The sequence below is a fragment of the Nocardia sp. NPDC005746 genome, from assembly GCF_040630785.1.
GTDB lineage: Bacteria > Actinomycetota > Actinomycetes > Mycobacteriales > Mycobacteriaceae > Nocardia.
Map to the genome: position 1 here is coordinate 395654 of NZ_JBEXYE010000003.1, position 55177 is coordinate 450830.

Below are 55177 nucleotides of genomic sequence, written 5' to 3' on the forward strand. Positions count from 1 at the left end.
CCGAGGACTACGCCCGGCTCGCGGTGACCGCGCGCCGCCTGTTCGAGGTGCTGGCCATGGTGGATTCGACCTTCGCGGTGGCCTATGTGCGCGAGCACCGCGCGGTGGTGGCCGAACACCACACGGCGGTGCACACCGTGGCCTCCGCACTGCTGGCCGGGCATCCCGCCTCCACCATGGCCCGAGCGGGCGGGATCGAGATCGACGAGTCGTATCACGTACTGGCCCTGAGCATCCCGCCGCATCCGGGGGAATCCGACACCCGCGTGGACGGCGAGGTGGTGGCGCGGCGCAAGCTGCGGCGCATCCAGTCCGAGCTGGCGCGGCGCGGCGACGGCCGGGCGCTGTCGCTGCTCAGCGCCGACGGCGGCACCGTGCTGCTGCCCGCCACCGCCGCGACCGGCGACGAACTGGCCGACCTGATCTCCGGATTGTCCACGGCCGCACAGGTTCCGGTCACCGCCACGGTGATCCACGCGGAGACGCCACGCATTCCCGAGGCCGCCGAGCAGGCGCACGAACTGCTCGACATGGTGCACCGCCTGGAATGCGTACCCGGCCTGCACCGTTTCGACGACCTGGCCATGGAATACCAGCTGACCCGTCCCGGCCCGGCCCGCGAATACCTCGGCACCCTGCTCGATCCGCTCGACGCGCATCCCGAACTGCTGGAAACCCTTCGCCGCCATATCGGCAACGACCTGAGTCGACGGCATACGGCGCGCTTGCTGGGCGTGCACACCAATACCGTCGACAATCGGCTCAAGCGGATCGGGCAGCTGACTGGATTCGATCCGGCGCAGCCGTCGGGGCTGTGGTATCTGCGGTCGGCGCTGGTGGCGCGCAGTTATCGGAAGTCCGATCGGGTGCGGATCGGGCGGCCCGACACCATGGTCGCGACCAGTGCCGCCAAGTGACCATGTTCGCGCACGGCGCGCCGGGAGGCGGCGACCGACCACACGGTGCGCACCTCGGCCGGTGGTAGCGGGCGATCGGCGAGGCGATCGGCCAGCCAGTCCACCATCACGGGAATGGAGATGAACTGCAACGGCAGATGCGTGCTGAGCCGGTCGCGCAGGTAGCGCACGTGGGCGCCGCGCTCGTGGTAGCGCCGCACGTGGGCGTCGACGTCGGCGACCGCGATCACCTCGTCGTTGACGCCCTGCACGACCAGCAGTGGCATGGCGGGAGCCTGGGCGCCGGGGCGGATGTCGTCGAGGACGGCCCGCATCTCGGGGCGGGTCAGCAGCGCGCCGAGCCCACCGCGGATGTGCCGGTTGGCGTTTCGCCCGGCATAGCGGGCCAGCAGCGGAAAGGTGGCGATGGATTCGGCGTCGTCGAGCAGCCGCAGGTACTCCTCCGACACCAGGCCGCGCACGCAGCCGTCGAGTGCCGGGTAGGCGCGGCGCAGGCCGGAGGTGAACACCATGGCGAAACCCGCGAACGGTGAGCCGTTCAGCCGGACGAACGCCTCGGCGGGATCGCCCACCGGTGACCCCGCGACCGCGCCGACGATATCGAGTTCGGGCGCGTAGCTCGCCGCCAGCTCGGCGGCCCACACGGTGGCCAGTCCGCCACCGGAGTAGCCCCACAACCCGATTCGGGTCCGCGGACCCAGGCCCAGTGGCTCGAAGCGCAGGGCCGCGCGCAAGCCGTCGAGTGCGCGGTGGCCCGGTTCGCGGGCCGCACCGAAGTGGCCGTCGAGGCCCTCGTGGTCGGGCACCGACACCGCCCACCCGCGGGCCAGGGCGGCGGCGATGAGCGGGAACTCCACCTGCGGGATGGCGCCGAGCGCGCGGGCGCGGTGCCGTAAAGCGTAGGAGGGGAAGCATTTCGGGGCTACCGCGTCGATGGCGCACTGGAACGACACCAGCGGCCGGTCCACGGCCGGGTCGGCGTCCCAGGGCAGCAGGACGGTGGTGACCGTCGCCTCGGGCGCACCGTCGAGATCGGTGCTGCGGTACAGCAGTTGCCAGGCTCGCACGCGCTGCGGAATGCGTCCGAACAGGGCCAGCCGCACGGGCCGCGACCTCAGGATGGTGCCCGGCGCGACGGACGCCGGGTCGATCGGCGATCGATAGAACGGATCCTCCCCCGGCAGCAGCGGTCTTCCGCCGACCGCCTCCGGTTCTGTTGTGACACTGCTCGTTTCGATCGCATCGCCGATCGTCATCGTCGTCCTTTCCGTTCCGCAGCGGCTAGATGTGGCCGCTGCCGCCGATCATCCAGGGGTTGAAGGTGCAGACCAGGGCCGGGTGCGCGACCGGGTCGAGGGCGCGCAGGGCGATCGAGGCCGCCCGCGGCGAGTACATGACGGTCAGGTGGTCGGACACGTCCTCGGGGCAATCCTGTTGCAGCGTGATGTTTTCCACGCTCGCATCGGGGCCGGGGGTGAGGAAGGTCCACTCGTAGGGGTTGGATATCTCGTCGTGGCGGGTGCCGACGGCGGTGTATTCGACGCCCGGCACGGTGTCGCCGTCGGCAGTGAGCCTGGCGTAGAACGGCGAGCCGACGACCTGCTCGGTATTGGCCTGGCCGATCAACGGCTGATAGAAGCCGAGAATGTTCACCCCCAGGTTGGTGATCACCCGCCCCAGCGTGGCGATGCCGAGCAGCGAGGTGCCGTGGCTGGTCGCACCGAAGCTGACGACCTTGCGCACCTTGCCCTGTCCGCCTTCGAATTTCAGGTACTGGCTGGTGACCGGCCCGCCCTGGGAATGCGCGATCACGTCGACCGCGGGCGCGCCGGTGGCGGCCAGGACGCGATCCACGAACCCCGCGAGCTGCTTCGCCGAATCCCCCATCGGCCCGACACCGAAGCGTCCCGGTAGGATCGGCCCGATGCCGCCGCCCGCGAGGGGTGTCTCCCGGCCGAAATTGAAGGCGAAGACACAGAATCCGGCCCGCGCGACCTGCGGCGACAGGAACGCGAAGCTGTCGTAGGTATTGAGCCAGGTGCCGTGCACCAGCACCACCGGCCGCGGATGTTCGGCGCTCGGCTTGCAGTTCCAGTCGTTGGCGCCCGGCGGCGCGGCGTCCGGGTGGGTCAGCCCGTAGGCGAAAGCGGCCAGATAGGCCGACATCTCCGGACCCACGCCCATGGTGTCGGTGGCGGTGCTGACCACCGCCGAGCCCGAGGAGCTGCCCGCATCGGGCGCGGCCTCGGGTTCGGAGCTGGCCACGCCGGTGGCGAAGGCCACGGCGAGCGCGGTGACGGTGGCGAACACGGCGCTGCCGCGGGTACGGATGGTCGGTCTCATGAACTCTCCCCTACGGTCCTGCGAACCCGACCGAACGCGTCGAATTCCCTTGCGACCGTAGGAGCGGGCCACCGCCCGTGTCACCGGCATTGTGCCAGGTGACAGCGTGTGCGGTCCGGGCCTCCCGGGGATTGTGGCGGGGAACAGCGGTCAGGGCGCGGGGGTGCTCGCGATTGCGACGGCGGTGCGGGTGAACAGCGGGACCAGTTCCGGCAGCGCCTGGGCGCCCTTGGTGTGCAGGCAGGCGCGCACCCGGTCGTCGATCCCGCCGAGCAGCATGTCCACCATCTCCCGATCCGGTTCGGCCACCAGATCGCCGTCGCGCACCCCGACCTGCGCCACCGCCATGATGTAGTCGGCGAACCGGTCGTGCACGCGCAGCCGGTGAGCCACCAGACCCGGTCCGGCGGCGAGGGTTTCGACATACAGCGCGCGGGCCGCGCCGGGCTGGATGGCGAGGAAGCCGAGGTAGATCTCGAAGGAGATCCGCACCCGGTCCGCGAAGGACACGCCTTCGAGCCCGGTGACGGTGTCCTTCAGTTGTTCCAGCGCGGCGCCGACGGCGAGATCGTAGGCGGCGGCGAAACATTCGTCCTTGCCGCCGAAGACGGAGTAGAAGGTGCGGCGCGCCACCTGGGCGCGGGTCACGATATCGGCGACGGTGGTGGCCGCGAAGCCGAGCTCGCCCACCGCTTCCAGGACGGCGGTGCACAAGCGCCGGTATTGCGAGGCCTCCACCTGCTCGCGGGTCAGCCCGTGCCGGCCACGCGGCAAGGGTCCCGGTTCACCGATGGTTTCCACACTCACGTCCCCAGAATAGGTTTCCACGTCACCGAGCGACTAACGGTCCGGCCGATACCACAGCGGTTCGTCCATGATTCCCTGGCGGAGAACGGCGGCAAACATGGGGTCCAGCGTATAGGTACCGACTGGTCTTGATCGTTTGTCGAGGCGGACGGGCTCACCCGGCCCGGCCGGCGCGCCACTCCCGGTAGGCGGGCCGGGAGCACACCGCGCACGGTCGGTAACCGGCCGCGATGGCCGTCTGCTCGTCGGCGAAGAACACGCGATGGGATACGTAGCCGCCGCGGGCCAGGGCGCGCAGGGCGGCCGGGCAGTCGAGTCGGCCGTAGATCTTCAGGCGGCGGTGGCCACCGAGGACACCGGGCGTGCGGCTGCGGTACGGGCGGCCGTCCACCCCGAGCAGGACGTACTCCCTGTCACGCACGGTCTCGCGCATGGTCAGGCATCGTGAAAGACGAGGCCGAGGGTGCGTCGCCGCCCCGATCGGACCAGGCTCACGCCGTGTCGCATGGGCGCGGCCGACCAGCCTCGGGAGCTGCGGACCGGACGGTCGCGGGTGGTGAAGACGAGACCGTGCCCCTGCGGCAAGGCCATCGCCGCGCCGCGCGATTGGGCGCGGGGCCGCTGCTCGACCATGAGGAACTCGCCGCCGGTGTAGTCCACCCCGGGGACATCCAGCCCGATCACGACCTGGAGCGGAAACACCATGTCCCCGAACAGGTCCCGATGCAGGGCGTTCCAGTCGCCGGGTCCGTAACGCAACAGGATCTGCGACCCCTTCGTCTGACCGGCCCGGTGGCACTGGGCGATCCAGTCCTCGAGCCGGTCCGGCCAAGTGCCGGGCCGTCCCAGCCGGGCGGCCCAGTCCCGGGCGATGGGCAGCAGCATCGGATAGAGGGCGGCCCGCAATGCCGCCACGGGTTCGGGCAGGTCGTGGGTGAAATAGCGGTACTCGCCGGAGCCGAACCGATGCCGGGCCATGTCGACCGTCGACCGGAAGTGGTCGTCCACGTCGTACAGTGCCGCGAGCGTGCGGCATTCGCCGGCGGTGAGCAGTGACCCGGTGAGCGCGTGCCCGTACGCGTCGAGCTCACCGGCCAGGGCCGCCCAGTCCTGATCGGCGACCCCGGCCGCGGCACCGCGGATGACGGCGGTCATCACGCGGCCCGCTCGAGCTCCAGCAGCAGCTGCTTGCGTTCGATGCCCCCGGCGTAGCCGGTCAGCGATCCGTCGGCGCCGATCACGCGGTGGCAGGGACGCACGATAAGCAGCGGGTTCGCGCCGATGGCCGAGCCCACCGCGCGCACCGCCGCCCGGGACGCGCCGATCCGGTTCGCGATCTCCCCGTAGGTGACGGTGACGCCGTACGGGATCTGGTCGAGGGCCTGCCACACCCGGCGCTGGAAATCGGTGCCGCGGCCGCCCATCCGGAGGTCGAAACTGTCCCGCTCCCCGGCGAAGTACGCGGTCAGCTGGTCGACGACGTCGGCGAAGGCGTCCGCGTCGGCCTCCCAGTCACCTTCCACCAGAAGGCTTTTACTGCCCGCCATCGACACCGCCGTCAGCTCCACCCCGGTCCCGCGCCGTTCGCCCGCGAGCAGCAGCTCGCCGACCGGGCTGGCCATTGTCGTGTACACGCTCATCGCTTCCTCCTGCGTCGTCTCGTTCGTGTCCGCTTCCCACTCTGGCCCAGCCGATCAGGGATGACCGGCGGGAATCGGCCATCGCGTTTCCGGCCTCGGCACGGGCGACTCGTACCATGGGCCCATGGCTGCCGATTCGGTCGTTGTCGCCGGGACCTTGGTGGATGTCACCGTCCCGACACTGCCGGGCCACTGCCCCGGGGTCAGCATGGCCGGGTTCCGGGCGCGCGCGTCGGGCCCGGACCATCTGCCGGTGGTGCCGTTCCCGGCGGTGACGATGTTCATCGACCTCGGGGACATGGTGATGGCCGAGGACGCCGGCGGGAGCCGGGCCACGGGCAGCGGCGTGGTGGGTCTGTGCCCGATCGGGGTGTACGGGCAGGCGCAGAACGTGGATCTGCTGCAGGTGCGGCTCTCGCCGCTGGTGGCCTACGCGACGCTGGGCGGCTCGCCGGAGGTGTCCGGTGGCGTGATCGGGCTCGACGAACTGTGGGGTCCCGAGGTCGAGCTGCTGCGGGAGCGCATGCACGAGAGCCGTTCCTGGGACCAACGATTCGCGATCCTGGACGACGCCTTGACCGCGCGGCAACGCAGCGGACCTGCCGTCGACCCGGAGGTGAGCTACGCCTGGCGGCGAATCATCCTGAGCGGCGGGCAGATTCGCGTCGAGGCGCTGGCCGACGAGATCGGGTGGAGTCGCAAGCGATTGTGGTCGCGATTCCGAGTCCAGATCGGCCTGACGCCCAAGCGGGCCGCACAGCTGGTCCGATTCGACGACGCCACCCATCGGCTCGCCGCGGGCAGCAGCGCCGCGCGGGTGTCGGCGGAGAGCGGATACGCCGATCAATCGCATTTCAGCCGGGAGACGATGACCTTCGCGGGCCTGACGCCGACGGCTCTCGCGGACGCGCCGTGGCTGGCGGTCGACCCGGTCGCGTGGGCGGGCGGTCGCGCACTGAGTCGCTCCGGGAACATTTCTTCAATACACCCCGACGAAACCCGCCGATGCTGGGATCCATGTCCAGACACGACGGTGAGAACCAGACCCGGCCCGGCAAGTACGACCAGCCACCGCGCGGAATCCGCATCCTGCACTCGTTACGCAAGGACCCGGACTGGGAGGCCCTGACGCCCGAGGAGTTGACCGCCCACGTGGCGGGGGCGAATCGGCTGGCGGGTTCGAAGTTCATGCGAGTGGTCACCGGGCTTCCGGCGCGCGGCACCGGCATCGAATGGCAGCAGGTGACGTTCCCCGATCGCACGGTCCCGATCCGGGTGTACCGTCCGGTCGGCGAGCACGCGGGCGCCCTGCCGCTCGTCCTCCATGTGCACGGCGGCGGCTTCGCGGGGACCGCGGCCCAATGCGATTGGGGCAACAGCCATCTCGCGGCCGAGCTGCCCGCGGTGATCGTCTCCGTCGAGCATCGCCTGATCGCGCCGGACACCCCGCTGACCGCCGCCGTCGACGACGACTGGGATGTGTTGCGGCACATCCTGGATCAGCCCGGCGAATGGGGTATCGACCCGGCGCGCGTCATTCTCGCGGGCGAGAGCGGCGGCGCCTTGATCAGCGCTCTGACCGCGATCCGAGCCGCGGCGACCGGCCTGCCCCTGCTGGCGCAGGTGCTGATCAACCCGGCCTTCGACCTGACCGACACCATGTTCGACTACCCGACGATGACCCGCTACGCCGAGACCCCGACCTTGAATCTGCCGCGGCTGAAACTGTTCCGGCGCTTGGCCGTCCCGCCGGGCGAGGACCCGCGCCCGCTCTCGCCGCTGTACGCCGACCTCACCGGCCAGCCGCCCGCGCTGGTCGTGATCCCGACCCTCGACCCGCTGGCCGACCAGGGCCGCCGCTACGCCGAACGTCTCGGCGATTTCGGCATCCCCGTCCAACTGTCCGAATACCCGGGCGCGCCGCACGCCTTCATCGCCATGCCCGGGCTGGTGCCGCAGGCCAAGGCCGCCCGCACCGATATCACCGCTTTCCTCCGCACCCGCCTGTCCGACTCGATCACCACCCGCAGCACACTCGACAGGTAAACTTGCAAGTCTTCCTACCTTGTGCCACCCTGGGAGGGTGAACGCAGAAGCCGGTCCATCGGCCGACGTCACGGCCGCCGCGAGTGAACTCCGCGTCGTGGCCAGTCGGCTGCTGCGCCATCTCCGCTCGGCGAGAGCCGGTTTCGAGATGACACCCTCCCAGGCCGTGGCCCTGAGCCGTCTCGGCCAGGAAGGTCCCCTCTCGGTCGCCGACCTGGCCCGCGCCGAGCGCGTGCGCCCGCAGTCCATGCGCACCACCCTGGCCGCCCTCGAAGACCGCGGCCTGGTCACCCGCGCCCCGCACCCCACCGATCAACGGCAGATCCTGCTGTCCCTGTCGGCCGAGGGCGAACGCCTCCTGCGCCTGGCCCACCACGCCAAGGAGGACTGGCTGGCGACCGCCATCACCACCAAACTCTCCCCCGCCGAACAGGATTCGCTGATCGCCGCGATCCCGCTGCTGGCCCGCCTGGTCGAGGACTGAACCGATCCCCACTCCCACCGAAGGATCCCGCTGTGACGGACACTCTCCTCGACCCGACATCCGCCCTGGTCCTCATCGACCTGCAGCGCGGCGTCGTGGCCGCCCCCACCCAGCCGCACCCCACCGACGATGTGGTCGCCAACTCGGCGGCCCTCGCCAAGGCCTTCCGCGCGGCCGGCCTCCCCGTGGTCCTGGTCCGAGTCTCCTTCTCCCCCGACGGTTCCGACATGCCGCCCGGCCGCACCATGCAACCCACCGGCGCCTTCACCCCGCCCCCGGGCTGGGACGAGATCCTCCCCGACCTGGACCCCCACCCCTCCGACATCCGAATCACCAAGCACCAGTGGGGCGCCTTCCACGGCACCGACCTCGACCTCCAACTCCGCCGCCGCGGCATCACCACCGTCGTCCTGGGCGGCATCGCCACCAGCATCGGCATCGAATCCACCGCCCGCGCCGCCCACGAGCACGCCTACAACGTCGTGATCGCCACCGACGCCACCTCCGACCGCGACCCCGCCTCCCACGCCCACTCAGTGGAGAAGATCTTCCCCCGCCTGGGAGTCACCGCCACCACCGAGGAAATCCTGAACACCCTGCCGATTCGGTAGAGCCGATCCACCCGGAGTGGCAGTCACCTCCACTATCCCCGGCCCGGCAAGGAGGGCGTCGGCCGGTTCGGCTGGGTCACCGATCCCGAAGGCCACCGCATCGAGTTGTGGCAGTCGGCCTGACCCTCCGCTCGATCAAATCGAGACCGGCTCGGGCAGGCGCTCCTCCTCGCGTCGCACCGGCTGATTCTCCTGCGGCCCTTCGATATTCAATTCCGGCAGGATTCGGTCGAGTCGGCGCGGCAGCCACCACGCGGCCCGGCCCAGCAGGGCCAGCACGGCGGGGACCAGGGTCAGGCGCACCGCGAACGCGTCCACCAGCACACCCACGGCCAGCGCGAAGGCGATGGGCTTGATCATGGCGTCGTCGGTGGGCACGAAGGAGGCGAAGACCACGACCATGATGGTGGCCGCCGCGGTGACCACCCGAGCATTGTGCCGGGTGCCATCCACGATCGACCCGGTCGCGTCGCCCTCGCGCAGCCACTGTTCGCGAATTCCGGAGACGAGGAACACCTCGTAGTCCATGGCCAGCCCGAACAGCACACCCACCAGGATGATCGGCAGGAACGCGACCACCGGTCCGATCTTGGCGACACCGAGAAGATCCGCCGCCCAACCCCATTGGAACACCGCCACCGTCACCCCGAGCGCGGCCGCGACCGACAGCAGGAAGGTCAGCGCCGCCTTCACCGGCACCGCGATCGACCGGAACACCACGACCAGCAGCAGCAGACTCAATCCGACCACGACGCCGAGGAACGGGAGCAGCGACGCCGAAAGCCGTTGCGAGACATCGATGGTGACCGCCGTGTCACCGGTGACGGCCACCCGGGCGTCGGGGACCGCGGCGGGCGCCTGGTCGCGGATCGCGTGTACGAGGTCGGCGGTCTGCCGGGATTCCGGCGCGCTGCCCGGAACGACCAGAACCAGCGACTGCCCGGTCCGCCGCGTCGGCTGCGGCGGCGCCACGAAGGCGACGTCCGGCAGCCCGCGCACGGTCTCGGCCACCCGTGCGGCCGCTCCGGCATCACCACCGGCGTCGACGACCACCACGAGCGGGCCGTTGAATCCGGGACCGAACTTCTCGGCAATGGTGTCGTAGGCCTGTCGCTGCCCGGTCGCGGCGGCCGCGGATCCATTGTCGGGCAGCGCCATTCGCAGGGAGACCGCGGGAATCGCCAGCACGATCAGCGCCACCGACACCGCCGCCACCGTCAGGATCGGCCGCGCGGTAACCAGGCGAGCCCAGCGCGCACCCAGACTGTTCGCACCGGTGGTGGCGGCCCGGCGCTCGGCCCGCGACCCGGCCGACGGCGTCAGCCGAGGACCGGCGAATCCGGCCAGCGCGGGGAGCAGCGTGATCGCCACCGCGACGGCGACCAGCACCGCGCCCGAGGCGGCCAGACCCATGACGGTCAGGAACGGAATCCCGATGACGCTCAGCGCCGCCAGCGCGATGATCACCGTGGTTCCGGCGAAAACGACCGCGCTGCCCGCGGTCTGACCGGCCCGCACGACCGATTCCCGGGGCGAGAGCCCCGCGGCCAGCTGCGCTCGATGCCGCGACAGAATGAACAACGCGTAGTCGATCCCGACCGCCAGCCCGAGCATGAGCGCCAGCGTCAGGGCGGTCGAGGACACCGGCACGACCGCGGCCACCCCCAGCATCCCGCCCACCGTGACGGCGATGCCGAAGATCGCCGAGAGCAGAGGCATCCCGGCCGCCAGCAGCGATCCGAAGGTGATGAGCAGCACCAGTACGGCCACACCCAGACCGAGGACTTCGGTGAGACCAGGTTGCATCTGGCCGACGCCGTACACGGTGCCGCCGACCGATACGTCCAGTCCGGCGTCCCGCGCCGAGTCCGCCGACCGCTCCACGGTGGTGCGGGCGGCGTCGCTCACCTGGGAGCGGTCACCGGTGAAGGACATCATCCCGATCGCGGTCCGCTGATCGGGTGAGGTCGTTCCTGCCTGCTGCGGCGTCGTCACCCCGACCGCGCCCGGCGCGGTTCCGGCGGTCTCCAGGGTGTGCGCGATGGCGGCGCGGTAGGGCGCTTCCGAGATGAGGTGACCCGGCGGCGCGGTGAAGACCAGTTGGGCCGTGGCCCCCGCCGCGCCCGGCGCGGTCTCGGCCAAGGCGTCCAGCGCATGCTGCGATTCGGCCCCCGGCACGGTGAACCGGTCGTCGAGGTGGCCGCCCCCGACGGCGGCGCCGCCGATGACGGCGATCAGCAGCGCGATCCAGATCGAGACGACCAGGCCATGGCGTCGGAAGGCGAAGTCGCCGATCCTCCCCAGCACTGCGCTCATGGTTGATTCCCCTCGTACAGACATAAATGTTGACGGGTGTGAACTTTATGGGTGTTAACTTGCCACCGAATCTGTACAGGTGTCAACATCAATGTCGTGGCCATCACTGAAGACGCGCCGCAACGACCCGCTCGCGAGGCCCCCTACCACCACGGGGACCTGCGCAACGCCCTCGTTCGCGCCAGCGCGGAGCTCGCCGAGATCGGCGGGCCCACCGCCGTCACCGTCCGCGCCGCCGCCCGCGCGGTCGGCGTCACGGCCACGGCCGCCTACCGCCACTTCAAGGGGCAGGAGGAGTTGCTGGCCGCGGTCCACGACCGAGCGGCCGAGGCCCTGTTCGAGGCCCTCGACACGGCGATGAAAAGCGTTCCGCAGCAACCGGACCCGACCGCCACCGCCATCGCCCGGCTGGCGACCGCCGGCCGCGCCTACATCGAGTACGCCGACCGCGAACGCGGCCTGTTCCGAACCGCCTTCTGCACCACCGACCTCGACATCGACAAGGACGTCACCGAGGACCCGATCTTCCAGCTGATCGGCGTCGGACTGGACGCCCTGGTCACCGTGGGCTTCATGGATCCCCGCCAACGCCCCGGCGCCGAATTCACCGCCTGGGCGGCGGTCCACGGCCTGGCGACCCTCCTCATCGACGCCCCCCTGGCCGACGCGACCGACGCCGACCGGGAAGCGGCCATCCACCACGCGATCGCGACCGTCCTGCGCGGCCTCGCCACCGGCCCCCACGCCGAGCCCTACCGCTCGAAGGACCCGCACATCGCCCTTCCGGCCTGAACCGGCGCGGTTCGCCGGGCGGCGGCGTCGGCATCAGCGGCACGAAAGTCAGCCATGCCTGGAAACTCATCCGCTTCCCGATATTCGAAGTCGGGGATTGCTCGAATGGGGATACGGTGGCATCGTCCGAAACTGATGACGTTGTGACATAAGGTGTCTGAGTCACATCGGGTGAATCGCCTGTTGCGCCGGAACGTTTCCCGGCGATTACCCGCGGTGAAATCTTGATTTCACGGTCCGGTCACGAATGCGCGGACATTCGAAATCGGCTCCCGAACAATCGAATTCCAACCGGTTGGAACTCGATCGACAGGGTGCGATCACTCCCGTACGATCTGGCCATACGGGGAGAACCGGCCGGTCGAACGGGGGAATCGGAGTTGAGGAGTCGCTTACCGGCGACCATTCGCAATGCCGCGGAATGGACGCGACGCCTGGCGCGCACCGCACCGGGTGTCATCGGCACGGTGGGCGCGGCCCTCGCCCTGCTCGCCTTGATCGGCGGCCTGGTGACGGCGAATCAGCAGAGCGCCAAGCTCTCTCGCCACGACACCGTGCTGGCGCACACCGAGCCGCTGGCGAATGCCGCGCAACGCCTCTACGTGGCGCTGTCGACCGCCGACGCCGCGGCCTCCACCGCGTACCTGTCCGGCGGCATCGAGTCGCCCGAGGTCCGGATGCGCTACGAGAACGCGCTCACCGACGCGGCGGCCGCCCTGGCCGAGGCCACCACCGGCGCCTCGGACAACGAGACCCGCACGATCCTCGCCAAGATCTCGTCCGAATTGCCCAGTTACACCGGCTATGTCGAGGCGGCCCGAGCCAATAACCGCCAGGGTCTGCCGGTCGGTTCCGCCTATCTGCGCCAGGCCTCGGCCCTCATGCAGGGCTCGCTGCTGACGAACGCGGCCGAACTGGAGGGCATCCGCCTCGATCAGCTGCACCGCGACCAGCGCGCCATCACCGGCCTGCCGCTGTGGAGCGTCGGCCTGCTGGTGCTGTTGCTGGCGGCCTGCGGCTACGGCTCCTGGCTGCTGGTGAACCGCACCAACCGCTGGATCAATCCGGGCGTGGTCACCGCCGCGGGCCTCACCGTGATCGCCCTGCTCTGGATTCTGACCACCACCATCGCGGCCTCCGCGTCGATCGATACCGGCGCGACCGCCCGCTTCGAGAAGATCGCGCAGGCCCGGATTCTGGCCCAGCAGGCCCGCACCGAGGAAACCCTGCAGCTGATCACCCGCAGCGACAGCAAGACCAGCGAGGACCGCTTCGCCGCGGGCAGCGCCAAGCTGCGCGCGGATCTGGGCGACCTGGTGAGCACGGACTCGCCAGCGTCCAAGGCCTTCTCCGGCTGGCAGGACGGCCATCAGAAGGAAGTGGCCGCCTATCTGAGCAACAACTATCGAGGCGCGGTGGACCAGACCGTGAAGGCCGACGGCACCGGATCGGCGGCCCAGTTCGCCGCTCTCGATGCGGCCTTGAAGACCGAACTCGAGCGCACCCGCCAGGAAGTGCGCGACGATGTGAACACGGCCGGAAACGCTCTCACCCTGAGCCCCCTGGGCACGCTGGCACTACTGCTGGCGGCGGCGGGCTCGATCGTCGTCGGGGTGTGGCCACGGTTGAAGGAGTTCTTGTGAAGCGGATGCGGATCATGGTGCTGGCGGCGGTGGCGCTGCTGGCCGCCGCGTGCGGTTCGACGCCGGAGGCCCCGCCCTTCCAACTGCCTCCCGACAATCGACTGCCCGCGGGCGCGAAGGTGCTGACCGCGGGCCCCAACCAGCGGATCGACCAGTCTTGCAACCCGACCGCGAGCCTGCGACCGCAGGGCCCGCAGCCGCAGCCGGGTTCCATGCCGGCCGGATCGACCATGGCGGCCATCGTCGCCAACGGCAAGATCCGGGTCGGGGTGAACCAGAACGAATTCCTGTTCGGCTACCGCAATCCGGCGACCGGCGAGATCGAGGGCTTCGACATCGATCTGGCGCACGAGGTGGCCAGGGACCTGTTCGGCGATCCGGACCGGGTGGAGCTCAAGCCCATCGAGACCGCGAACCGGGTGCAGGCGCTGACCAAGGGCCAGGTCGACATGGTGGTGCAGAGCTTCACCGCGACCTGCGCGCGCCGCAAGGACATCCAGTTCTCCACGGTCTACTTCGAGACCGACCAGCGGGTACTGGTGACCAAGGGCTCCGGCATCCGCTCGGCCGCCGACCTGGGCGGCAAGAAGGTGTGCGGCATCCCCAACTCGACCACCCTCGACGCCGTCTTCGCGCTCCCGCAGCGGCCCATCGTGATCGGCATCGACAACTGGCTGGACTGCCTGACCGCGCTGCAACAGGGCGAGGTCGACGCCGCGAGCACCGACCTGCCGCTGCTGTACGGCCTGAAGATCCAGGACCCGAATCTCGAGGTGGTCGGCGACGCCATGGCCTCGGACAACTACGCCATCGGGATCCAGCAGCAGGCCACCGATTTCGTGCGCTTCGTCAACGGCGTGCTGGAGCGGGTGCGCAACGACGGCACCTGGCAGCGGCTCTACAACAAGCGGCTGAGCGTGCTCGGGCCCTCCAACGGTCCCCCGGCGCCCAAGTACAGCGATTGAGTTCGGCCATGCAACCGAATCCGGGGCACATTCTCAGCGTCGCCGAGATCGACCGCGACATCGCCGAGCGGGCCCGCGAGATCGAGATCATCGCCGCGACCCTGGTGGAACTGGACAAGCATCCCGGTCTGGTCCTGTTGCGGCGATTCCCGCCCACCGGGGTGACCGAGCAGCGCTGGGGTCCGGCCCGCGCGGCCCTGGAACTGCTGTGGGAGGACTTCGGCCGCCTGGGCACGGTGCTGGATCGCGCGCGGTCCGCGCGGGCCCGCCGGCGACTGGACGCCCTCGACCGCGAGGAGCTGACCCGGCTGCTGCGCGGGCAGCCGATCGAGCTGGCGCGCACCGCGATTCCCATGTCGCAGCGCGCGCTGGGCGGGCCGCGCGAGCAGGTCCAGCTGATCGGGATCGCCGAGCTGCTCGAGCGCATGCACGCGGCCTTCCCGGTCGTGGTGCGGGTGCTCGAAGCCGTGGAGGCGGTCAATGACCGGGTGATGTCCGAGGTCGCGCCGCTGCGCGCGGAGCTGGACCGGGTCGGCTCGACCATGCCGCAATTGCAGTCGCTGGCAGTCGATCTCGACGAACTGTCGGTGCAGGTCGCCACCGATCCCCTCGCGCTGGCGCCGGACGCCCTGGACCGCCGGTTGACCGAGCTGTCGCGCCGCATGCGCGAGGCCGCGGCCGTCCTGGCCGATCTGCGGGCCATGTCCGCGGACTGGGACACCGCGGTCGAACGCGTGCGGACGCTGATCGACGTGCTGCGCAAGACCTATGAGCGCGCCGACCACGCGCGCGCCGAAGTGGAGAGCATCATCCTGGCCGCGCCGCTGCCCCGTCACGCCGACGACAGTTCCGTCTACAGCGCGGAATTGACCGCGCTCGACGCCGAGCGGCCCACCCCGGCCGCGCTGTGGGAGCTGCGCCAGCGCATCGCCGCCGCCCTCGACACCGCGACCCACAACGAGCAACTGGCCCAGGGGCTGCTCGACCGGCGAATGGAACTGAAGGGACGCTTCAGCTCCTATCGCGCCAAGGCCGCGCGCCTGGGGGTCAGCGAGGAACAGGATGTGCTGGCCTCGAGTCGCATCGCCGCCGGACTGCTGGCGCGCCGGCCCTGCGACCTGGCCGCGGTCACCCGCGCCATCACGGACTACCGCCAGCTCATCGCGCAGAAATCGGGGAGGCGATCATGAACTGCACCGAGCCCGGCTGCACCGGGACCATCGAGGACGGATACTGCACCGTCTGCGGCACCGCCCCGAGCCCGGGGGCGGCCACGCGGAGTGACATAAGCGGATCCAGCGTTGCGGGAGGTTCGGGGACCGCGGCGAGAACCTCGGCCCGGGGCGCTGCGGGCTCGGCGCCCGGGGGCAGCCCGACCGGCGCCCCCGCCACCGGCGCGGGCAGCGCAGCGTCGGACCGCTGCACCGAACCCGGTTGCACGGGAACGATTCTCGACGGCTACTGCGATGTCTGCGGCAGCGCGCCCGCTCCGGTCTCGGCGCTGACCACCACCGCGCAGGCCGGTAACGCGACCACCGGCACTGGATCCACGGCGACCAGCCGGGCCTCCCGCAGCGGGCGCTCGGTCCGCACCGGCCGCTCCGGTTCGTCCGGCGCGAGCCGCGGCCGCCTCGGCGCGGGCATGGTGAAGGTCCCCTCGGTCCCCCGCCGCGATCCCACCGAAGCGGTTCTCGCCGACCCGGAAGTGCCCGAGCACCACCGTGATTGCGGCAAATGCGGCCGCCCGGTCGGCCGCAGCCGCAATGGCGAGCCGGGCCGCGCCGAGGGCTTCTGCGCGCACTGCGGCACCCGCTTCTCCTTCACCCCCAAGCTGTCGAGCGCCGATCTGGTCGGCGGCCAGTACCAGGTGCTGGGCCCGCTCGCGCACGGCGGCCTGGGCTGGATCTACCTGGCGGTGGACCACAAGGTCGACAACCGCCCGGTGGTGCTCAAGGGCCTGCTCAATACCGGTGACGCCGACGCCATGCGGGCGGCGGTGGCCGAGAAGCGGTTCCTCGCACAGGTCGATCACCCGAACATCGTGCGGATCTACAACTTCGCCGAGGACACCGGCCCCGACGGCAAGCCGGTCGGCTACATCGTCATGGAGTACGTGGGCGGCAAGTCGCTCAAGCAGATCCTGCGCGAGCAGCGCACCGCCGATCAGCAGTACCTGCGACCCGCGCGCGCCATCGCCTACATCCTGGAGATGCTGCCCGCCCTGGAGTACCTGCACGATCGCGGCCTGGCCTACTGCGATTTCAAGCCCGACAACGTGATGCAGACCGAGGAGCAGCTCAAGCTCATCGACCTGGGCGCGGTGATCGGCCTGCACGATCAGACCGAAACCATCTACGGCACACCGGGTTACCAGGCCCAGGAGATCGCGCAGACCGGTCCGACGGTGGCGTCGGAGGTGTACACGGTGGGCCGCACGCTGGCGGCGTTGATCATGCGGATCCCGCCGGTGAACAACGAGCTGGGCCCGCTGCCCGGCCCGGACGCCGAACCGCTGATGGCCCGCCACGAGTCGCTGTACCGATTCCTGCTGCGCGCCACCGACATCGACCCCGACGCGCGGTTCACCTCCATGACCGAGATGGGCGATCAGCTCACCGGCGTGCTGCGCGAGGTGTTGGCTCGCGACGACGGGCGGCCCCGGCCGGGGTTGTCGACCCGGTTCGGCCCGCCGCGCGGAGTGTTCGGCGTCGGTGACCAGTTGCCCGACGACCCGCGCGACATCATCGCCGCGCTACCGGTCCCGCTGATCGATCCGGGCGACAGCGGCGCCGCCCTGCTCGCCTCGACCAGCGCGGTCACCCCCGAGGACCTGGAGCGCGAGATCAACGCGGGCCTCCAGTCGGTGGTCACCGGCCAGGCCGAGTCGGTCGAGATCCCGCTCCGATTGATCCGCGCCGCACTGGAATTCGGTGACGCCGACGACGCCCTGCGCCGCCTCGACGAGGTGGAGTCCACGCTCGCCGGGGACTGGCGGCTGACCTGGTTCGCGGGTCAGGCCCGCCTGCTGCAACGCGATTGGGCCGCCGCCACCGCCGAATTCGACGCCCTCTACAGCGCGCTGCCGGGTGAGGCTGCCCCGAAGCTGGCCCTGGCCGTCACCGCCGAGCTGCTGGCTGCCGACGGCGCCACCGCCGACGCGGCCCGCGCGGAAACCTATTACGACCTGGTGTGGCGTACCGACCGCACCTTCACCAGCGCGGCCTTCGGCGCTGCCCGCTCACGCCGCGCGGCCGGTGACAACCCGGGCGCGGTCGCGGTGCTGGATCAGGTCGACGCCGCTTCGGCGGTGCACACCGAGGCGGGTGTCACCGCCGTCGAGACCTTGCTGGCCGTGAACGATCCCGCCGAGCTCACCGAACAACTCATGCGCGACGCGGGGGCCCGGATCGGCAAGCTGACCCTGGACTCGAAACGCCGTGCCGCACAGGCCCGGCTGCGAGTCCTGGACGCGGCGCTGCGCTGGCTGCGCCTGGGCAGGGTGCCCACCGACCACTCCCCGCTGCTGGGGGTGGCGCTCGATCAACAAGGGGTACGGACCGGTTTGGAACGCTGCTATCGCGATCTCGCGCACGAGACCGACGACATGTGGGAGCGCATCGCCCTGGTGGAACAGGCCAATGCCGTGCGCCCGAGGACGCTGCTGTGACGGCCCGCTGCCCGAGCTGCGGCACCTTCGCCGCGGACACCGACCGCTTCTGCGAGGCGTGCGGGAGCAAACTGGGGGTCCGGCTGATCGCACTGCCGCCCAAGGAGTTCCGGCCCGGTTCCGGCTCCACGGTGCCGGTCGCCCTCGCGGCCCGCACCGCGCGCCGCGAGGGCGGGGACGGCACCGGCTTCGCGGCGGGTCCCGCGCCCGACTGCCACGGCTGCGGGGGCACGGCATTCGATCCGGACGGCTACTGCGCCAGTTGCGGTGAGCTGGGCCCGGAGCGCGATCGCTTCGAAGCGGATCTGGGCGCGGCGTGCTTGGTGACCGACCGTGGTCTGCTGCATGCCCGCAACGAGGACGCGGTCGCCGCGGCCGTGCTCGACAGCTCTTCACCGGATCGTCCCGCCACCGCGGTGATCGCGGTCTGCGACGGGGTGTCCACCTCCGAGGATCCGCAGGCCGCCTCCGGCGCGGCGGTCCGCGCGGGTCTGGACGCCACCCTGGCCGCACTCGCGGCCGACCGGTCCGCCGAGGAGTGCGCCCTGGCCGGGCTCACCGCCGCCGCCGACGCGGTCACGGCCGTGGGCACCCCGGACGGCAAGTCCCCGTCGTGCACCTATGTCTCGGCGATCGTGCAGTTCCAGCCCGACGGCGGCGCGGCCGTCACCGTCGCGAATGTCGGTGACAGCCGGGCCTATTGGCTGCGCCCGGGCGACGACTCCGAACGCCTCACCGTCGACGACACCCTGGCCCAGGCCATGGTGGACAACGGCCTGCTGGACGCGGCCACCGCCATGGACGGCCCGCACGCGCACGTGCTCACCCGCTGGCTCGGCGCCGATTCCGAGCACCAGTGGTCCCCCAGCTGCGTGCGCACCCTGCGCACCAGCGAACCCGGCGTCCTGTTGCTGTGCAGCGACGGCCTGTGGAACTACCTTCCCGAGGCGGCGGCCCTGTCCCGCTTCACCGGCTCGCAGCCCGCCCTGCTCGCGGCGCGCGCCCTGGTGGAGCACGCGCTCGGCGCGGGCGGCAAGGACAACATCACCGTCGCGCTCGTCCCCGTCCCGTCCCTAGCACCGTCAGGAGACACCCCGTGACTTCCGCTGATAACCAAGGCCTTTCGGTCGCCGTCGACCAGAACGAATTCCTCGCCGAGGGTGCGCGCACGGTCGACGCCATCGTGACCGTGGAGGCCACCGACGATCTGGTGGTGTCGGTGGCGCCCGCGCCCCGGGTCGAGATCCTGATCATCGACACCTCCGGCTCGATGGGCGGCGCGGGCAAGTTCGCGGGCGCGCGCCAGGCCACCCTGGCCGCCCTGGACGTCATGCCCGACGGCACCCGGTTCGCGATCGTGGAGGGCACCGACAAGGCGCAGGTGGTGTTCCCGCACAGCGGCGCGTCCGCGGTGGCGAGCCGGCAGGAGCGCGCCAATGCCCGTCGCGCCCTGGACAAGCTGTCCCCGCACGGCGGCACCGCCATCGGCACCTGGCTGGGCCTGTCGCGGCTGATCGCCAAGCAGCACCCGGGCGCGATGGTGCACGCGATCCTGCTCACCGACGGCCGCAACGAGCACGAGACGCCGGAGCGGCTGGCCGAGGAGATCCAGTTGTCGACGGGCGTCTTCACCTGCGACTGCCGCGGCGTCGGCGCGGACTGGGAGCCGAACGAGCTGCGCGCCATCGCCTCCGCGCTGCACGGCACCGTCGACATCGTGAAGACCGCGGACCAGCTGGCCCAGGATTTCGCGGCCATGATGGAAACCTCCATGGAGAAGGCGATTCCGGAGCTCACGCTGCGGGTATGGACGCCGGTGGGCGCGCGGATCGCGTTCATCAAGCAGGTCGCGCCGTTCATCGAGGACCTCACCGCGCGCCGGGTCGAGGCGGGCCCGCAGATCGGCGAGTACGCGCTGGGTTCGTGGGGCGCGGAGGATCGCGACTACCACGTGCAGCTCGACGTCGAGCCCGCCGCGGCCGGTCGGGAGAAGCTGACGGCGCGGGTGAGCGTGCTGGCCGACGGCGAGATCCTCGGGCAGGGTCTGGTCAAGGCGGCCTGGACCACCGACACCGACAAGTCGGCGATCATCAGCCGCCGTGTCGCCCACTACACCGGCCAGGCCGAACTGGCCCAGACCGTGCAGGAGGGCCTGGCCGCGCGCAAGCAGGGCGACTTCGCCACGGCCACCGCCAAACTCCAGCGCGCGTACCACCTGGCCACCGAGTCCGGCAATGAGAACACCGCCAAGTTGCTGCTCAGCGTGGTCGATGTGGTCGACGAGCGCACCGGCACCATCCGGCTGCGCAACAAGGTCGATCCCGCCGACGAGATGGCCCTCGACGTGCGTTCCACGAAGACGGCCCGCGTCCGCAAGGAGCCGTGATGGCGTTCTGCACCGACGGGCACGAGACCACCGCGAGCGACTACTGCGACACCTGTGGTGCGCCGGTCGGGGACGGGTCGGCCACCGCCGCACCGCCTCCGGCGCTGTGCCCGTCCTGCGGGGTGCCCGCGGAGGGACGGTTCTGTGAGAACTGCGGGCACGATTCGGCACTGCCGCCGCCACCAACCGCGCCGACCGCGACGGGCGGGCACGAGCAGTCGGCGGGGACGGTCGGGGAGCCCGAGGGGTCGACCGCTCAGACCGAGGGCGAGACCCGGGAGAACCCGAACGGCGGGCCGGGCTGGGTGGCAACGGTGACCGCCGATCCGGGGCACTACGCGCGCATGCAGGCCCAGAAGGGTCCGGACCTGGACCGGGTCGACTTCCCCGACTACTACCCCGATCGCCGAATCCCGTTGCGGGGGCCCAATATCCTGATCGGGAAGCGCAGTGTCTCGCAGGGGGTGCACCCGGATATCGATCTGTCGGTCGCGCCCGCCGATATCGCGGTGTCGCGGTCGCACGCGATCCTCCACATCAGTGGCGGCACCCTGACCGTCACCGATCTCGGGTCCACCAACGGCACCTGCATCAACGAGAGCCCGACCCCGATCGCGCCCAAGACCGCCATTCCCCTGCGGGACGGCGATCGCATCCATGTGGGCGGCTGGACGACCATCACCCTGAGCACGGAGCACGACTGACCCGACCGATTCGGGCAATTCGGTGATCTTGGACCGTTGTCCAGGTTAGGCTCCCCGCTCTATGAGCTTGACGCGCCGAGACTTCGCCCGCACCACCCTGGCCGCCGTCGCCGGCACGGTCGCCACCGGCCTGACCGGCGCTGCGGCCCAGGCGATTCCGCACGCCCGGACCGTGGCGGCGGCGCCGCAGGCGTGGATGTCGGCGCTGGCCGACACCACGCCGCTACCGCGCCTGACCATTCCCGGCACCCACGACTCCTGCGCCACTGATCCGGCCAACGGCACCGAATGGTCCCACACCCAGAACTGGTCGCTGCCCGACCAGTTCGCGCACGGCATCCGCTTCCTCGACATGCGCTGCAACGGTCTGCAGGACCACACCGCCGACTCCTTCGGCGTCTACCACAGCGGCTTCTACCAGGGCATCACCTTCGACACCGTGCTCGATCAGTGCCGGACCTTCCTGGCCCGCAATCCGGGCGAGGTCCTGATCATGCGGGTCAAGAAGGAGGACGGCACCAACAACGACGTGGGCTCGAACTTCGAGCGCATCTTCAACGGCTACCTGGACGCCAAGGGCTACCGCTCGCTGTTCTGGCTGGAGAACCGCTTCCCCGCACTGGGTGAGGCGCGCGGCCGGATCGTGCTCATCGCACAGTTCGCGAACTCCCTGGGCTGTCTGCAGTGGCCCGGCGGCGACAACGGCGTGTTCAGCACCGATCGGATCTACCTGCAGGACCGGTACAAGAACAAGGGCCTGGCCGGACTGGATTCGGGCTCCTCGAACTTCGGCTCGTCGGGCGGCGACAAATTCGATTACGTCCGCGACTGTTTCGACAAGGCCGCCGCCGATCCCGCCAACACCGTCGAGTACATCAACTTCACCAGTTTCGCCGACAACGCCTGGCCCAAGGACAATGCCGCGGCCATCATGCCGAAGATCGACGCCTACCTCACCGCGCACCGCGGCCAGGCCGCGCACTACGGCATCGTGCCCATGGACTTCCCCGACCGCTACCCGTCGGTTGTCACCCAGTTGATCGAAAAGAACTTCGCCTGAGGCGATCTCGCCGGCGGTCGCCACCGCGGCCACTGTGGTGGCCGTGGTGGCGGCGGATCTCCGATCCCGCAATCGATCTCAGCGCCGTAGCAGCGTCCAGAACATCCAGATCCCCGCGCCCAGCGCGAAGGCGACGACCAGCGCCATGCCGACCAGCGGGGCGAAGGTGGCGAGGTCGGCCGGACCGCCCGTGGTCGCCTGGATCAGGAATCCGGCGGCCACGGGCCCGATGAGCAGCAGCCCGATGAAGGTCAGCAGCAGGGCGGCGATACCCAGGGTGGGCAACTTACCAGCATTCTTCATCTGTCCTCGAATCCATGTCTCGTGAGATGCATTCGAACAAGATCAACGTTAACAGTTTCTGCATGTCAGAGTGGTCACCGAAACGCAAAGGTCACCTCGACCGACGTCTGGCGACAGCCGGTGCGACCTCGGGTGACATCCGAGTCCGACATTCCGCTACCTTTCAGCAAATCAACCTCGCATTATCAGCGCTGCGCACGCAGCGTGCGATGGAGAATAGTGCGCAATTCCCGCGCTTGGCCGGCGCCCCCGGAACCGGCCAATTCCCCGGGCAGCCGGTGCAATTGCCGCAGGGTCCGGCTGGAGTGCGTCTCGGAGGCGATCGCGAGCGCGTGCCGGGCCGCCTCCAGCGCCTGATCGGCCGCACCGGTCCGCGCCTGCGCCACCGCCAGCAGCGCCAGACCCCGCCCCAGATCGCGGCGATCCTCGATCTGCCACAGCGGCAGCGCTTTCAGCAAGGTCTCCACCGCCGCTTCCGGCTTGCCCAGGTGCACCAGCTGTTCGCGGCTTCGATGCGAATGAATCCCGGTGTGCAATAGCCGGCCAGATCACCATCCCCCGCGGCGGAATCGGCGGTGGCCTCCCACCGCCTGGCCGATGGCCCGATCGGATTCGCTTCCCCCCTTTCGTAGCGCGTGCCCGTGCGCCAATTGCAGGCCAGTGTGCGCAGCCGGGGCAGCTCGGCGGAATTGCGCAGCGCCGCCCGCGCCAATTCGATCGCGATCGCGGGATTGCCGGAATCGGCGGCGACGCCACAGGGACGGTTCCAGCCGCGGCAGCCGCTCGCGGCCCCGTTCACAGGGGCCGCACAGCTCGCCGGTGTTGTGGCGTGCCAGGCGGCCACCGCAGCGAATACACGACTTCGCACCTGAACTCACCCGCATCCCACCTACCTGCCGAATCCCGACGATCGAACGGATGGCGCGTACCCGAGCAACCATTCGATGCTATCGGACTATTCGGACACCTAGATCAATTGGCGCGGAACGGATTATCGGCTGTGAGTGCACAGGAATAGATCAGAGGCGACTGGCGGCGGCGAGCCACTTTTCCGGCTCCGACCTCCTGTCGATTATTCCGATGCCGGACAAAACGGGGGTCAAGCTGACACTCCGCAACCCATCATCAGCCACGCAGCAATCTAATGGTCATCGATACCGACAACGGGTGACACGCCAGCGACGACGCGTGACATGCGATCGGCGACAGGCCGTTACGCCGAGAAGCTACCCAGCGGCACACTCACCGGCGGATTCGCCGCCGGGCGCACGGACAGCACGTGGTCGCGGTATTCGCGGGGAGTCAGACCGGTCTCGCCACGGAACACGCGATAGAAGTTGCGGTCACCGGTGAAGCCGCAGGAGTCGGCGATGGCCGCGATCGTGCGGTCGGGGGCCGCGACCAGCAGTTCGCGGGCGCGCTCGACGCGCATGCGGCGCAGCAGCATCATGGGGCCGCCGTCGATATCGGCGAAGAGCCGGAACAACTTGCGCCGCGAGAGTCCGCAGGCGACGGCGATCCGGTCGGGCGTCAGCTCCGGGTTGCCCAGGTGCGCCGTCAGGAAGGCGATCACCTGCTGGCGTAGGAGGGCGTTCGCGGCCGATTCGTCGGGCAGCTGGTCGCTGCCCAGGGCCAGTCCGGCCGCGAGCAGCCCGATGCCGGAGTTCAACAAGGCCGTATTGCCCAGGGCCTCGGGCGACAGGTGCACCAGCCGCCGGAAGAAGTCGATCACCAAGGCTTCGTGCCCGATCGGCTGCAACCTTCTGGCCAGCGGGAATTCGTCGTCACGCAAGCCCGCGGCGCTCAGCAGCAGGTCGCGCCGGACCCGGATCATGATGCCCTCGTACCTGGTGGTGATCGCCTCCTGCGGCCGGTCGCCGTCGACCAGGACCATGGTGCCCACCGGGGTGCGCAGATAGGTCGCGCCGCAACGGACGTCACAGACGCCGGCGGTGGTCAGCCAGGCCAGCGCGTGCGGCTCGTCGGAGGCGGCGATGTGGCGGTGGGTGCGGCGCACAAGGGTGTCCGAATTCGCCACTCGGGCAATCGATATCGGCTCGGAATGCACGCAGGGATCGAGTACGCCGTGGAATGGTCCGTCCGAGAGCGGTTCCATCGAGCATTTCATCATCGATTCGCTCAGGATGGACGCCCAGAGATCGAACGCCTCCTTCGCGGACGCCCCGGCGGTCGAGATGCGCGGGCCACCCACCGTCACGTCGTAGGCATTCATGGGGCAATCGTGCCAGCTACCCTCGCACTGCCGGGCCGACCCGGTAAACGAACCGAATGGTTTTGTGCGGCTATCGAAGTAGATTGACCAGTTGCCGGTAGGCGGCGCGGGTCGGCGGGGCCAGCCGCCGCCAGGTGACAGGGCCGCCCGAGCCCAGGTGCGTGTCGTAGGGAATCTCGGCGACCGCGCGGACCACATCGCCCAGATACTTGCGCACGTGCTCGGTGACCAGCGGCCCGTCCTTGGGGTGCTGGCGGGTGACCACGATGACCGCGTCGGCCAGGTGGTACTGGCTGTAGTTGTCGTCGAGCCAGATCAGCGCCGGTTTGAGCCGGTTCACCGCATCGGGGCGGGCAGCCAGGGTGATCACCAGCGAGATGCGCGAATCGCTCAGCAACGGCGCGACCACGCGGCTGGTGACCGGCGCGCCACCGTCGTACACGGGCAGGCATCCCGCCTCGACCAGGTCGCGGTGGACCGAGGAGTAGGTCTCGCGACGGGGCAGCGCTTCGGGCCCGCGCGGCAGAACGCCTACGCCGGAGCTGTTTTCGCCGCAGCTGTCGATGACCGTTGACGGCAGGCTGCGGTGCGCCATGTTCAGCCAGGACTGGACCGTGCCGGCGGCGTCGATGGTGTCGCACCCGCGCGCGGCGAGGTCACCGCCGGTGGTGGTGGCGTCCACGACCACCGGTGAGTGCTCGCCGTAGTCGTAGGCGGCCGCGCCCGCGATGCCGAGCGCGGTGGTGGTCGCGCCGGAGCCGCCGGAGCTGCCCAGCACGAGCACGGGCGGCAGGTCGGCCCACAGCAGGTAGCCGTTGCTCGGATGCATGCGCACCATGTCGGTGGGCCCTCCGGGCGGGGCCGGACGCAACAGCAGGGACAGGTCGGTGGGTGTGGAGGAAAGGGCCGAGGGATGATCCGGGAAGTTTTCGGACATCGCTAGATTCCTTTGGTGCGAGCGGCAGTCGATACTGCGGAATCCGTGTGGTCACCACGTCGCGCGCAGCCGGCCCCTGCGTCTCGCCATCAACGCCCCCACCGCGTCGACGAGCTGCCCCTGCGCTTCGACATTTTCGAAGCCTGAAGTCGATTTCCCCCGATACCCCCTACCGCCCTGAAGTCGATCAAGAGTGCAAAAAGGGTTGCTGTGCAGCCCCTTTCGATTCGCCAGATATTACATGATCTTGTCAACAATGCATCCCGACCGATAGCCCTTCGGAATCGCCGGCACTCAGTGTCAGAGGTCCGGCCGCGAACGGCCGGACCTCTGGGGTGGATGCGTGTTTTCAGCCGATGTCGGCGGTGAGCGGCAGCGCGGTCACCGAGGTGCCGACGTGCAGGGTGAAGGAACCAGGTTCGACAGCCCAGCCGTCGGCGGTCCAGTGCTCGAACGCGCGTCTCGGCAATTCGATGGTGGCACTGACGGATTCACCGGCGCCTGCCTCGATCACCGCGAATCCGGCGAGCCAGCGCACCGGGCGATCGACGGCGCTGTCCGCACGCGACAGGTACGCCTGCACGACCTGACGACCGGCGCGCGCCCCGGTGTTGCGGACGGTGACGGTGGCGGTGCGGCCGGACACCGTCAGCTCGTCGAGCTCCCAGGTGGTGTAGCCCAGGCCGTGGCCGAATGGATAGGCCGGGGCCACACCGGATTTCAGCCACGCCCGATATCCGATGTGAATGCCCTCGGAGTACGGCAGCGCGTTGTCCGGCCCGGGCTTGGTGTCCAGCACCGGGACATCGGCCATCGTCACGGGCCATGTGGTCGGCAGGCGGCCGCCGGGTTCGGCGGCACCGGTCAGCACGTCGGCCAGCGCCGCACCGAATTCCTGTCCGGGGAACCAGGTGAGCAGGACCGCGGCCACATCGTCGCGCCACGGCATCTCCACGGGGGAACCGGAATTCACCACCACCACGGTGCGCGGGTTGGCCGCGGCGACGGCGGCGACCAGTTCGTCCTGGCGGCCGGGCAGGCGCAGCGTGGTGCGGTCGAAGCCCTCGGATTCGATCTGCTCGGTGGTGCCGACCACGACCACCGCGACATCGCTGGTGCGGGCCAGGTCGATGGCGGCGGCGAACTCGTCGTCGTCGGAGCGGCGCGGGCGGCCGACCGCGCAGGTGATGCCCATGGCGGGGAAGCCGCCGCCGGGCGCCATGCGCACCAGGATCTCGACCTCTTGTCCCTCGGCGAGGGTGCGGGTCACGAAGCGCTGCGGCGGATTCAGCAGCATCTCCACCGGATCGGCGCCGTCGGGCAGCACGGTCTCCTCGAGCACCTGCTCGCCGTCCAGCGCCAGGGTCAGCGCGCCCACGCCCGCGAAGCCGATGCGCCACTCCCCCGCCACGTCGGCGCGCAGCCGCCCGCGCAGCTCGATGGCCTTGGCCTGCACCGCGTTCGGGTTGCCGAACAGCATGAGGCTGCCCGCGGTGCGGTGTTCGACGCCGAGCACGGTGTCCTCGCCGAGGTACCGCAGCGACAGCCCGGGCTCGCCGGTCTCCGGATCGGTGACCAGGTCCAACGGGATCGGAATCATGCTCTCGCTCAGGTGGACGCCGGGGGTGTACACCACCGGCAGCACCTCGGAGAGCCCCTCCAGCGGGGAGGTGGTGTGCGCCGGGATCACGGTCGCGCTGCCGCCGCCCATGAACCGCGGTTCGGCGGCGGCGGAGCCGAGCAGCGCCACCCGGGCGGGCGCGCGCAGCGGCAGGGTGCCGTCATTGCTCGCCAGCACCATGGCCAGCGCGGCGGCCTCGCGCACCAGCTGCCGGGACCGCTCGTCGGTGAATGCCGGGACGGGCGTGGGGGTTCCGTTCAGCGCGCCGACCCGTTCGGCGAAGCGCAGGATGCGCCGCACCTTGTCGTCGATCGCGGATTCGGGGACCCGGCCGTCGCGCACGGCCTGTTCCAGCGGCGCGCCCCACAGCTCCCAGGGGCCGGGCATGGCCAGATCGTTGCCCTTGGCCGCGCCGAGGGTCGAGCGCACGGCGGTCCAGTCCGAGACCACCACGCCGTCGAAACCCCACTCGCCCTTCAAAGGTTCGTCGAGCAGGTCGTTCTCGGTCATGGTGGTGCCGTTGACGGAGTTGTAGGCCGCCATCACCATCCACGCGCCCGCCTCCACGGACCGCTCGAACGGGTACAGGTACAGCTCACGCAGGGTGCGCTCGTCGGCGATGACGTCGGCGGTGAAGCGCTCGGTCTCGGAGTCGTTGGCGACGTAGTGCTTGGGGCACGCGCTCACCCCGTGCGCCTGCACCGCGCGCACGTAGGCGTCGGCCATCTCGGCGGTCAGCATCGGATCCTCGGAGAAGCATTCGAAATGCCGTCCACCGAGCGGGGATCGGTGCAAGTTGATGGTCGGGCCCAGCACCGCGTACACGTCCTTGCGGCGCGCCTCGGCGGCGATGAGCGCGCCGATGTCGGTGAGCAGGTCGCGGTCCCAGGTGGCGGCCAGGGCGGTGCCCGAGGGCAGGCTCACCGACGGGTCGCGCTCGTCCCAGTGCTCGCCGCGCACACCGGACGGGCCGTCGGAGACCGGCATGTCGGCCAGGCCGATGCTCTCGTCACCGGCGAAGCGGAAGAAGCCCGCGCCCGAGACGAGCCGGATCTTGGCGGGCAGATCGAGTTTCGCGAGCAGGTCGTCGATGGCGTCGGTCATGCTCGTTCCTTCCAGAAGGTCACCAGGTCCGCGCAGACCCGGTCGGGGACGTCCTCGTTGGGAACGTGACCGGAGCCGGGGTAGACGGCGGTCTTCGCGCCCAGCTGGGCGGCGAAGCGCGCGTGCACCTCGGGCGCCCACAGGTCATTGGTGTCGCCGTAGGCCACCAGCAGCGGCACGCCCGAATCCCGCAGCACGGCGGGATCTTTCACCGGCGGCTCGGCCATGCAGGTGAGGATGCCTACGATATTGGCCTGCTTCGTGCGCAGGATCCGCTCGCGCAGGAACTCCTGACGCTGCGGCGAGGGCTGCTGGTCGGCCTGCGCCATGACCGCGCTCATCTGCTGCCAGATCACCTCCTGCCCACCGGCTTCCACCAGCTGCGCGACCAGCAGCGGCGGCGGGAAGTTGATGTCCTCCACCGAGGACGGGCCCGAGGCGAGCAGGGTGAAGGTGCGGAACCGTTCGGGGCGTTCGATCACCGCGACGCGGGAGACGTAGCCACCGAAGGAGTGCCCGACCAGATGGATGGGCTCGTCAGGCGAGATCTGGTCGACCACGCTCTGGAGGTCGCCGACGAAATCGGCCAGGGTGTAGCCCGAGACCTCGTCGGGGCCCTCGGACTCCCACTGCCCGCGCTGGTCGTAGGCGACGGCCCGATAGCCGGCGTCCGCCAGCAGCGGCAGCATCTCCTCGAAGTCCTCCTTCGAGCCGGTGAAGCCCGGCACCAGCAGCGCGGTGCCGCGGTATGCGGTCCCGGCGGGCGGCGCGGCTTCCCAGGCGGCCAGTTTTCCAGCGGCTCCCCGCAGTGTGAACGGCGTGATCAGGGCCTGACTCATCCGGCGATCCCTTCCCTCGTACTGCCTTGTACGGCTGGCCCCGAGTGTGCCAGCGGATGCCGCGTTTACCGAGTGGTCATTAGGTAACGTTACTGTTTCGTTACCATAGGCGGGTTTTGCCTGCTCAACACACTTGACTAGTGTCCCACCACATGACGCCCCACCCCCGACGCCGCGGCCGGGGCGACGACCGCCGCGAGCAGATCATCGACGAGGCCCTGAAGGCCTTCGCCGACAACGGCTATCGCAGCACCTCCATCGCCGAGATCGCCGAACGCTGCGGCCTGTCCCAGCCCGGGGTCCTGCACTACTTCCCCAACAAGGCGGCGCTGCTGTCCGCGGTCCTCGATTACCGCGACCGCCTCGACTACGACCGGCTGGGCTTCGATCAGCAGCTGCGCGGCAAGGACGCCCTCGTGCGCCTCGCGCAGCTGGTGGATCACAACACGCACGTGCCGGGTCTGGTTCGACTGTTCACGGTTCTCACCAGCGAGGCCGTCACCGTCGATCATCCCGCGCACGGGTGGGCCCAGAACCGCTACCGGCGACTCCAGGACTATCTGGGCGCGGCGCTGGAGGCAGGGCAGGCCGACGGCAGCGTGCGCGCCGACATCGACCCCGCGGCGGTCGCCCGGCAGGTCTTCGCCATGATGGACGGCCTGCAACTGCAATGGCTGGTCGACCCGGACCGGGTCGACATGGCCACGCTCTTCCGCGCCTACATCGACGAGCTCATCGCCTGGATCTCGTAGGGGCGCAGACAAATCCGGCATAGGTGCCGGAAGCGGCGCATCGGGCTAGGCCGAGTCCGCCGCGTACTGGTATTTGCCGCGGTCCAGCTTGCGAACATTGCTGTTGTCGCGCTGTGCCATTCGGCCCAGCGCCACCGCGACGTGATGACGGGCGCTGATCGGCAGCTCCACGCCGCGACCCTGCAACGCCGCGATCACCTCGGCGGGGGTCCAGGTCTGCTCGGGGTGCTCGGCGAGGAAATCCGCGACCACCCGCGGCAGCGAGCGGTTCTGCTCCGGCGCGGGCGCGCCCGGTTCGGACGTCGGGGCGTCCTGGTACTGATCGTCGCGGGCCGTGTCCAGCCAGTTGGCGACGGTCAGCAGTTTCGAGCAGGCCGCACGCAACTCCGCACCCGGCGAACGGATGTCGCCGAGGTTGTACATCGCCTGGTAGTAGCGCCCGATGTTGGTGAGCATCTCGATGACCTGCTGCTCGGTGTCGGCGACGATGGCTTCGCTGCTGCGACCCGATTGCGCGGCCGCCGCCACTGCTCCCACGTCCACGTCCGGCGTTCCCCTTTACTGTTGACCGGTTGCTTCCAGTACCCGGTGGATGCAAGACAGCCCAGACAGTAGCCGGGGCCGCCCACCGAATTGTGAAAGACTACAAGGTCATTGCCACGTCCGGCGACCCAACGTCAGGACCATGATCGAAAAGCCCGACTCGCGCGAGCGCGACACGCCGAACGTTTCGGAGCGGACGTCTATCGCGATATCACCTCCGTGGGAGGCACGCTCGAACCCGGTGAGAACTTCGCCGGCTACCAGATCTTGCGAAAGCTGGGGGCCGGCGGAATGGGCGCGGTCTATCAAGCCCGAGACCGCGACCTGCCACGATTCGTGGCCCTGAAACTGCTGACCCTGCCCGGCGGCGAACGCGAACACCGGGCCCGGTTCCAGCGCGAGGCCGATACGGTTGCGCGCCTGCAGCATCCGAACATCGTCACCGTCTACGCGCGCGGCGAGGAAGACGACCGGCTGTGGATCTCCATGACCTTCGTCGATGGCAGCGACGTGGCGCGGGCACTGCGCGCGGGACCCATGCATCCGGCGCGGGCCGTGCGCATCATCGCCGAGACCGCGGCGGCGCTCGACCACGCCCACGACACCGGCATCCTGCACCGCGACGTGAAACCGGCCAATATCCTGCTCGCGGACGGGCGTCCGGAACGGGCCGTGCTCACCGACTTCGGCATCGCCAAATCCCTCGACGAGAGCCGGCAGCTCACCCAGAACGGGGAGATCCTGGCCAGCTTCCAGTACGCGGCCCCGGAACGGCTCACCCGGCCCGGGGAGGCCGATCGGCGCGCCGACGTGTACTCGCTGGGGTGCACGCTGTTCCACATGCTGACCGGAGAGGCGCCCTACCCCGGGCAGAACGTCGGGCAGATCATCTACGGGCACGCCTACGAGCCGGTGCCGTTGCCCTCGGACCGGAACCCCACGCTGCCACGGGGTTTCGACGAGCTCATCGCCCGCGCCATGGCCAAAGACCCGGAACAGCGCTTCGACACCTGCACGCATCTCGCCTGGGCGGCCTCGCGAATCCTGCGCCGGCCGGGGACGCATCGGACCGCCCCGGCGGGGACGGTCCACGTCAGCGGGCCCAGATCCGCTGCGGGACAACCCGAGCGCAATGCCACCACCATGCCTCCGGCGCCGTTGCCGATTCCGATCGGGCCGGGCACCGGTCCCGCCACCACGCGGCCGGGGCCGGAACCCACTCGGCTGAACAGCGGTCCGGGGCCGACACGCGTGAACAGCGGCCCCGCGCCGGCTCGCCTGGACAGCGGGCCCGCGCCCACTCGGCTCTATACCGGGCCCGACCAGGCGCGCCTGAGTACGGGACCCGCACCCACCCGGGTCAATACCGGTCCCGCACCGGTCAATCCGGGTACCGGACCGGCACCGGCTCGGGTGAATTCCGGTTCCGGTCCGGTCGCTTCCGGTGCCGCGCCGACGCGTCCCCATACGGGTCCCGCGCCGACTCGGCTGGTGACCGGACCCGCACCCCTGCGCGAGACCACCGGGCCCGCACCCGGTTCGAGCAGCACCGGGCCCGCGCCGACCCGCTTCGGGACCGAACCCCTGCCGTCCGATGTGAGCGGGCGTCATGATGTTCCCGGTATCGGCATTCGCACCGGGCCCGACCCGGGTACCGGGACAGGGCCGGGCGCAAGCGTTCCTGGTAAGCGCCGCGGCCCCGGCCGGATCCTGCTGGCCGCGGCCCTGGTGGTCACCGTGGCGGTCCTCGGGCACCTGCTGGTGCACGCGGGCGACGGTCGGCCCGGACCGGGCAATGCGGCGGCCTCGAACACGCCCACCATCACGGCGACGACCACCGGGGCGGTCACGACCGAACCGACCACCACCACGGAGGTTCCGCAGGTCACGACCGCGCCCTACACGCAGCCGACCACGGCGGCCCCGTACACGCCGCCTCCGATCACATCCCAGCAGCCGAAAACCGTTCCGGTACCGGATGTGATCGGGTCCGCGATCACGCAGGCCAAGGCACGCCTGGAGAAGGACGGGTTCGTCGTCGAACAGGTTCAGCGCGAGGACAAGAGCACGAAAGGCACTGTCCTGGAAACCTCCCCGGCCGCCGGGACCGCGAAGCCGGTCGGCTCGACCGTCAAGGTGACCGTGTCCACCGGTCCCTCGACCACCACGACCATCACCGTGCCCGCCCTGATCGGTCTCACCCCCGCCGCCGTCACCTCCGCGCTCCAGGCTCTCGGCTGGCACGGCAGCGTCGCGAAATCCACCGGGACGACCAACGATTCCACCAAGGACGGCAAGGTGATCGCGCAGAACCCGGCAGCCGGCGCCTCGGTGACCCCGGACCAGGCGATCACCATCACCGTCGGCGCCTACACCATCACCTCCTCCAGCCCGGTCAGCTCGACGAACCCGGCGGCCGGCTGAACCTCTGGTCAGCCGTCCGCGTGGCTTCGGGCGGATCGGGCAGGATCAGGTCCTCCGGATCGGCGCGGGCCTGACTCCTGTTCGCCCTGAACATCATTCACCGCTCAGGTCAGTGACCGCTCCGCGTACGGGCGGCTACCAGATGTTCCAACTGGTCCGCCCACGCATCGACTCGATCTCCTTGGCGATCGTCTCGAGCCGGGGTACCAGTCCCTGGAAGTACCGCCGCGCATCGCAACTCTCACCACACCCCTGATGCACGGTCAAACCCCGCTGCGCCGCTTGCAAATTCATGACTGGATAGTCGGGCGCGTCGTGCGAAATCACCCTCACGACCGCACCCCCATTCCCCGCGCCGCCGCATTGATCACGGCAACTGCCTGACGTTTCCTGGCGCACACTGACATCGGGCACCCCTCGTGTACCCGCAACACGTCCCGCGCGTACGCGTTAGTCATGATGGTCACCGCTTCATGGCCCTCGATCGGTATGCGGAACATGCTCGACTCCGATTGTCGGCGTGGATGTTTGAGTTCCCCTTCGCCGGGGTGCGTCAAGTAGACCACTTATCGAATCGCCGGTGGAAAGTTTCCGACGCGACGGTAGCGCGCAATTCTTCCCATTCCGAAACGCGCATCAACGATAGCGAGGCTGAGGGATTGGTCGTTGGCCGGTCAGATCACATGCCCCACATCGGTTTTCACCAGTCGATCCAGGGCACGCTCGGCGAGGGCGGCGATCGTCATCGACGGGTTGCAGGCTGCGGTATTGCCGGGCATGAGGGCGCCGTCGAGGACGTAGAGACCCGATTGGCCGAGGACCCGGCCGTCCAGGTCGCAGACCGCGCCCATGCCGGCGCCGCCGAGGGGGTGCCAGGTGGAGGGGAACGCGAGGTTGGTGTCGAGCAGGGTGCTCGACGGACCGGCGATGCGCTGGACGGCAGGGCCGATGTGGTTGTTCTGGATGGTGGCGTCGCCGTCTGCGGGCCAGTGCAGGGTCGCGGTGTCGGCGGCGGAGTCGTAGCGGAATTCGCCGCGGCCGGTGCTGACGCCGTAGCCGACCATCATGGTGCTGTGCGCGTCGACCGACAACGGCGGGATGGAGGCTTGGATGACGGTGTGCGCGCTGTCCGGGTCGTCCCAGTTCAGGCTGCCGTAGACGACGGGGCCGCCCTGAGCGAGGCCGAATTCCTCGGTGGGGGCGGTCCAGACGTAGATGCGGTCGGCATTGGTGCCCCAGCCGCGGCCGAGCTGGTCGGGCAGATCGGGGATCTGGCCCTTGGCGGCCGCGCGCACCAGCAGGCGGGTCGTATTGAGGCTGCCCGCCGACAGCACCAGGGCATCGGTGGTGAGGATCTTGTTCTCCAGCACCGTGCCGGCGGTGTCGGTGCGGTTCACGTGCACGGTCCAGCGGCCATCGGGAGCGCGCTCGATATCGGTGACCTCGTGCAGGGTTTGCACGGTGACCCGGCCGGTGGCCTCGGCGGCGGCCACATAGGTGACGTCGACGGTGTGCTTGCCGCCATTGTTGACGCCGAGGGAACCGGCCCCGTTGGTGTAAGACGCTGCCATCTCGCCGCGCAATTCGGCGAGCGCGTAATTCCAGTCGATGGGCATGGGGATCTTCGACACGGGCAGCCCCGCGTCGCGGGCGTGCTCGGCGAAAACCCGGGCGGCCTTGTAGTTCGGCGTCTCGACGAGTTCGTCGGGTGCGACGGCCAAGTCCAGCATGCGCGCGACCCGGGGGTAGTAGACGCTGTCGAGCTCCGCCCAGTCCAGCCCGCCGGGGAAATGAGTGCTGAACACCGCCTCGGTCGGCTGCAACGACATGCCCTGGTACACCAGCGATCCGCCGCCCAGCCCGGCCGCGCACAGGGCCGTCATGTTCTCGCCGGGCACCGCCTCCACCAAGCCGGTGTACTTGTCGAAAACGACCGGCCTGCCGAACAATTCGGGACTCGACCGATGCCACAGCATCCGCTTGTCCGGCGCGGTGGCATTGGGGAACGTGGTGGCGTTCGGACCGGTCGGCCAGCGCATACCGCGCTCCAGCAGCAGCACCGGCACTCCGGCCTCGGCCAGGCGCAGCGCGGTCACCCCGCCGCCGAACCCCGAGCCGATGACGATGACCCGATGCTCCTCCCGGGTGAGCTCGACCCGGTTGATCCGGGCGGCAATGCCCGCGCGGGCGGCGGGTGCGGTCGCGAGCAGGGCGGCGGTGGCGGCGACTCCGGACAGCAGGGAGCGACGCGATATTTCAGACATGGGACACCTAGGTGATCGGCGAGAAGGGAACGGCGGCGGGAATTCTCAGGCGAAGGCGCAACCCGAGAGCGGTGTGCCGTTGAGCCGGTCCATCAGATAGCCGATCGCATTGTTGGTGCCGAAACCGTCGATCAATTCCGGTCCGAAGTGATTGGGAATCGTCGCGCCCGACAGGATGGGCGGCAATTCATTGGTGCGGAAGCTGACCGTCGCACCCGCGGCGCACCAATCGCTCGCCAACTGCTTGGCCTGACCGTAGGGGACGGTGTCGTCATTGACGCCGCTGGTGATCAGCACCGGACTGGCCGGGGTCAGCGATCCGATCCGCTGCTGCCGCAGAATGTCCTGGATCGACGGGATTTCGCGCATGTGGTCGACGAGCGGACGCTGATCGACGGTGAAGGCGTTGGTACGCAGGAACGGATGCAGCGCGATCACATCGCCGATGCACGCGTTCGACAGTTCATCGAGCAGACCCTGCCCGGCGGACGTCACCCGAGAATTGAATTCGGGTCGTAGGTCCGGGTACCGGTCCAGGAAGCCGTTGAGCGCGAACCCGACCGCGCCGCCGATCAGACTGCCCTCGATCCGGTCCAGGATCGCCGACAGATCCGCGGTCGGCGCGCCCGCCCAGGTGCCCTTCAGGTTCAGTTCCGGCGCGTAGCTCGGCTGCATCTCGGCGGCGGCCGCGCTCGCCCCGCCGCCCTGGGAGTACCCCCAGAACGCGAGCGGCGTGTCCGCCCCGGTGCCCGCGAGCCGGTTCGCGGCGCGGGCGGCGTCGAGCACGGCGTGCGCCTCCTCGATCCGGTTCGCGTAGGTGTGGATGCCGGGCGTGCCCATCCCGATGTAGTCGGTGACGAAGACCCGCGCGCCGAGCGCGTTCCAGGCGAACGCGGCCAGCACCTCCTGGTTCGCCGAGAAGGTCGGCGGGGTCAGGCTGGCGTACATGCCGGTCGGGAAGGCCAGCGACAGCGCGCACTGGTCACCCTGCCCGACCGTGCCCGGCGCGATCAGCACCGTCGGGCGCGGGCCCTGTCCCTGCCACGGACGACTGGAATCGATGAACGTGCCGGTCACGGCGACGGGCGCGTCGTCCTGGGTGCGGGAGGTGTACATGACCCGCTGCGCCGCCAGCGGCCAGGTCCCGTCGGCGGCGGGCAGCGCGGGCAGCACCGACATGCCCTCGGTCTTGATCACCGCGCCGGGAGCCGAATCGAATTGCTGTGGCGGGTAATAGAAGTCGCTCACCGGTTCGGCCGCGGCGGGCGTCACCGCGGCGCAACCGGCCACGACCGAGAGGGCCGCGACGGCGACTTTGACGTAGCTGATCGGCCGCCGGGCAGCCGGGACGGGCGAGTACTGCTGACGAGGCATAGTGCTCTTTCTCCACGGAAGTCACGCCCCGAGTAACCGGGTTACTCGAGTAACGGCGTTACTGTAGCGGCATGGCCAAGGAGACGGAAGAGGTAATACGGGCACGAATCCTCCTCGAGGTACGCACCCTCCTGGAATCCGAAGGCCACGACGCCGTCCAGCTCCGCGAGGTGGCCCGCCGCGCCCGCGTCTCCCTCACCACCATCTACAAGTTCTTCCCCACCCGCGATGACCTGCTGGTTTCCGCCATCGAAGCCTGGATGGAAGACAACACCTACCTGCCGATGGAACCCCCACCCCCCGGCGAACCCCTCCGCGACGGCCTGCTCCGGGTCATGCGCCACGTCTTCGACCCGTGGGAACGCCACCCCGCCATGCTCACCGCCTACCACCGCGCCCGCACCGGCCCCGCCCGCCACCGCCTCGACAATCACGGCCTCGACGCCGTCTTCCCCATCGCCGCCGCCGTCCTCGCCGGCGCCACCCCCCGCTACCTCGAAGACATCGCCGTCATCCTCGCCAACCTCACCTCCTCCCTCCTCGCCCAATGCGCCGACGGCACCCTCCAGGTCCCCGAAGTCCTCCCCATCCTCGAACGAGCCATCCACCGCCTCACCACCAACAACGAACCCGAAGCCGCCGAAGCCCTCACCCGCCGCGAAGCGGCCACCCCCTACCCACTCTCCCCCGACGTAGCCGCCCCCTTCGTCCGCACCCCCACGGATCCCCCTGCGCCAGAACAACCCTGAGCCCACCCCACTCCGCCCGGCAGCACCCCCAGCAACCCCCTCCCGCACGCCGATAACCAGCCGATTTGGATGTTCAGGGGGGTAGTGGGGTAATCTCGTCGAGCACGAGCGAGAGCAAATGCAACGGGCTGTGGCGCAGCTTGGTAGCGCACTTGACTGGGGGTCAAGTGGTCGCAGGTTCAAATCCTGTCAGCCCGACGTAAGAAAATCCCCTCCGACCTCGGTCGGAGGGGATTTTCCGTTATTCGATCACCCGCAGATTTGGGGCCACTCGGTTCGGCACACGGATAGTCCGGTCCCAGGCCAGTAGCTCGGGTATCTGGGGACCCCCGTGCGCCAGGTAGCGTGCCAACAGCTCGCCGTCGCCCTGCAGAGCCCTGATGTTCGGATGCAGATATCGCTGGGTTATCCGAGGATCGGTGTGCCCGGCGATTCGTTGAAGCCGATGCAGCGGCACTCCGGCATCCGCGAACCAGATCAGCCCGGTGTTCTTCAGATCGTGCCGCCGGAGATGCTCGAACCCCAACCGCGCCACCACATCATCCCAATGTGTGGCATCGCGCAGCCTCGGCGTCGACGCCTCCACCCTGCGTCGGTGGCGGCGCGGCCAGCCATTGGAGGGACCGGGTTTCATCCAGATCTCCGAACGCGTCGCGAAATACCCCGAGCACGATCTCGAGGTGTATCTAGCCGCCCGCCATATCGTTCCGTCCACGGAGTAGCCGGTCTCACTGTGAGGGGTGAGGCGAAATGACTGACACAGTACCGATACCGATCGGGATCAAACTCACCACCGATATCGAAACCCTGCACCGCGTCGGCGCCGGCAACCCTTTCCGTGCTCGCATCCGCTGGCCTGATCCGCATACCCACGCACGGCTGTCGAAATCGGAAGTGTTCGAAACCGAAGCCCAGAATTGGATCGACAGGCTCAAACGGCTCGCCGCACGCGATATCGACCCAGTGCTCGCGTGCACGAGCCTGCAGCAGTACGGGACCGACAACATGGACCTCGCACTGGCCGGACTCGAAGGAAAAACCAAGGATCCCTACCTGTCCGGCTGGCGCAAACGCGTCGTACCGACATTGGGGCACCTGCCGCCACCGATCATCACCAGCGGCATGATCGACCGCGCTGTCGTGCAATGGATCGTTCGGGCACGGTTCCCGCTCCCCGCACCCGTCGGGGAGCGGGAACCGATCAGAGTCCTAGCGCGCTCGGAGCTACGCGCTACCGGTACCCGCGCAGTTGCCCGGCTTCGCGGGCACGCTCGTCGTACCGTCCGCGAGCGGCACCACGTTGACGACAATGGTCTTTCGGCTGCCCTCGTAGGTGGCGGTGAGAGTGTGCTCACCGACAACACTCGGGGTCCAGTTCACGGACGCGAGACTCGAGTACGACGGCTTGGCCGAACCGACACAGGCTCCGTTGTCCTCGAACACCACACCGCCGGGAACGAAAGGCAACATCGCCACCGATCCCATGGCGCCGCCGGTAGCCGTCGCGCTCAAAGCGTAGGTTCCGCCGACGAAGAGGGTTCCGTTGCTGAACCCGATTCCCAGGTCGATCACCTCGGCCGCCGAGGCCGGCGCGGCACTCAAAGCCACAGCCGCACCTGATGCCACCAAACACTGTGCGCCCCAGGCAATTCTACGGCCCAGCATGCTTCCTCCACTCACGTAGCCACTCCATCCTTCACCCGGAAACCCCGGTCAACGAACACTATCGTTCGCAAGTGACTCGGTGATACCGCCGCTGCGCCCTGAGTTAAGGGGGCACGCACACCGAACCGACAACCGCAAGATCAAAGGTCGACGTGTTCGTCAACGTCACCTCTACCAGCGCGCAGACCCCGCAGGGCACCACGACCACCGCCACCTACACCATCACCGAACCCGGCGTCTCATCGGCCGCGACACCACCGGAAACCCAGCCCACCGGAACTGCGGCGCAAGCAAAGACAACGCGGCACCCAACTCCGAGCGTCGGCGAACCATGTGAGGCCCGTATGCCGCAGGCTGTGCATCCGCAGGTGTTCGTAGCCCAACGTGGCGACCACTTCATCCCAGTGTGTTGCGCGCCGTAACACGGTGACCTGGATCCGCCCACCGCGCGGGCCGGCGAATAGCCGGGCATCGGGTTTCTTGCCGGTGGCTGCAATCCGGCTCTCCACCAAAGGACGAAGCTGCTCGATCATCGGAACCGACCGGGCACGTTTACCTTTCGTCCCCTTGTCCTGGAGCCCGCGGTCCAGGGCGGGGTCGGCGGGTCCCGCTCCCCCGACATCGATCACCCCGGCCAGGCGACCATGCGACACCAGCACGTTACCGGCAATCAAGTCGCCGTGATTCATGACGTCGGCTGCCGTGCCGCGTGGCAGTTCCCGCATCGCCTCCCAGATCCGGCGCACCGTCGCGACGTCGAGAAGATGCTCGCTGCGCTGCAAACAGGTCTCATCCATGCGTCGTGGGAGCACAACTGGCCGCCGCGTCCTTGGCCGTTGAATGTCTGCCCGTGCGTGTCGATCTCGCGGACACCGCTGATGAACTCGGCCAAATCGTGTGCGAACGCGACGGACTGGCCGGGGTCCTCGTCGGTGGCCGCGGTTCCGGGTATCCAGGTGTGCACCGACCAGGGCAGCGGGTAGCCGGCCCCGGGCTCGCCCACTGCCACCGGTTCGGGTGTGCGGAACCGGGTGCTGCCCAGCAGCTGCCGGGCAACTGCTGCCTCGGCGTGCAGTTGTCGCCGGGTCGAGTCGATGTCTGCGGGCTGCAGCGGGAACCGCGCCGCCAACTGGTCACCGATGCGGTACATGGCGTTCACGGTGCGTGTCATGGTGGCCCCGCTGATCGATAGACCACGCCATGAGGGGAATTGTTCATCCACCAGTTCGCGCACCGCTTCGAGCGAGACGGCCAGTTGGTCGGCGTGCATGTCCATATCGTGCAGCGTCGCGAAGTCCGATCCCGCTGAGCAAACCGATTTCAACTCGAGTCAGGGACCAAGGGCGCGGCGTCGGAGCGGGGTCGGGCCGCCGGCGATCGCGCGACTGCCCCAGTTCGTTGCTGCCGGACGGGGGCAGGGTTCTCGGCGATTCCGGCGCTGACGGTGGCCGACAATTCCACGCCTGGCGGATCTCGGCCAGGGTGCGCAGTTCGCCGGGGGTGTAGGGACGCCGCGGCGGGCGCGGGGGCGGGAACGGAAACGTCCGCGCCAGCCGGTCCCGCGCCGACGATCAGCTTCCGCTGCTGCGTGGCGATCTCCTCGGCCTCGATCTGAGCCTGCTGCGCGGGCACGATCAGCGCGACCTGGCCCGCCAACTCGTGCTGCTCGTCGAGGGTGCGCCGCGTGTGCGGTCCGCCCTCGGCGCGATCGATGAATCGGGTCTGGAGCCTCCATGTGCGTGCTGCATCTGGACGTTCAGCAGCATCCGCAGCCCCCGAGAAGCTGGGGGCATGGCACCTGGGTCGTTTGCGTCTAACGTTCGTTGCAGCACAGCCACAATGAGGTGGTTCGGTGGTGTGCGCGGAACTGCGGATAGATCGGATGAGATGGTCGAGGCACTGGGTCGGAAGCGGTGGATCGTGGTGGGCGCCGTTGTCGTGACGGGGTTCGTGGGCGGGTGTGCCACGGAATCCACGGGGCGGGTGGAGGATTCGGCGCCGACGGTGCGGGGTGCCGCCGGGGTGCCGGGGCCGCTGAAGATCGCGTTTGCGGATGGCTGGCAGTCAGTGTTCGTGATGAATCCGGACGGTAGTGGGGTCACTCGCATTGCCACGGGCTCGGACCCGAGTTTCGCACTGGATGGTTCGAGGATCGTCGTGGCTGGCGCCGGGATCTCCACGATGGATCCGGATGGCGGCAATATCACGAGAGTCGCGGACGGCGGATACGGCCCGACGTTCGCGCCCGACGGGCGCACCATCGCTTTCGCCCGCGGCGGCGCCATCTACCTGGTGGACAGTACCGGCGAAAATCTTCGGCGACTCACCGATATCCCGGACCCTGCCACGGTGGGCCCCGATCTGGTGTCGGCCAACTCCCCCTCGTTTGCGCGCGATGGTTCGGCGATCGTTTTCGTCAGGGCGGGGATCATTTGGCTCATGGCGGGCGACGGCACCGGCCAGCGGGAACTGCTGCGGGACCAGTTCTACAACTCCGGTCCGAAATTTACCGCCGACGGCGCTGACATCGTATTCACCAGCAATCGAGGTGGCAGGGACCAGTCCGAGATCTACACGATGAAACGCGACGGCACCGATATCCGGGCCCTCACCACCGATGGGGTCGGCGGCCTGGCCCTCTCGCCTGATGGCAGGAGAATCCTCTACACACGTATGAGCCGGACCCAGTCGAACGCCGAAGTCTGGGAGATGAATCTGGACGGCAGCAACCCGCACCGTCTCACCGATCCGAACCTAGTGGCGCAATCTCCCAGCATGGGAGGAATCGGTCCTTCGTGATCGCCGGGTCAGCTCAACGTTCGTCCGGATAGCCCCACTCCAGATCGATGTCCGCCGCGGGCGCGATCCCGCGGACGGCCGCGGTGAAATCTCGCTCGAACACCGGCCCCCACTCCCCGAATCCCCGGATGATGATCGGCCCATGCTCGCTGCACACCTTGTCCCGCGGCGGGTTGTGGAAGGCGCCGACATCCCTCCACCTTCGGGACCGTGACTCGCGGCGGCACCGCCCCCGCACCAGCGCCGGCCCCGCCGAGCGGTGGCGGCTGCTGTGGGGGCGGCTGTTGTGGCAGCGGAGCCGGCGGACAGCGGGACGCGGCGGGCATTATATATGGGCCAATGCTATGTCTTCTGGAGTTCGGCGAAACCGCGTAGACTTCCAGCAGGTCGGGACAGCATTTCTGGAGCCCTATCATGACCGAGAGAAAGAGTTCACGCACAAGGTTCACCCGGCTGGCAGCTGCCGCCGGTATAGCCGCACTCGCCGCGATTCCGGTCGCCGCAGCCGCGGCAAAAGCGCCTACCGCGCAAGCAACCACGCCAACGTCTGTAACCCAGCAGGTCGACAGCCCTGGTTGGGGCGGCGGCCATGGCTGGGGAAACGGCCCCGGCTGGGGCGGCGGCCACGGCTGGGGCGGCGGCCACGGCTGGGGAAACGGCCCCGGCTGGGGCGATGGCGGCTGGGGTTGGGGTGGCGGCGGCTGGGGTTGGGGTGGCGGCTGGGGTTGGGGTGGCGGCAACGGCTGGGGATGGAATCCCGGCTGGTGGCTACCCGGTGGCTGGGGCAGCTTCTAGCGCTGGTGATCGAGCCCGGACACGCACAGCGTGCCGGGCTCGGTCGCATCGAGTACCACCCATGTGAAGCCAGGTTCGACCAACTCGGCTGGAGCCGGTGACGAGATGAAGATCGTGTGTGTCGGTGGCGGGCCGGCCGGGTTGTACTTCGCTATTTCGATGAAGCGCCGCGACCCGGCCCATGACATCACGGTGATCGACCGCGATCCTCCCGGATCCACCTATGGCTGGGGCGTCGTGTATTGGGACGACCTGCTCGACATTCTGTATCGGAATGACCCCGACAGCGCCCAGGCGGTGCGTGCCGGGTCGGTCGTATGGCGTGAACAGGCAATCCATGTGTGCGACAACGAGACCGCGCATTTCGGGGGCTACGGGTTCAGCATGGGGCGCGCGGCCTTGCTCGACGTGCTTTCGCGACGGGCGAGGGACCTGGGCGTCGATGTCCAGCACGGGCGAAACGTGGATGATCTGTCCGGCTTCGACGATTTCGATCTCATCGTCGCCTCCGACGGCGCGAACAGCCGGATACGACAGCTGGGTGATCATCGTTTCGGCACGTCGGTCACACTCGGCGACAATCGATATATCTGGCTCGGCACGGACAAGGTCTTCACCCGATTCACCTTCGCCTTCGAACACACCTCGGCCGGTTGGATCTGGTTTCACGCCTACCCGTCGATTGCCGGGAGAATCAGCACCTGCATCGTCGAATGCCAACCGCGGACTTGGCATGGACTGGGATTCGATTCCCTGGACGATCTGGAGAACGTACGGGTGCTGGAGAACATATTCGGCCGCCCTCTCGACGGTCACTCGTTGATCAGCAAGACACGAGGCGAATTCGCAAGGTGGACCCGATTTCCCGAGGTGACCAACAAGACCTGGTATCACGACAACGTGGTGCTGCTCGGCGATGCGGCGCACACGACGCACTTCACCATCGGCTCAGGCACCCGGTTGGCAATCGTCGACGCTGTCGTGCTCGCACAGAACCTGTACGAGCATGCCGAGGTCGCCGACGCACTGAAGAATTACGATGCGCAGCGGCGCGCTGCACTGCGCCCGATACAGGCCGCCGCCCGTACCAGCATGGTCTGGTTCGAACACGCCGACCGGTATCTCGATCGCGGCGCCGTGCAGTTCGCCTATGCGATGTCGGTCCGGCACGGGCGGCAAATGCCGTGGCGGTATCAGCTGCACCTGCTCACGCAGGTACCCAGTGTGCGCAAGATCAGGCGTGCCATCGACTCCGGACAGCGGTGGCGGCGGGCTGCCCGCCGTGGGGAGCTCGCGATGGCGCCCCGCTCGAGCCGCTAGCTCGCCGGTTCGGTGTCCTTCTTGTCCGCGTGGCCGAGCGAGCGGCCGGGCGCCACCCGGTCGCGGACACGCTGCTCGAGGATGGCGATATCGGGAAAACCGCCGTCGGCCTTACGTTCCCAGATCTGGTCACCGTCTACGGTGATGCGGAAGACGCCGCCCTCGCCGGGAATGAGGGCGACCTCGGACAGGTCGGTGGCGAAGGTGGTGAGCAACTCCTGAGCCATCCAGCTCGCGCGGAGCAGCCAGCGGCACTGCGTGCAGGCCGCCCAGCCTGCCCGCGCCCACCAAGTCGTGCCGGCGCAGATGCTCGAATCCCAACCGCGCCACCACATCATCCCAGTGCGTCGCACCCCGCAGAACGCCGGTAGCGATCCGGCCACCGCGTGGACCGACGAACAACCGTGCGTCCATGAGCGCCTCACGCAACCCACGTTCGCTCGCCTCCGGATGGGTTCGACCGACTCGGTCACGGGCGGCGTTGATGTGGGTCAGCACCAGCGGCCGAATGTGGCCGATGATCGGGATGCGTCGGGCCCTCTTCCCTTTCGTGCCTTTGTCTTTGAGACCACCCGGCCCCGGTGTCGTCTGGCGGCGCACAGTCCACATCCACTCGGCGGTGTCGATGTCGCGAACCCGGCAACCGGAAACTTCGCCGATGCGGGTCGCGGTGCACGCCTCGAACATCACAGCATCGCCCCCTGATAGTGTCCGGCCGACGCGGCGGCCAAAGCTGCGGCGAGTGTCGTTGGTGGACAAGGCCATCGACTACGCGCGGCTGCCGATCCCATCCAAACCCGATCACGGCGAAGCGGTCCAAAACTATCGTCCGCTGCTTCGCCCACTGCGACGACAAGGACGTCCTCGACAAGGTCGGGCTCCGCGTGCGCGACATGTGGGCGCGACATGCCCCGGCCGGACACCCGCCGCACCCAGCAACTACGGCGATGAAAAGCGGATCCGCGAGAGGGCCCACCAGGCCGAGCAAGCCGCACGGTGCGTGGAACGGGCCCGCCACTTCCACACCGACAGACCCGTGGTGAGCGCGTATTTTCTCCCCTCGTGGAGTTCGGTCGGGAGTAGTCGACCCAATGGCCGTCGGCATGACTTCCGCCAAGAACATGTAGCGGGTAGCGAGTGATCAATGTCGCCTCGGGTAGTCCTGTCGTATGCGGGCGGCCGAAGTGTCGCACGTGATGTAAACCGCGGCCGGGCACGGCCGCAGTCGGAAGGACTACACCATGAGTGTTACGGACAAGGCCAAGAACAAGGCCCAGCAACTCAGTGGCAAGGCCAAGGAGAAGGCCGGCCAAGCGACAAATAATCCCAAGCGCGAGCAACAAGGCAAGACCAAGCAGGTGAAGTCCGACCTGAAGTCTGCCGGAGAGAAGGTCAAGGACGCCTTCAAGCGGTGACCGGAGTGACATCGGCGATCGAGGTGTCGGCGTAGGCCGAAGAAAGCCATCCCAGCCGACGCCTCGACTTGCCCATGGCAGTTCACAGCGATGGCGGCGCATCGCACCGGTTTCGGTTCTCGCTGCCCGAATAACGAAATGGCGCCCAACGCAGCCGATTTCAGCCGCGGGATCTCGCCATGCAAGTTCAGGGAACCCGACAACGTCATACCGGCACCGGGCAACCGACCGGCTCAAATCGCGGCAGCCGGTTCTGTGTTGGTTATGTTCAGCGGCCGTGCATGTTGCGCTGCGCGCGCTTCGTTGCCCATCGAGGTCACTCGAGGGAGCGATCGGGTGGGTCCGGCAGAAGCGGGCCGAGGGGGCCGAGGTCGATATTGAGATCTTGCGGAGTGAGTCCGAAGTGATCGCGTAGTTCTTCCATGCGTTCTTCGAGCAGCATCAGGGTGGTGCCAATGCGTTCGATCTGGGCGTCGGTGAGGTCACCCGCGTCGACACGGCGTAGCGCTTGCCGCTCCATCAGTTGCCGCAGGAGCTCCACCAAAGTGAGGACCAGGGTGACCAGCCCGCGCTCGACCGATTCCGGATCGGTGTCGATTCGCGGTGGGATGCCGCCGAATTCAGTCATCGCCGGCCGGTGCTTCCAGTCCATCGCGCGTCACGGAACCGACTGGCGCGTACAGGGTGCTGATGGAGGAGATGAGGGCTCGTAGCGAGATCTGAACCAGATCGACGTCGGCGATAGCGAGTTTGATGTCGCCGGAAATGACCACGCCACCAGCCAGCACTCGGTCCAGTAGGTCGACCAGTGCGACGCGACGCTCGGCGTCGACAGTGGGGTCGGTCCGAGTCATGTCGGCCCTCGTGTCAGGCCGGCGAACGAATACGGCGGCCAGGGACCGGTGAGTTCGAGTCGGATACCTGGGAATTCGGCGCCGAGCGTCGTGACGGTTGTGGTGAAGTCGTCGGTCCGGTCGTCGTCTACCAGGTATGTCCCGTTGAGGACCATCCAGTCCCGTCGGCCGCTTACTGCTGGGTCGGTCAGCGGCTGACGTCTTCCCGCCGCAGCGTGGTGAACCAAACGCGCGTGAATCTCTTCAGCGCGCTCTGCCGCATCGCGTTCCACGCTCTCCTGCGCGGACAGTTGCGCGCGGCGCCGCGCCAGATACGCAGCCCCTGGCGTCATTGTGCCGACCTCTTCCGCAGACCTGGCCTCGGCAACGGCAGCGGTGAGAGCAGCACGATCGCCATAGGCTCTGACACCCCACTCGGTACGGTCACTGACCAGCTGCAGGGCGGCGTCGAAGTCCGCTTGCCGCTCATCGAGCAGCTCACGCACGCGGTTGTCGTCGCGGAAGACAGTGGCCAGCCGGAGCGGGACGGCAGGACCTCGGCGCGCCATGGCAGATACGACCGCGTCGTGTGCTCGTGCTGTCGCCTCCAGCCAGTCGAGATCCTCGAAGTTGCGGCGTAGTGGTTGCTCCCCGAAGACGTCCAGCGGCACCGAGCCGACGACTGCTGTCAGGTCCCGCGCGACGACCGTCCGCACCGGTTCGCCCGCGACTCCGGTCAGTGTGCTCAGCTCCGCCGCGCCGTCGCGGCGGGATGCCACCACGTACAGCCAGACTGCGAAATCATCGGTCACGGTCGTTCTTTCTCCGCTCGCGACCGCGTTCGATGGGTTCACGGTGTCCATTTGCCGCCTCCAGTTCGGCGATCCGGTCTCGGAGTTCCCGGTTCTCGAGTTCGAGGTCGGGTTCCTTCCGTTCCAGCGCGTGAGCCTTGCTGTTGAGCCAGGGGTCGGTCTCCCACCAGTCGATGCCCACCGACCTGGCCGTCTCCAGGGATGCGATCACCAACCGTAGTTTGATGGTGAGCAGTTCGATATCGAGGAGATTGACCTGGATATCGCCTGCGATCACCAGCCCCTTGTCGAGGACCCGTTCCAGGATGTCGGCAAGGTTGGTGGACTGGTGCCCGCCCCCATAGGGCTGGGGTGCGTAGGAGCCGCCTCCGACGACCGTCATCGCTGATTCCTGGGTTCGATGTCGGTGCTGCCGCGGGTGTAGCGTTTGATTCTGCGGCTGGCCAGCAGATTCTCGTCGAAATCGATCTCCACTTCGTAGAGTGCAATGATGTCCGCCGAGGGCGGGATGCGGCGATCCTCCAGTGCCTCGATCTCCACGAGCCAGCCATCCTCCGTCGGTTCCACGCGCGTGACGCCCTGGAGGTCGTTGGAAGTCAGTTCTGCGAGGCGGTCGATGGCCACCGCGGCGGCTTGCGCCGCACTGAGGGCCGATTGTTCATTCGATGCCGGGTGAGCATTGTCGGAGTCGTTGGAGGTGGTGTCGCGGGCCACGTCAGTCACTCCTTCCGGTCGATGGGGTCAACCCCGGAGCCGGTCATGCGATCCAGGGCCGCTCGCTGCGCTTGCTCGGCCTGTTCTGCGGACAAATCACCGCTCGCTGCGGCACTGTCGATCTCCTCGAGTTCGCTCCGCAGTGCCACGGGATCGTGTAGCTGCCGTTCGACCTGGTCCTGGATCAGTTCGCCTACCCAGATCACACCGCGAACCGGCGCGAGGGGCAGCGAGAATATCGATGAGAACAGACCCATGTCTCAGCCCTCGGGGGCTCGTTTCGTGACGAAGTCGTAGGCCGCCATCGGTCCGAGCAAGTTCAGCTCCGCCCGGCCGTCCCAGTCCGCGATGAGTCGGCGCACCATGTCCTCCAGCTCTTTTCGCCGGGTCGATTCGACCAGTACCGCTAGGTGGACGGCGTCCTCTTCGTGGCTGGGTTCGCGCTGGTTGACCAGTGCTTCGAGTTTCTCGAGTTCGGAAACGACCTTTCCGGTGTCCTCGGCTCGCTTGGCCTCGATGGCATGATTGATCAACTCGCCCAGCGCGATTCGCGCATCGCGGGTGGCGTCTTCGGGCTTGTCACGGATCTCGTCTTTTAGTTGAGCTGCCTCGGCGCTCTCGTCGAGGAGTTCCCGCAAGATCACGTCTTCGATGTAGCGCCCTCTGATCACGAACTGGACCCTGCCCTCGAGTTCGTCGAGGGCGGCGCGGAATTCGTCCTCGTTCGCCTCGAGCAGTTCGTTTTCCACTGCCTCTGTGTCGGTCATGACCGCACCGAACCGCAACGGCAGCACCGGACTGACTGCGGCCGATCCGTCCAGCAGTTTCTCGTGGGCGGTGAGGTCCTGGGGTGTACCCAGTGGCCGGTCGGACTCGAGCGTGCTGACCAGCGCGGCGATCGCGCCGTGCCGCACCACCGTGACTTCACTCGGCGGATCGCCGACACCGGTGGCGTGTGGCTCGGTCTCGACGTCGGCGGGCACGATGCCGTAGACGTATACGGCGGTTGATCCGGGAGCCATCACTCCTCCTCACGTTCGGATGGCCTGCGCGCGGTCTGACGCTTCTGTTGCACATCGCCGAGGAAGTCGGCGACCTTCTGCCCGGCCGCATCGAGTGCGCCTTGGGTTTTGTGTTTGGCGGCGCCTTCGGTGACGTCGCCGACGATGTCGGTCAGGCCCTTGGGCTCGCTGCTCGAGATCTCGAGCCGGTTGACCGCTTCGGCGAAACGCAGATACGTGTCGACGCTTGCCACCACGACGCGTGCGTCGATGGTCACCAGTTCGATGCCGACCAGCGATACACGGGCGAAAGCATCGATGACCAGGCCTTTGTCGAGGATGGTGTCGACGACATCAGCCAGGCTGGAAGAGTTCGGTCGAGCCAACGTGCTGGTTGCGCCGCCGCCTCCTGCGGGTTCGATGGTCATCGGTTTGCTCCTTCACTTTCATGCGACCGGCGGGCCGCTGGACTCTTGCGGCGGGCGGCCGAACGATTGGGAGGCGGCTCTGGTTCTTCTTCGTCCGCGGCGCGCTGATCCTCGTCCTGCTCGTCGGCCTCGTCTTCCTCGGCCTCTTCCGTTTCTTCGTCCTCTTCATCGGCGCGATCCTCTTCGGATTCCTTGCGCCGTGCGGTTTCATCGTCTTCGACGACCTCGCTGTCGTGGATCTCGCCGTGCCAGCCCACGATGTCGTCACTGTGCAGCACCGCCTCGGTCATGACATGGCGCTGGAAGTGCTTGAGTTCCAGCCGGCACCGGCGGCCTGCCGCGCGCCACAGATTGGCGGTCTTCTCGAACACTCCCCCCGGGTGGTAGGCGAGCACCACGAGGATGCGGGTGAGGTCAGGGGTGATCTCGTGGAAGGTGACGGCACCGTCGATATAGCCCTTGGCACCTTTGGAGCGCCACACGATCCGCTCGAACGGCACCTGCTCGAGGATCGTGGACTCCCAGGTTCGTCTGGACCAGAACACTTTGCCGGTCCAGCTGAGCTTCTCGTCGGAGACCTGTTCGACCTGTTCGAGCTTCTTCGTGAATTTGGGGAAGTCCGCGAACTGGGTCCACTGGTCGTAGGCCAAATCGATCGGCACGCCGACATCGATGTGCTCGACGATATTGGTCAGCTTCAGCTTCGTTGTGCCGCCCTTGCCCTTGCCGCCGGTCAGCGACTCCTTGACAGACTCGAACGTCTCCCGGGCCGTGTGCCCGAGCTTGCTCACGCCTCCGCTCAGCGCCGCTTGCAACGGCGATGCGCCTCCGGCCAGTTTCTCCACGCCGGTCACCGCCGCCAGGAGATTGCCTCCGTTACCTTCTGCGTAGTCGGTGAGCCGGCCCGCGGTTCGCGATGCCCGGTTCGACAACCCGGCTACGGCGCGTTCGGTCAGGGTTCCGGCAAGGTTCTGCACGGACTGTTGCAGCAACCCCGTCGGGGTGGACGATCGAACGGTTTTCCCGGCCTTGTCCCCCGCATGGGTTGCGGTGTCCGCAATTTTGCCGACGGCGTCGGCAGCGAGCTTGCCGACTCCGTTGGTCTTGTCGTGCAACGTCTTCGGCATCGATCTCATCTCCTCGTGCGGCGCACGGGCGCTTCGTCGGCATCGGCGCGACTACGGCGTCGCGTGGACGAGGCAGGCTGACGATCCGAAGATCCGGACCTACGAACCGGGGTCCGGGAGCCGGACTTACGCGCGCGGGTGGTTCTCGGGCTGCTGGACCGCGCCCGTGCCGCGGGCTGCTCCCTGTGCTCCTCGTCGTCGTGGTCTGTTCCGGACTCGCGGTCCTCGAGATCGTCGTCCTCGCCGGCGGACGATTCCCCGGCGTCTCGGGAGGTATCGTCGCCGTCCTGGTCTTCGTCTGAATTCGTTTCGTGCGAACGGTCTCGGTCTGTATCCGAGACGATGGCTGAGCCCTGCTGTAGCCGGGTGTTGAGCGCGTCGATACGGTTGCTTGCGGCGGTCACCGCGGCCGACCGGACCGCACCTACCAACTCGCCGCGAACCGTGTCGGTGAGCTCCGCCACCTCAGGTGTCGATTTGAGCAGTTCAGTTCCTCGCCCAAGCAGCTCCCCGGGCAATCCCGAAGACCGCTTCGCCATAGCCGCACCCGCCAGCGACAACGCGAAACGCATCTTGCGTGTGCGGCCGAGGATGTAGCCGATTCCCACGCCTATCGCAATTCTTGTGCCACCTTTCATGGCTTACTCCTTGCTTGCTTGCTCGACTCCCGCTGCACCGACGCGGCCCTGGGTCGGTCGAGACCCGATGAGTGGGGTAGGCCATGCTGCGACATAGCCTTACCTGGCGTATACCCAGCAATCTCTTCCTTATCGGCCGAGATCTCGATGGCTTCAATCGAGTTCGGCCAGCGTGAAGTGGGGGGCCGGCGGCCGTCAGGAGCCGGGCAGAAGGGAGACGGGTCGAGACGGCCGCAGGCCGAGCAACTTGCCCGAGCCGGCGGGTCCACGCCGTGAGACGGATTGACGAACCGACAAGGACTGGGAGCTCGCGGACAAGGTCGATCCGGGCCGACAGTCGGGACTCGACGTTCGATGAGAAGCAGCAGGCAGATCCGGACAGGCACCCCACAGCCGACTGTGAGGCATTGACCTACCGTGCTGGAGTTGTTCTGGCCCTGGTCGTCGAATGGCTCGGGCTATTGGCGGGGCGCCCTACTGGCTGCGTTGTTTAACAGTCCGAATCCGGGTTATCCGCCAGGCGACCGCTGAACCGGTAGGCCGGGAAACTTCGACAAGCGGGGCCGTGATCATGGCCGCTTCTGAACCCGAGGCGCCTACCGGAACAGCGGGATCAGGTGGGCGTAGTGACCCGTGCTGGCATTGCGCACTCGATCGATATCAGCACCAGCACCAGAGGGCTTCGAAGGCCCTTCCACGACAGCAGCGAAACCAGGTAGCCGACCATGATCGTTCTCGGAATCATCCTTCTTCTCGTCGGGTTCATATTCAGCATCCCGATCATCTGGACCATCGGAATCGTAGTCCTCGTCATCGGGGTCGCGTTAATGCTGTTGGGGACGGCAGGCCACGCCGTCGGCGGCCGAAGCCACTATTACTGACCCCTGGATGGGTTTGCGATTACCGACCTCTGGATCGCGTTTGCACTCTGATCCGGTGGCCGTCACCGCTGTCGAGCGCATCCGGGCTCTCTGTGATGGCCGATACCGGGTGGGTGCCCGGAGATGCCCTGGCTGGACAGTCGGCATTGGGACCGCGCTCCCCCAACCCCCGCACACCGCTCGTCGCATCTCCAGCGGAGCTTTCACGACCACCTAGTACGAGGCGAGCGCCATGCCCGACAACAAACCGTCCTCGACGTCGACCGGCGGATCGTCGTCGTCCGACCCCTCGTCCTCGGTCGCGGGCCGGGTGGCCCAGAACGGTGTCTTCGAACGATTCGCCCGCGCGGGCTTCGTCGTGAGCGGCATCGTGCACCTGATCATCGGCTACATCGCCATCCGGATCGCCCTCGGCGGCCCAGCAGGCACCGCCGACCAATCCGGAGCCATGGCGGAACTGGCTGCCAAGCCGGGCGGCGTCATCGCCCTGTGGGTGTGCGTCGTCGCATTCGGGCTGATGGCGCTGTGGAGGCTCGCCGAAGCGGCACTCGGCAGCTCATCCGAACCCACCGCCGACAGTAAGAAATCCGAGGCGTTCGATCGCGTCAAGGCGGCTGGGCTGGCGGTGGTCTATTTCGCCTTCGCTCTCACCGCGTTCGGATTCGCCCGCAGCAGTGGCAAGTCGAGCAGCGGCCAGAGCACGGGGATCACCGCCCGCATGATGCAAACCACTGCCGGCACGGTCGCCCTCATCGCGGGCGGGCTGATCATCATCGCGATCGGCGGCTACCACGTCTACAAAGGAGTGAGCCAGAACTTCCTCGAGGATCTCGAGGGCGCCACCAGCGACCTCGTACGAAGGTTGGGCACGGTGGGATACATCGCCAAAGGGCTGGCCATCGCCGCGGTCGGGTTGCTGGTGATCCTCGCCGTGAGCCGATCCGAGCCGGACAAAGCCGCCGGACTCGACGGCGCCTTCAAAACCGTGGGAGCTCAACCCTTCGGAGCGGCCCTCCTGATCGTGTCGGGCCTGGGCATCATCACCTATGGCCTCTACAGCTTCGCTATGGCCCGGTACACCAAGATGTAGTCCGATATCAACCGCCGGGATCTGACTCCGACGGTTATCGCGTGCGCGCTGTGTCGGTGCGCGCCCTGCACCGAACGTTCGCCACGACCGCAGGATCCACGAAACTCGGCAATAGCGTGCACTGCCGGTGGGTTGGTCAGCCGAGCGGGATGCCCGTGGCCCGTTGATGTTTCGTGGTGACGCGCAGGCTAGAGTCGCGCGGCTGAATTGTCTGTTTGTCCGGTGTTGTTGTCCGGTGTTGGTGGCGCGGTACGCTACATGCAGGGTTCAAACAACAGCCTGGTCACTCGCGGTGGTGCAGGGCGCTCACCGCGGAAGGCGTTCAGCCCTCGCGCCCCCGAAACCAGGTGATGGTGATGAATCACCTCCCTTACCCTGGCCTGCTGTCGATCACGATCTCGACCTTGGCTGACCACACCCACGTGTGCATCATCGGCGGCGAGATCGACGCCGTGACCGCCCCCGTGTTTGAGCAGGTGCTGATCGGCAGCCTCGGCGTCGACGGATCGACGGTCGTCGATCTCAGAGAAGTCACGTTCCTGGGCGTGGCCGGGATTCGGGCCCTGCTCGTGGCCCAAGACTTCGCCGACCGATGCCATTGCAAGATGTGCATCGACGGGTCGTACTGCGTCACACGGATATTGGACGCAACCGGCGTGGCAGGCCAGTTCGCGTACTGCGCTCCTCGCTCGATCGAACCGGTGAAGCAATAACGGTCGATCCGCCGAACCCACCGCCCGAGCGTGACCCTGGCCGGGCCCGGGGTGGTGGTGCGACAGTGCCGTCAGGAGAGCTCCTGGCGGCACTGGACCATGGTGCGGATCGCGGCCATTGGGAGCCGCACATGGCAGGTCAGCGAACCTGGGAGGTGGTTGTTTCGCTGACCTGCGATAAGAGTAATGCCGGTCACACCTCGCCGACCGGAATGCGTCATCAATCGGAACCTTTGCTGGCATCAGGGAAAGATCACCCACAGCGCTACCGGGTCTGTGAACTCACCTGAATCCGCGGTGTCGCGCCGTCGGGATGTGGCCCCGCCCGGCCTGCGGACGGAAGGGCAGAACCGGGCGGGGTGTCATATCTCAACCAGCAGGTATCGGACTATGGCCGTGGCCATTGCCAGATGACCACCGATCATCGTAAGCGCGCGATTGTGCATCGGTCTCCCGCCACGCCGCGACACACATCCCCCACCGCTACAGCCACAGCTCGGTGTCGGGGGTATGCCGGTCCCCACGAGACGACAAGCGCTGGGCGGCATCGTTGAGCGTGAGCCAGTCGCCCTCGCTCACCGTCACCACGATGTCCCTGCTCGCCATGCCTATGAGTGGTTGGTCAGGTCCTTGTAGTTCAGGAACTCCTCGAAGGAGATTTGCCCCTCCGCCCAGATGCTGTCTTCGTTGATGCGGCGCCCAACGATGTCCCGCACCTCCGGGTCCTGGGCCATACCCCACACGAGCGCGTCATCGAAGGTGATGAAACCGTCCTGATCCGTATCGATCTCGTCGAACTCCCGCCGGGTGGCAATGAACTGCTGCTGGTCCATATCCGTCTCCTATGCCGGTTGGTTACCGCTGAACAGCTACGCCTTCGTTCGCCATCGATCCAGCGCATAAGCGTACGCGGAAAGTTTGCTGTGACTCCGGATTGGCGGGGAATCGAAACGAATCGAACACCGGGCTCGGACAGCTCCGGTCCCAGGCCGCCCAACGTATGCGGCGGTGCCTGAACCCACTCAACTCAGCTGCTCAGAGAATGGTGATAGCGCTGGGTCCTGGCCAGGGTCTGGTTCATGCTCGGCGGCCAGCAGGCTCACGACGTCGGCGCCCAGGTGCGTGGTGAGATCAGCGAGGCCACCACGTGCATCAGGGTGTGTCCAACGCAGTTGCAGGGACGCCGTAGGGCAGGAACCGCACGCGGCGGCGTTCATCGGTATTGTCGCGATGCGCACGCAAGGCCTCGAGCTCACTCGGAAAAACCTGCTCCACCCTGGCCTCACCGACGTCGTCGATGCTGTAGATGACCCACACCCCACTGCCGGTCTCGCCGGTGGTCTCGCCTTCCGGCTTCGCCGGCCGCGGACCCTCCGGCTGACCGAACTGACCGAGTAGCGACGCCAGCGAACTCACACTTGC

At 68.3% G+C, this 55177-nt stretch carries 59 protein-coding genes, 1 tRNA gene and 1 pseudogene (2 of these 61 cut by a window edge); 26 read left to right on the forward strand and 35 right to left on the reverse strand.

The genetic code is table 11. The features are described 5' to 3' along the window. Positions 1 to 917 carry the 3' portion of a helix-turn-helix domain-containing protein gene (locus ABZ412_RS08480; protein ID WP_357277976.1) on the forward strand. The gene continues 343 nt to the left of window position 1, outside the view, so only the last 917 of its 1260 coding nucleotides appear in the window; its start codon lies beyond the left edge, outside the window; its stop codon occupies positions 915 to 917. Here ABZ412_RS08480 and ABZ412_RS08485 read toward each other — a convergent pair. From ABZ412_RS08485 to ABZ412_RS08510, 6 genes are all read right to left on the reverse strand, one after another. Continuing rightward, the gene (locus ABZ412_RS08485) at positions 848 to 2173 is read right to left on the reverse strand and encodes a lipase family protein (protein ID WP_357277979.1); all 1326 of its coding nucleotides are present in this window, start codon (positions 2171 to 2173) and stop codon (positions 848 to 850) included. The two genes, ABZ412_RS08480 and ABZ412_RS08485, sit on opposite strands and share 70 nt — an antisense overlap. A gap of 25 nt (positions 2174 to 2198) precedes the next feature. Further along, complete coding sequence (locus ABZ412_RS08490; protein ID WP_357277981.1) at positions 2199 to 3260, reverse strand: alpha/beta fold hydrolase; 1062 nt, start codon at positions 3258 to 3260, stop codon at positions 2199 to 2201. 150 nt (positions 3261 to 3410) lie between these two features. Further along, positions 3411 to 4067 carry a TetR/AcrR family transcriptional regulator gene (locus ABZ412_RS08495; RefSeq protein WP_357277983.1) on the reverse strand — a complete coding sequence of 219 codons (657 nt, stop codon included), beginning with the start codon at positions 4065 to 4067 and terminating at the stop codon, positions 3411 to 3413. Positions 4068 to 4221: 154 nt separating this feature from the next. Then, on the reverse strand, positions 4222 to 4500 hold the full coding sequence (locus ABZ412_RS08500) for an Ada metal-binding domain-containing protein (RefSeq protein WP_357277986.1): 279 nt from the start codon (positions 4498 to 4500) through the stop codon (positions 4222 to 4224). 2 nt (positions 4501 to 4502) lie between these two features. Continuing rightward, positions 4503 to 5222 (reverse strand): 2OG-Fe(II) oxygenase, encoded by a 720-nt coding sequence (locus ABZ412_RS08505; RefSeq protein ID WP_357277988.1) that lies wholly within the window; start codon positions 5220 to 5222, stop codon positions 4503 to 4505. After that, positions 5222 to 5707: a methylated-DNA--[protein]-cysteine S-methyltransferase gene (locus tag ABZ412_RS08510; RefSeq protein ID WP_357277990.1), complete on the reverse strand. Its 486-nt coding sequence runs from the start codon at positions 5705 to 5707 to the stop codon at positions 5222 to 5224. The genes ABZ412_RS08505 and ABZ412_RS08510 overlap by 1 nt, the downstream gene beginning before the upstream one ends. A gap of 124 nt (positions 5708 to 5831) precedes the next feature. Here ABZ412_RS08510 and ABZ412_RS08515 point away from each other — a divergent pair, with 124 nt between their 5' ends. Genes ABZ412_RS08515 through ABZ412_RS08530 form a run of 4 tightly spaced genes read left to right on the forward strand, consistent with a single transcriptional unit; the run spans position 5832 to position 8848 of the window. After that, positions 5832 to 6836, forward strand: a complete 1005-nt coding sequence (locus ABZ412_RS08515; protein ID WP_357277992.1) for a helix-turn-helix domain-containing protein — start codon at positions 5832 to 5834, stop codon at positions 6834 to 6836. Further along, entirely contained in the window at positions 6725 to 7753 is a 1029-nt protein-coding gene (locus ABZ412_RS08520; protein WP_357277994.1) for an alpha/beta hydrolase, read from the forward strand. Before ABZ412_RS08515 ends, ABZ412_RS08520 begins: the two co-directional genes overlap by 112 nt. A 37-nt stretch (positions 7754 to 7790) precedes the next feature. Beyond that, positions 7791 to 8237, forward strand: coding sequence for a MarR family transcriptional regulator (locus ABZ412_RS08525; RefSeq protein ID WP_357277996.1), 447 nt, complete (start codon positions 7791 to 7793; stop codon positions 8235 to 8237). Positions 8238 to 8269: 32 nt separating this feature from the next. Beyond that, positions 8270 to 8848: a hydrolase gene (locus ABZ412_RS08530; RefSeq protein ID WP_357277999.1), complete on the forward strand. Its 579-nt coding sequence runs from the start codon at positions 8270 to 8272 to the stop codon at positions 8846 to 8848. A 135-nt stretch (positions 8849 to 8983) separates the two neighbouring features. Here ABZ412_RS08530 and ABZ412_RS08535 read toward each other — a convergent pair whose 3' ends face one another. Then, positions 8984 to 11164, reverse strand: a complete 2181-nt coding sequence (locus ABZ412_RS08535) for an MMPL family transporter (RefSeq protein WP_357278001.1) — start codon at positions 11162 to 11164, stop codon at positions 8984 to 8986. Positions 11165 to 11260: 96 nt separating this feature from the next. On the opposite strand from ABZ412_RS08535, the gene ABZ412_RS08540 reads away from it, so the two are divergent. The 9 genes from ABZ412_RS08540 to ABZ412_RS08580 all read left to right on the forward strand — a co-directional run bounded on the left by ABZ412_RS08540 (position 11261) and on the right by ABZ412_RS08580 (position 22381). Continuing rightward, the gene (locus ABZ412_RS08540; protein ID WP_357278003.1) at positions 11261 to 11956 is read left to right on the forward strand and encodes a TetR/AcrR family transcriptional regulator; all 696 of its coding nucleotides are present in this window, start codon (positions 11261 to 11263) and stop codon (positions 11954 to 11956) included. Between the two features lie 380 nt (positions 11957 to 12336). After that, positions 12337 to 13599, forward strand: a complete 1263-nt coding sequence (locus tag ABZ412_RS08545) for a hypothetical protein (protein ID WP_357278006.1) — start codon at positions 12337 to 12339, stop codon at positions 13597 to 13599. Between the two features lie 5 nt (positions 13600 to 13604). Further along, positions 13605 to 14564 (forward strand): glutamate ABC transporter substrate-binding protein, encoded by a 960-nt coding sequence (locus tag ABZ412_RS08550; RefSeq protein ID WP_357278174.1) that lies wholly within the window; start codon positions 13605 to 13607, stop codon positions 14562 to 14564. An 8-nt stretch (positions 14565 to 14572) separates the two neighbouring features. Continuing rightward, positions 14573 to 15754, forward strand: coding sequence for a hypothetical protein (locus tag ABZ412_RS08555; protein WP_357278008.1), 1182 nt, complete (start codon positions 14573 to 14575; stop codon positions 15752 to 15754). Next, on the forward strand, positions 15751 to 18231 hold the full coding sequence (locus ABZ412_RS08560) for a tetratricopeptide repeat protein (RefSeq protein ID WP_357278011.1): 2481 nt from the start codon (positions 15751 to 15753) through the stop codon (positions 18229 to 18231). The genes ABZ412_RS08555 and ABZ412_RS08560 overlap by 4 nt, the downstream gene beginning before the upstream one ends. Further along, positions 18228 to 19331, forward strand: coding sequence for a PP2C family serine/threonine-protein phosphatase (locus tag ABZ412_RS08565; protein WP_357278013.1), 1104 nt, complete (start codon positions 18228 to 18230; stop codon positions 19329 to 19331). Before ABZ412_RS08560 ends, ABZ412_RS08565 begins: the two co-directional genes overlap by 4 nt. Continuing rightward, entirely contained in the window at positions 19328 to 20617 is a 1290-nt protein-coding gene (locus ABZ412_RS08570; RefSeq protein ID WP_357278015.1) for a VWA domain-containing protein, read from the forward strand. The genes ABZ412_RS08565 and ABZ412_RS08570 overlap by 4 nt, the downstream gene beginning before the upstream one ends. Beyond that, a complete protein-coding gene (locus ABZ412_RS08575; protein WP_357278017.1) occupies positions 20617 to 21321 on the forward strand; it encodes an FHA domain-containing protein in 705 nt (234 codons plus the stop codon). The genes ABZ412_RS08570 and ABZ412_RS08575 overlap by 1 nt, the downstream gene beginning before the upstream one ends. A gap of 61 nt (positions 21322 to 21382) precedes the next feature. Further along, positions 21383 to 22381 (forward strand): phosphatidylinositol-specific phospholipase C, encoded by a 999-nt coding sequence (locus tag ABZ412_RS08580; protein WP_357278020.1) that lies wholly within the window; start codon positions 21383 to 21385, stop codon positions 22379 to 22381. A 78-nt stretch (positions 22382 to 22459) separates the two neighbouring features. On the opposite strand, the gene ABZ412_RS08585 is transcribed toward ABZ412_RS08580, so the two are convergent. The 6 genes from ABZ412_RS08585 to ABZ412_RS08610 form a co-directional block, all read right to left on the reverse strand. After that, positions 22460 to 22684, reverse strand: a complete 225-nt coding sequence (locus ABZ412_RS08585) for a hypothetical protein (protein ID WP_357278022.1) — start codon at positions 22682 to 22684, stop codon at positions 22460 to 22462. Positions 22685 to 22869: 185 nt separating this feature from the next. After that, positions 22870 to 23178 (reverse strand): hypothetical protein, encoded by a 309-nt coding sequence (locus tag ABZ412_RS08590; RefSeq protein ID WP_357278024.1) that lies wholly within the window; start codon positions 23176 to 23178, stop codon positions 22870 to 22872. Between the two features lie 719 nt (positions 23179 to 23897). After that, complete coding sequence (locus ABZ412_RS08595; protein ID WP_357278026.1) at positions 23898 to 24917, reverse strand: helix-turn-helix transcriptional regulator; 1020 nt, start codon at positions 24915 to 24917, stop codon at positions 23898 to 23900. Between the two features lie 70 nt (positions 24918 to 24987). Then, entirely contained in the window at positions 24988 to 25854 is an 867-nt protein-coding gene (locus tag ABZ412_RS08600) for a hypothetical protein (RefSeq protein ID WP_357278028.1), read from the reverse strand. 349 nt (positions 25855 to 26203) lie between these two features. Next, the gene (locus ABZ412_RS08605) at positions 26204 to 28579 is read right to left on the reverse strand and encodes a glycoside hydrolase family 3 C-terminal domain-containing protein (protein WP_357278030.1); all 2376 of its coding nucleotides are present in this window, start codon (positions 28577 to 28579) and stop codon (positions 26204 to 26206) included. Then, positions 28576 to 29418 (reverse strand): alpha/beta hydrolase, encoded by an 843-nt coding sequence (locus ABZ412_RS08610; protein ID WP_357278033.1) that lies wholly within the window; start codon positions 29416 to 29418, stop codon positions 28576 to 28578. Before ABZ412_RS08610 ends, ABZ412_RS08605 begins: the two co-directional genes overlap by 4 nt. Positions 29419 to 29570: 152 nt before the next feature. Between ABZ412_RS08610 and ABZ412_RS08615 the strand changes: the two genes are divergently transcribed. Next, positions 29571 to 30170 (forward strand): TetR/AcrR family transcriptional regulator, encoded by a 600-nt coding sequence (locus ABZ412_RS08615; protein ID WP_357084294.1) that lies wholly within the window; start codon positions 29571 to 29573, stop codon positions 30168 to 30170. 45 nt (positions 30171 to 30215) lie between these two features. Here ABZ412_RS08615 and ABZ412_RS08620 read toward each other — a convergent pair whose 3' ends face one another. Then, positions 30216 to 30713, reverse strand: a complete 498-nt coding sequence (locus ABZ412_RS08620; RefSeq protein WP_357278036.1) for a hypothetical protein — start codon at positions 30711 to 30713, stop codon at positions 30216 to 30218. Positions 30714 to 30932: 219 nt separating this feature from the next. Here ABZ412_RS08620 and ABZ412_RS08625 point away from each other — a divergent pair, with 219 nt between their 5' ends. Then, a complete protein-coding gene (locus ABZ412_RS08625; protein ID WP_357278038.1) occupies positions 30933 to 33137 on the forward strand; it encodes a protein kinase in 2205 nt (734 codons plus the stop codon). A gap of 135 nt (positions 33138 to 33272) precedes the next feature. On the opposite strand, the gene ABZ412_RS08630 is transcribed toward ABZ412_RS08625, so the two are convergent. The 3 genes from ABZ412_RS08630 to ABZ412_RS08640 form a co-directional block, all read right to left on the reverse strand. After that, positions 33273 to 33431 (reverse strand): hypothetical protein, encoded by a 159-nt coding sequence (locus ABZ412_RS08630; protein WP_357084279.1) that lies wholly within the window; start codon positions 33429 to 33431, stop codon positions 33273 to 33275. A 380-nt stretch (positions 33432 to 33811) separates the two neighbouring features. Then, positions 33812 to 35401, reverse strand: a complete 1590-nt coding sequence (locus ABZ412_RS08635) for a GMC family oxidoreductase (RefSeq protein WP_357278040.1) — start codon at positions 35399 to 35401, stop codon at positions 33812 to 33814. A gap of 45 nt (positions 35402 to 35446) precedes the next feature. Further along, entirely contained in the window at positions 35447 to 36775 is a 1329-nt protein-coding gene (locus ABZ412_RS08640) for a lipase family protein (RefSeq protein ID WP_357278043.1), read from the reverse strand. A gap of 71 nt (positions 36776 to 36846) precedes the next feature. Here ABZ412_RS08640 and ABZ412_RS08645 point away from each other — a divergent pair, with 71 nt between their 5' ends. Together ABZ412_RS08645 and ABZ412_RS08650 are read left to right on the forward strand one after the other, a co-directional pair. Continuing rightward, on the forward strand, positions 36847 to 37524 hold the full coding sequence (locus tag ABZ412_RS08645; RefSeq protein ID WP_357278045.1) for a TetR family transcriptional regulator: 678 nt from the start codon (positions 36847 to 36849) through the stop codon (positions 37522 to 37524). Positions 37525 to 37648: 124 nt separating this feature from the next. Further along, positions 37649 to 37722 (forward strand) — tRNA-Pro (locus ABZ412_RS08650). A 43-nt stretch (positions 37723 to 37765) separates the two neighbouring features. On the opposite strand, the gene ABZ412_RS08655 is transcribed toward ABZ412_RS08650, so the two are convergent. Continuing rightward, complete coding sequence (locus ABZ412_RS08655; RefSeq protein WP_357278048.1) at positions 37766 to 38062, reverse strand: tyrosine-type recombinase/integrase; 297 nt, start codon at positions 38060 to 38062, stop codon at positions 37766 to 37768. A gap of 13 nt (positions 38063 to 38075) precedes the next feature. On the opposite strand from ABZ412_RS08655, the gene ABZ412_RS08660 reads away from it, so the two are divergent. Beyond that, positions 38076 to 38246, forward strand: a complete 171-nt coding sequence (locus ABZ412_RS08660) for a hypothetical protein (RefSeq protein WP_357278050.1) — start codon at positions 38076 to 38078, stop codon at positions 38244 to 38246. A gap of 502 nt (positions 38247 to 38748) precedes the next feature. Here ABZ412_RS08660 and ABZ412_RS08665 read toward each other — a convergent pair. Together ABZ412_RS08665 and ABZ412_RS08670 are read right to left on the reverse strand one after the other, a co-directional pair. Next, positions 38749 to 39132 (reverse strand): hypothetical protein, encoded by a 384-nt coding sequence (locus tag ABZ412_RS08665; protein WP_357278052.1) that lies wholly within the window; start codon positions 39130 to 39132, stop codon positions 38749 to 38751. A gap of 296 nt (positions 39133 to 39428) precedes the next feature. Then, a pseudogene (locus ABZ412_RS08670) lies at positions 39429 to 40465 on the reverse strand (phosphotransferase). Positions 40466 to 41076: 611 nt separating this feature from the next. Between ABZ412_RS08670 and ABZ412_RS08675 the strand changes: the two are divergent. The 3 genes from ABZ412_RS08675 (at position 41077) to ABZ412_RS08685 (ending at position 44103) form a co-directional block, all read left to right on the forward strand. Beyond that, positions 41077 to 41988, forward strand: coding sequence for a hypothetical protein (locus ABZ412_RS08675; RefSeq protein WP_357278054.1), 912 nt, complete (start codon positions 41077 to 41079; stop codon positions 41986 to 41988). Between the two features lie 414 nt (positions 41989 to 42402). Beyond that, entirely contained in the window at positions 42403 to 42783 is a 381-nt protein-coding gene (locus ABZ412_RS08680; protein ID WP_357278056.1) for a hypothetical protein, read from the forward strand. A 30-nt stretch (positions 42784 to 42813) separates the two neighbouring features. Next, positions 42814 to 44103: an FAD-dependent monooxygenase gene (locus ABZ412_RS08685; RefSeq protein ID WP_357278058.1), complete on the forward strand. Its 1290-nt coding sequence runs from the start codon at positions 42814 to 42816 to the stop codon at positions 44101 to 44103. On the opposite strand, the gene ABZ412_RS08690 is transcribed toward ABZ412_RS08685, so the two are convergent. Further along, positions 44100 to 44330 carry a SelT/SelW/SelH family protein gene (locus tag ABZ412_RS08690; RefSeq protein WP_357278176.1) on the reverse strand — a complete coding sequence of 77 codons (231 nt, stop codon included), beginning with the start codon at positions 44328 to 44330 and terminating at the stop codon, positions 44100 to 44102. The two genes, ABZ412_RS08685 and ABZ412_RS08690, sit on opposite strands and share 4 nt — an antisense overlap. Before the next feature lie 1014 nt (positions 44331 to 45344). Between ABZ412_RS08690 and ABZ412_RS08695 the strand changes: the two genes are divergently transcribed. Then, positions 45345 to 45518, forward strand: coding sequence for a CsbD family protein (locus ABZ412_RS08695; protein WP_357278060.1), 174 nt, complete (start codon positions 45345 to 45347; stop codon positions 45516 to 45518). Between the two features lie 316 nt (positions 45519 to 45834). Here ABZ412_RS08695 and ABZ412_RS08700 read toward each other — a convergent pair whose 3' ends face one another. Genes ABZ412_RS08700 through ABZ412_RS08745 form a run of 10 tightly spaced genes read right to left on the reverse strand, consistent with a single transcriptional unit; the run spans position 45835 to position 51071 of the window. Further along, positions 45835 to 46146, reverse strand: coding sequence for a gas vesicle protein K (locus ABZ412_RS08700; protein WP_357278178.1), 312 nt, complete (start codon positions 46144 to 46146; stop codon positions 45835 to 45837). Beyond that, positions 46139 to 46372, reverse strand: coding sequence for a gas vesicle protein (locus ABZ412_RS08705; protein ID WP_357278062.1), 234 nt, complete (start codon positions 46370 to 46372; stop codon positions 46139 to 46141). The genes ABZ412_RS08700 and ABZ412_RS08705 overlap by 8 nt, the downstream gene beginning before the upstream one ends. Continuing rightward, positions 46369 to 47163 (reverse strand): GvpL/GvpF family gas vesicle protein, encoded by a 795-nt coding sequence (locus tag ABZ412_RS08710; protein ID WP_357278064.1) that lies wholly within the window; start codon positions 47161 to 47163, stop codon positions 46369 to 46371. The genes ABZ412_RS08705 and ABZ412_RS08710 overlap by 4 nt, the downstream gene beginning before the upstream one ends. After that, on the reverse strand, positions 47153 to 47545 hold the full coding sequence (locus tag ABZ412_RS08715; protein WP_357278067.1) for a gas vesicle protein: 393 nt from the start codon (positions 47543 to 47545) through the stop codon (positions 47153 to 47155). Before ABZ412_RS08715 ends, ABZ412_RS08710 begins: the two co-directional genes overlap by 11 nt. Then, positions 47542 to 47877: a gas vesicle protein GvpO gene (gvpO, locus tag ABZ412_RS08720; RefSeq protein ID WP_357278069.1), complete on the reverse strand. Its 336-nt coding sequence runs from the start codon at positions 47875 to 47877 to the stop codon at positions 47542 to 47544. Before gvpO ends, ABZ412_RS08715 begins: the two co-directional genes overlap by 4 nt. 5 nt (positions 47878 to 47882) lie before the next feature. Further along, the gene (locus ABZ412_RS08725; RefSeq protein ID WP_357278072.1) at positions 47883 to 48134 is read right to left on the reverse strand and encodes a gas vesicle protein GvpG; all 252 of its coding nucleotides are present in this window, start codon (positions 48132 to 48134) and stop codon (positions 47883 to 47885) included. Positions 48135 to 48137: 3 nt separating this feature from the next. Then, positions 48138 to 48899: a GvpL/GvpF family gas vesicle protein gene (locus ABZ412_RS08730; RefSeq protein WP_357278074.1), complete on the reverse strand. Its 762-nt coding sequence runs from the start codon at positions 48897 to 48899 to the stop codon at positions 48138 to 48140. Beyond that, positions 48899 to 49306: a gas vesicle protein GvpJ gene (gene gvpJ / locus ABZ412_RS08735; RefSeq protein ID WP_357278076.1), complete on the reverse strand. Its 408-nt coding sequence runs from the start codon at positions 49304 to 49306 to the stop codon at positions 48899 to 48901. The genes ABZ412_RS08730 and gvpJ overlap by 1 nt, the downstream gene beginning before the upstream one ends. Further along, positions 49303 to 50433, reverse strand: a complete 1131-nt coding sequence (locus tag ABZ412_RS08740) for an SRPBCC family protein (protein ID WP_357278078.1) — start codon at positions 50431 to 50433, stop codon at positions 49303 to 49305. Before ABZ412_RS08740 ends, gvpJ begins: the two co-directional genes overlap by 4 nt. Before the next feature lie 5 nt (positions 50434 to 50438). Next, positions 50439 to 51071: a hypothetical protein gene (locus ABZ412_RS08745; RefSeq protein ID WP_357278080.1), complete on the reverse strand. Its 633-nt coding sequence runs from the start codon at positions 51069 to 51071 to the stop codon at positions 50439 to 50441. Positions 51072 to 51796: 725 nt separating this feature from the next. On the opposite strand from ABZ412_RS08745, the gene ABZ412_RS08750 reads away from it, so the two are divergent. Next, entirely contained in the window at positions 51797 to 51952 is a 156-nt protein-coding gene (locus ABZ412_RS08750) for a DUF6131 family protein (protein WP_357278083.1), read from the forward strand. Positions 51953 to 52165: 213 nt separating this feature from the next. Here the strand turns inward: ABZ412_RS08750 and ABZ412_RS08755 are convergent, their stop codons facing one another. Next, a complete protein-coding gene (locus ABZ412_RS08755; protein ID WP_357278085.1) occupies positions 52166 to 52321 on the reverse strand; it encodes a hypothetical protein in 156 nt (51 codons plus the stop codon). Here ABZ412_RS08755 and ABZ412_RS08760 point away from each other — a divergent pair. Both ABZ412_RS08760 and ABZ412_RS08765 read left to right on the forward strand, forming a co-directional pair. Beyond that, a complete protein-coding gene (locus ABZ412_RS08760; protein ID WP_357278087.1) occupies positions 52311 to 53042 on the forward strand; it encodes a DUF1206 domain-containing protein in 732 nt (243 codons plus the stop codon). The genes ABZ412_RS08755 and ABZ412_RS08760 overlap by 11 nt on opposite strands. Before the next feature lie 356 nt (positions 53043 to 53398). Beyond that, positions 53399 to 53755, forward strand: coding sequence for an STAS domain-containing protein (locus ABZ412_RS08765; protein WP_357278088.1), 357 nt, complete (start codon positions 53399 to 53401; stop codon positions 53753 to 53755). Positions 53756 to 54238: 483 nt separating this feature from the next. Here the strand turns inward: ABZ412_RS08765 and ABZ412_RS08770 are convergent, their stop codons facing one another. From ABZ412_RS08770 to ABZ412_RS08780, 3 genes are all read right to left on the reverse strand, one after another. Beyond that, complete coding sequence (locus ABZ412_RS08770) at positions 54239 to 54361, reverse strand: hypothetical protein (RefSeq protein ID WP_357278091.1); 123 nt, start codon at positions 54359 to 54361, stop codon at positions 54239 to 54241. A gap of 2 nt (positions 54362 to 54363) precedes the next feature. Further along, complete coding sequence (locus ABZ412_RS08775; RefSeq protein ID WP_357278093.1) at positions 54364 to 54588, reverse strand: hypothetical protein; 225 nt, start codon at positions 54586 to 54588, stop codon at positions 54364 to 54366. 319 nt (positions 54589 to 54907) lie between these two features. Beyond that, positions 54908 to 55177, reverse strand: the 3' portion of a protein-coding gene (locus ABZ412_RS08780) for a hypothetical protein (protein ID WP_357278096.1). Its footprint extends 114 nt past the window's final position; the window shows 270 of its 384 coding nt (coding positions 115-384); the start codon falls outside the window, past its right edge; the stop codon is at positions 54908 to 54910.

Excerpts from the sequence above, each read along its gene's own strand:
- ABZ412_RS08640 (WP_357278043.1), bottom strand. The coding sequence starts at position 36,775 with ATGCCTCGTCAGCAGTACTCGCCCGTCCCGGCTGCCCGGCGGCCGATC.
- ABZ412_RS08770 (WP_357278091.1), bottom strand. The coding sequence starts at position 54,361 with ATGGCGAGCAGGGACATCGTGGTGACGGTGAGCGAGGGCGACTGGCTC.
- ABZ412_RS08555 (WP_357278008.1), top strand. The coding sequence starts at position 14,573 with ATGCAACCGAATCCGGGGCACATTCTCAGCGTCGCCGAGATCGACCGC.
- ABZ412_RS08615 (WP_357084294.1), top strand. The coding sequence starts at position 29,571 with ATGACGCCCCACCCCCGACGCCGCGGCCGGGGCGACGACCGCCGCGAG.
- ABZ412_RS08755 (WP_357278085.1), bottom strand. The coding sequence starts at position 52,321 with ATGCCGCTCACGACGAAGCCCGCGCGGGCGAATCGTTCGAAGACACCG.
- ABZ412_RS08630 (WP_357084279.1), bottom strand. The coding sequence starts at position 33,431 with ATGAATTTGCAAGCGGCGCAGCGGGGTTTGACCGTGCATCAGGGGTGT.
- ABZ412_RS08560 (WP_357278011.1), top strand. The coding sequence starts at position 15,751 with ATGAACTGCACCGAGCCCGGCTGCACCGGGACCATCGAGGACGGATAC.
- ABZ412_RS08520 (WP_357277994.1), top strand. The coding sequence starts at position 6,725 with ATGTCCAGACACGACGGTGAGAACCAGACCCGGCCCGGCAAGTACGAC.
- ABZ412_RS08485 (WP_357277979.1), bottom strand. The coding sequence starts at position 2,173 with ATGACGATCGGCGATGCGATCGAAACGAGCAGTGTCACAACAGAACCG.
- ABZ412_RS08730 (WP_357278074.1), bottom strand. The coding sequence starts at position 48,899 with ATGGCTCCCGGATCAACCGCCGTATACGTCTACGGCATCGTGCCCGCC.
- ABZ412_RS08775 (WP_357278093.1), bottom strand. The coding sequence starts at position 54,588 with ATGGACCAGCAGCAGTTCATTGCCACCCGGCGGGAGTTCGACGAGATC.
- ABZ412_RS08680 (WP_357278056.1), top strand. The coding sequence starts at position 42,403 with ATGACCGAGAGAAAGAGTTCACGCACAAGGTTCACCCGGCTGGCAGCT.
- ABZ412_RS08690 (WP_357278176.1), bottom strand. The coding sequence starts at position 44,330 with ATGGCTCAGGAGTTGCTCACCACCTTCGCCACCGACCTGTCCGAGGTC.
- ABZ412_RS08580 (WP_357278020.1), top strand. The coding sequence starts at position 21,383 with ATGAGCTTGACGCGCCGAGACTTCGCCCGCACCACCCTGGCCGCCGTC.
- ABZ412_RS08595 (WP_357278026.1), bottom strand. The coding sequence starts at position 24,917 with ATGAATGCCTACGACGTGACGGTGGGTGGCCCGCGCATCTCGACCGCC.
- ABZ412_RS08645 (WP_357278045.1), top strand. The coding sequence starts at position 36,847 with ATGGCCAAGGAGACGGAAGAGGTAATACGGGCACGAATCCTCCTCGAG.
- ABZ412_RS08490 (WP_357277981.1), bottom strand. The coding sequence starts at position 3,260 with ATGAGACCGACCATCCGTACCCGCGGCAGCGCCGTGTTCGCCACCGTC.
- ABZ412_RS08610 (WP_357278033.1), bottom strand. The coding sequence starts at position 29,418 with ATGAGTCAGGCCCTGATCACGCCGTTCACACTGCGGGGAGCCGCTGGA.
- ABZ412_RS08550 (WP_357278174.1), top strand. The coding sequence starts at position 13,605 with ATGCGGATCATGGTGCTGGCGGCGGTGGCGCTGCTGGCCGCCGCGTGC.
- ABZ412_RS08745 (WP_357278080.1), bottom strand. The coding sequence starts at position 51,071 with ATGAAAGGTGGCACAAGAATTGCGATAGGCGTGGGAATCGGCTACATC.
- ABZ412_RS08750 (WP_357278083.1), top strand. The coding sequence starts at position 51,797 with ATGATCGTTCTCGGAATCATCCTTCTTCTCGTCGGGTTCATATTCAGC.
- ABZ412_RS08575 (WP_357278017.1), top strand. The coding sequence starts at position 20,617 with ATGGCGTTCTGCACCGACGGGCACGAGACCACCGCGAGCGACTACTGC.
- ABZ412_RS08535 (WP_357278001.1), bottom strand. The coding sequence starts at position 11,164 with ATGAGCGCAGTGCTGGGGAGGATCGGCGACTTCGCCTTCCGACGCCAT.
- gvpJ (WP_357278076.1), bottom strand. The coding sequence starts at position 49,306 with ATGACCATCGAACCCGCAGGAGGCGGCGGCGCAACCAGCACGTTGGCT.
- ABZ412_RS08605 (WP_357278030.1), bottom strand. The coding sequence starts at position 28,579 with ATGACCGACGCCATCGACGACCTGCTCGCGAAACTCGATCTGCCCGCC.
- ABZ412_RS08705 (WP_357278062.1), bottom strand. The coding sequence starts at position 46,372 with ATGACTCGGACCGACCCCACTGTCGACGCCGAGCGTCGCGTCGCACTG.
- ABZ412_RS08500 (WP_357277986.1), bottom strand. The coding sequence starts at position 4,500 with ATGCGCGAGACCGTGCGTGACAGGGAGTACGTCCTGCTCGGGGTGGAC.
- ABZ412_RS08635 (WP_357278040.1), bottom strand. The coding sequence starts at position 35,401 with ATGTCTGAAATATCGCGTCGCTCCCTGCTGTCCGGAGTCGCCGCCACC.
- ABZ412_RS08585 (WP_357278022.1), bottom strand. The coding sequence starts at position 22,684 with ATGAAGAATGCTGGTAAGTTGCCCACCCTGGGTATCGCCGCCCTGCTG.
- ABZ412_RS08510 (WP_357277990.1), bottom strand. The coding sequence starts at position 5,707 with ATGAGCGTGTACACGACAATGGCCAGCCCGGTCGGCGAGCTGCTGCTC.
- ABZ412_RS08740 (WP_357278078.1), bottom strand. The coding sequence starts at position 50,433 with ATGCCGAAGACGTTGCACGACAAGACCAACGGAGTCGGCAAGCTCGCT.
- ABZ412_RS08765 (WP_357278088.1), top strand. The coding sequence starts at position 53,399 with ATGAATCACCTCCCTTACCCTGGCCTGCTGTCGATCACGATCTCGACC.
- ABZ412_RS08675 (WP_357278054.1), top strand. The coding sequence starts at position 41,077 with ATGGTCGAGGCACTGGGTCGGAAGCGGTGGATCGTGGTGGGCGCCGTT.
- ABZ412_RS08600 (WP_357278028.1), bottom strand. The coding sequence starts at position 25,854 with ATGTCCGAAAACTTCCCGGATCATCCCTCGGCCCTTTCCTCCACACCC.
- ABZ412_RS08505 (WP_357277988.1), bottom strand. The coding sequence starts at position 5,222 with ATGACCGCCGTCATCCGCGGTGCCGCGGCCGGGGTCGCCGATCAGGAC.
- ABZ412_RS08715 (WP_357278067.1), bottom strand. The coding sequence starts at position 47,545 with ATGACGGTCGTCGGAGGCGGCTCCTACGCACCCCAGCCCTATGGGGGC.
- ABZ412_RS08700 (WP_357278178.1), bottom strand. The coding sequence starts at position 46,146 with ATGACTGAATTCGGCGGCATCCCACCGCGAATCGACACCGATCCGGAA.
- ABZ412_RS08695 (WP_357278060.1), top strand. The coding sequence starts at position 45,345 with ATGAGTGTTACGGACAAGGCCAAGAACAAGGCCCAGCAACTCAGTGGC.
- ABZ412_RS08725 (WP_357278072.1), bottom strand. The coding sequence starts at position 48,134 with ATGGGTCTGTTCTCATCGATATTCTCGCTGCCCCTCGCGCCGGTTCGC.
- ABZ412_RS08515 (WP_357277992.1), top strand. The coding sequence starts at position 5,832 with ATGGCTGCCGATTCGGTCGTTGTCGCCGGGACCTTGGTGGATGTCACC.